This is a genomic window from Microbacterium sp. Root322, from assembly GCF_001425645.1.
Classification (GTDB): Bacteria; Actinomycetota; Actinomycetes; order Actinomycetales; family Microbacteriaceae; genus Microbacterium; species Microbacterium maritypicum.
Window position 1 is genome coordinate 789990 of the sequence record NZ_LMCS01000003.1, and the last position, 56051, is coordinate 846040.

Consider the following 56051-nt stretch of genomic DNA (forward strand, 5'->3'; position numbering starts at 1 on the left):
GTTCGGACTCGGCAGCGGCTCTCGCCTCGATCTCGATGACGTTCTTCGCGTTCTTCGGCAACGTGTTCATGCCGCTCGACGGCGTGATGCTCGACATCGCCCGATTCACGCCTCTGTACGGCTTCGTCGCCCTGAGTCGCTGGCCGCTCACCGACGGGGTGCTCACGACAGGACAGACCGACCCGCTGTGGATGCTGTTCCTCAACGTCGTCGTCTGGCTCGCGCTGTTCGCCCTGCTGGTCATGATGGGCATGAAGCGCTCCAGGGCGCGGCAGTAGCGGTGCGCGACGACAGTAGGTTGGACGGATGACGCCACACGCGAAGCGCGAGACGAACAGCGCCACGGGGAAAGACCCGTGGGCGCGGTTCGGGTGGCTGATGGCCGTGATCTGGCTCGTCTTCCTGGTGTATCCGGTGATCGCGCTCCTGCGATCCGAAGCGCCGCCGGCCTGGGTGATCGTGGGCTGGGTCGCCCTGGTCGCGTTCATCGTGCTGTACGTCACCGGCTTCATGCACGGCATGCGCGGTGGCGGGGGACTCGGACGTACGCCGTCGACACGGCAGTGGATCACGTTCGCAGCGCTCATCCTGTGCGCACTGCTCTCGGTACCGGCGGAGGGCGGATCGGCGCTCAGCTTCCTGCCGTTCGTGATGTCCTTCGCCTCGTACGGTCTGACGCGTGCGTGGCATTGGATCACGACCATCGCGGCGGTCGTGGTCACGGCGCTGTGCGTGTTCCTGCTTCCCGGGGGGATGAGCTACCTGTCGATCCTCGCGATCGTGGCGCTTCTCGGAGTGGTCAACACGGTGTCGACCTGGCTCATCCTGCGCTCTGCGGAAGCGGAGCGGCTCGGCCTCGAGCTGGCGACGAGCGAGGGGCGCGAGGCCGTGGCCCGTGATGTGCACGATCTGATCGGTCACTCCCTGACGGTCGTCGGTCTCAAGGCGCAACTGGTGCGGCGGCTGATGGACTCCGATCCGGAGCGCGCCAAGGCCGAGCTCGCCGACATCGAGCGGCTCACGGCGGAGGCTATCGCCGGGGTCCGCTCGACGGTGGCGGGAGCGCGGGTGACCACGCTCGTCGAACAGCTCGCGTCTTCTCGGGACTCGTTCCGTGCGGCCGACATCGAGATGCAGGTCGAGGGGGAGCCGAGCGCCCTGTCGCCGGTGCAGGCGATCACCGCGAGCTGGATTCTCCGCGAGGCGACGACCAACACCCTCAGGCATGCGCGCGCGCAGACGGTGCGGGTGCTGCTGCTGCCGGGGCGGCTGGTGGTGGAGGACGACGGGGTGGGCATCGGTGCGGCCGAAGGCAACGGCATCCGCGGCATGCGCGAGCGCGCAGCGGCGGCGGGCGCGGCGTTCGCGCTCGGCGCGACGGAAGACGCGGGCACGCGCGTGCAGGTGACGTGGTGAGCGTCTCGGCCGGTGACACCATCCGGTTGCTGATCGCCGACGACCAGGCGCTCGTGCGCGGCGCGCTGGGGGCGCTGCTCGAACTCGAGCCCGACCTCACCGTGGTCGGCATGGCCGCGGACGGAGCGGAGGCCGTGCGACTCGCGGAAGAGCTTCGTCCTGATGTGTGTCTGATGGACATCCAGATGCCGGGGATGGACGGGGTGGAGGCGACGCGACGCATCAGGCAGGCGAGCGCGGGGACGCGCGTGCTCGTGGTGACGACGTTCGCGCGCCCCGGCTACCTGCGCTCCGCCTTGGATGCCGGAGCGAGCGGTTTCATCGTGAAGGACACCCCTGCCGAGGAGCTCGCCGAAGCCGTGCGGCGCGTGCGGTCGGGACTGCGGGTGCTGGATCCGGTGCTCGCCGCCGACAGTCTGTTCGACGGCGCGAACCCGTTGAGCGACCGGGAACGGGAGGTGCTGCGTCTCGCCGCGGACGGGCGCTCCGCCGCCGCGATCGCCTCCGAGGTGTTCCTGTCGGCGGGAACCGTGAGAAACCACCTCTCGGCGGCGATCGGGAAGACAGGGGCGGCGAACCGGGCGCAGGCCGTGCGGATCGCTCAGGACAAGGGATGGATCTGACGCCGCTTCGGTGTGGCGGCACATCGGTGGCCGCGCGTACGGTGGACGCCGACGGGCGACGACGCCCGACAGGAGGAGTGCGTGATGGACTGGAAGATCGAGCTCATCTTCGTGCCGGTCACCGATGTGGACCGCTCGAAGCAGTTCTACGAGAAGATCGGCTTCACCGCCGACTGGGATCAGACGCCGACCGAGGGACTGCGCTTCGTGCAGATGACACCACCGGGCTCGGCGTGCTCGATCGCGTTCGGCACGGGGCTGGGCATCGACCTCGAACCGGGCATGCAGAACACGATCCAGGTCGTGGTGCCGGGTGCCGACGAGGCGCTGGCGCATCTGCAGGGCCTCGGCGTGGAGGCACGCGGCGTGCAGGACCTCGACTGGGGGCGGTTCGTGTCCTTCGACGATCCGGACGGCAACTCCTGGACGCTGCAGGAGCTTCCTGACTACGGCGCCTAGACGACGACGTCCGCGACGATCTCGATCTTGAAGCCTGCGGCGTTCTCGAGCCAGCCGGCGTAGTGCCGGTCGCCACCGGCGTGCGGGTAGCGGTCCGTGTAGAGCGGGTGCCAGCCGTGGGCGGGCGCCTCGGCCATGATCGCATCGACCGCGTCGCGGGCACCGCCGTGGAACGCGAGGTGGTTGAGGCCGGCGCGTCGGCGATCGTGTGCGGCGTGTGACAGGTTCGGCGACGTCGTGAGGGTGAGGTAGGCGTCGCCGGCCATCCAGGACTCCCCGCCGGGCCACTCGCCGTCGAGCGTGAAGCCGAGCCGGCCCAGCACCCAGCGCCACTGCGCGCGCACCTCATCGAGGTCGGCGATCCACAGTTCGACGTGATGGAGACCCGGCATCGTCCGAGTCTGCCAGGTGAAGGGCCGGCGACGGATGCGTCAGGAGTTCACGCGGATGATCTCCTGCTGGTACGGAGCGATGACATCGCCCGAGATGCGCAGGTCGAGCAGCAGGAAGCGTCGCGTCGCCGCGTCCTCCTCGGCCCAGCTCGCGAGGCGGTCGAGGTCGGAGAGCGTGCGCACGACGACGCCCTCGGCTCCCACGGCCGCGCCGAACGCGGCGAAGTCGACCTCGGGGATACGCATCGGGCCCTCCGCCAGCCCCTTGAGGCCGTAGAGGTTCACCTCGGCTCCGTAGGCCGCGTCGTTCCAGACCACGGCCATGCCGCGGCCGCCGGCAGCGCGCACGGCGGACTCCAGATCGGCGATCGCCATGAGTCCGCCGCCGTCACCGGAGGTGAGCACCACGGTCGACTCGCGCCGTGCCAGGGCCGCGCCCACGACGCTCGGCCATCCCTGTCCGATCGACTGGAATGCCGTGCCGACCATCATCATGCGGTCGGGAGCCGCAACCGGCCAGTACATGTTCGCCCACCCGATGAAGTGGCCGCCGTCGGAGACCACCACGCGGTCTTCCGGCAGCAGCTCGGCGATGCGTCGGGCGGCCGAGCGCGGGTCGAGCCGTCCGTCGGGAGCGAGGTCGTCGCCGGCGTCGTACGTGCGCGCGGCGGCGACGTCGACCGTCTCACGCCAGGGGTGCGCCGACCCGGCTGTACCGATCCGGGCCACGAGCTCCTCTGCGGCGAGCCGGGCGTCGGCACGCACGAAGCCTCCGACGTGCGCGTGCGTCGCGGCCGGTGCCGTGTCGATCTGGAAGACGCGGGTGCCCGGCGCGAACAGCTCACCGAAACGCATCGTGAACTGGTTCAGTGCGGCGCCGAACACGACGGCGACATCGGCGGAGCGCACGAGCTCCATCGCGCCGTCGGCACCGAAGCCGCCGGTCACGCCGAGGTCGTACCGCGTGTCGGGGAAGACCCCGCGGCCGAGCGCCGAGGAAGCCGTGAGCGCGCCGGTCGCTGCGGCCAGCTCTCCCAGTGCGGAGCTCGCTCCGGACAACCATGCTCCGCGACCGGCCAGCAGGAAAGGCCGCTCGGCGCCGGCCAGAGCGGCGGCGATCTCGTCGAGCATCGCGTCGGCGAATTCACCGCGCGGGGCGAGAGGTGCGGGGATGCGCGGCGACGGCGCCTCCGGCACCTCGCCGGCCTCGAGAGCTGCGACGTCATACGGGATCGCGAGGACGACCGGTACCCGGTAGGTGAGGGCGTGCTCGATCGCGATGACGGTGGTGGCGGCGGCATCGGCCCGCCCGACGGTATAGGTGCGGGCGCCCACGGCGGAGGCGAGAGCGATCTGGTCGACATCCCAGGGGCGGGGACCGGAGGTGGGTTCGTCACCGACCACGAGCACGAGCGGCACGTGCGCCTGCACGGCCTCTGCGAGCGCGGTCAGGGTGTTCGTGAAACCGGCGCCGTACGTCGAGGTGCCCGCGGCGATGCGACCGGATGCGCGGAAGTGGGCGTCGGCGGCGACCACGGCGCCCTGCTCGTGGCGCACAGCGGTGAACACGGCATCCGTCTGCGTCTCGATCGCGTCGAGGAAATAGGCGTTGCCGTTGCCCATCACGCCGAAGACGGCGTCGATGTGCTGAGCGAGGGTGAGGGCGACGTGCGCGGAGACGGTGGGCATGCGAAAGCCTTTCGAGACAGGGACGGAGGAACTGCGGGATCCGTATGTGTCTCGCCTCCGCGTCTTCGCGAAGTGCTTCGTGCCTCTTTTTCAGGCACCGGCCGGGCCGGACCCGCTCAGTCTACCGGCGGGGGAGCAGCGCAGGATGCGGGAGAATGCAGGAATGACTGATGCAGAGATCGAGCGCGAGACACTCACCTGGGACGGCTTCGGGGCGGCGACGCGCGATCTCGCGCGCGACATCCTCGACAGCGGTTTCCTGCCGGAGGTCGTCGTCGCGATCGCGCGTGGCGGTCTGCTCCCCGCCGGAGCGATCGCGTACGGACTCGGCGCCAAGAACTGCGGGGCTATCAACGTCGAGTTCTACACCGGGATCGGCACTGTGCTCGACGCCCCAGAGGTTCTGCCTCCCGAGCTCGACATGGCCTATCTCGACGGCCGCCGGGTGCTGCTCGTCGACGATGTCGCCGACTCGGGTCGCACACTCGCGCTCGCCGTGCAGCTGCTGAAGGACAAGGGCGCCGACGTGCGCTCGGTCACGATCTACACCAAGCCCTCCACGATCATCCAGCCCGACTTCGCGTGGAAGGACACCGATCTGTGGATCGACTTCCCGTGGTCCTTCCGCGGGACGGTCCGCGAAGAGGACCAGGGCCTCGCGCCGTCAGCGTGAGGCCGGCGGGTCAGCCGCGCAGCAGGGAACGCAGTGTCTGGATCGTGTCGGCCTCGGACGGCGACTTGTCCTGCCGGTAGCCCTTCACCCGGGCGAATCGCAGGGCGACGCCCCCGGGATATCGCGGTGAGCGCTGCACGCCGTCGACCGCGACCTCCACGACGAGTTCGGGGCGCAGGAACACGGTGGACGCCGTGCGGTGCGACTCATGCTCGGGGAACTCGGCGGTCTGCCACCGCAGGAGCTCGTCGGTGAGGCCCTTGAAGGTCTTTCCGACCATGACGTAGCCGTCGGCGTCGCCGAATTCTCCCGAGGGATCACGGGCGCCCAGGTGGAGGTTCGAGAGCCAGCCGCGGCGGCGGCCGGAGCCCCACTCCGCCCCGAGCACGACCAGGTCGAAGGTCAGCACCGGTTTGACCTTCACCCAGGACTTGCCGCGCCGACCGGCGGCGTACGGCGCATCCACGGCCTTGATCACGACGCCTTCGTGTCCGGCGGCGAGAGCATCGCGCGACAGCTGCTCGGCGGCATCCGCATCGTCGGTGACGATGCCCGGCATCCGCCAGTCGCCGACCACGCGTTCGAGCTCGGCCAGTCGGACGGAGAGCGGTTCGTCGATCAGGTCGCGCCCGTCGACGTGCAGCACGTCGAAGAACCACGGTCGCAGCACGAGCTCGCGCGACACATCGGCACCGAACCGCGACATGGTCTCCTGGAACGGGCGCGGCCCACCGTCTTCGTCGAGCGACAGCGTCTCGCCGTCGAGGATGACGTCGTGCGCCGGGAGAGCGCGCACGATCTCGACGATCTCGGGCACGCGGTGCGTGATGTCGGCCAGGCTCCGCGTGTAGACGCCGACCTCGTCGCCGTGGCGATGCACCTGGATGCGGGCGCCGTCGAGCTTGTACTCGACAGAGGCCCGGCCGGTGGCCTCCAGCGCGGCAGAGGGCGTCGCAGCCGTCGCGGCCAGCATGGGCAGAACCGGGCGCCCGACCCGCAGGCCCACCGCCTCGAGGTCGCCTTCGTCTCCGGTGAGTGCGATGCGGGCGGTCTCGCCGAGGTCGCCCGAGAGCATGGCCGCGCGCCGGACGATGGCCGCAGGGTGGTCGGCGGCCCGCGCGATGGCATCGAGGAGCACGCCCGAGAGGGCGCCGGTGCGCAGCTCGCCGAGCATCGCGCGGGCGAGGAAGTCCCACTCCTCGGCCGTGGCGTGAGAGGCGAGGTCGCCGAGGATCCCGCTGCGCACCGACGCGGAGCCGGTGCCCGATGTCGTCGCCAGCGCGTCCAACGCCTGGTCGACCTCGCCGACGGTCAGGGTCGGGCTGTCGGCGTGGGCGATGTCGAGGGCGGAGATGCCACGCCACCCGACCCCCAGCCTGCCCTGGCGGGGCGCCGCGAGCAGTAAGCCCATGATTGCGGGGATCTCGGTCGGATCTGCGCGCGAGAGCAGTTCGGCGAGGGCATCGATCTTCGCGAGCCTCGACGAGGTGGCCCCGACCCGGTCGGCGGCGGAGACGAGCTCTGTGAGCATCATGGGGGAATTCTCGCACCGGTGTCGGACATTCGTGTCGCGCCGGTGCCGGTGCCGGCGCGCTCAGCGCCCGCGGAAGACGGGCGTGCGCTTCTCCTGGAAGGCCGCGAACCCTTCGCGGTAGTCATCGGTGTCGCACAGTGCGGCCTGTGCGGCGTTCTCGATGCCGACCGCGTCCCACAGCGCGAGCCGCTCGTCGCGGATGCGGGCGATGAGCTCCTTGCTCGCGAGGAACGCCGCCGTCGCGCCGCGGGCAGCGGTGGCTGCGGCATCGGTCGTCGCCTGCACGACCTCGTCATCGGGGAAGACGCGCGAGAACAGGCCGGAGGCCACGGCCTCGGCGCCGCTCATGAGGCGCCCCGTGTAGATCAGGTCGAGTGTCTTGTGCGCCCCCAGCCGGTCGAGGAACAGGGCGTGTCCACCTGAGTCGAGGGTCGCGCCGAGTGCGGCGAACGGGGACCCGATCTTGGCCGATTCCGCGACGTACACGACGTCCGTCGCGATGAGCAGCCCGAGTCCGACCCCGAGGCAGGCGCCGTGCGCGACGGCGAACGTCGGTGCGGGGAAGCGCGCCATGCGCTGCAGCAGCGGGGTGACGAGGCCGCCGAGATAGCCGAGCACGTCGTCGTCCCGAGGATCGACCCCCGAGATGTCCCGCCCGGCGCAGAACGCGCGCCCCTCGCCGCGGAGCATGAGCGCGCGCACACCGGCGTTCTCCGCGGCCTCGTAGGCGGCATCCAGATCCGCCAGGGCCTTCTCGTCGAGCGCGTTCAGCTTCGACGGCGCGTTCAGGACGATCGTCGCGACGTCGTCGGCGATGGCGAGGTCGATCATGGGGCCTCCGGGTCAGACGTCGTAGTCCACGACCACGCGGTCGCTGGTCGGATGGGACTGGCAGGTGAGCACGAATCCGCGCTCGAGCTCGTCGGGCTCCAGGGCGTAGTTCTCGGTCATGGTCACGCTGCCCTCGATCACACGGGCACGGCAGGTGCCGCAGACACCGCCCGCACACGCGAACGGCGCATCGGGCCGCACGCGCAGTGCCGCGTTGAGCACCGACTCGTGCGCGTCGACCGGGCTCTCCACGGTCGAGGAGACGCCGTCGAGCGTGACCTCGATGCGCACGGTCTTCTCGCCGGCGCGCACCTGCACGGGTCGGGCCGCGCGAGCCGGTTCGTCGCCGGTGGTGAACAGTTCGAAGCGGATGTGCGAACGCTCGACCCCGACGTCGGCCAGCACCTCGCGGCAGAGGTCGACCAGGGCGAGCGGTCCGCACAGGAACCACTCGTCGACGCTCGACGGCGGGATCAGCGTGCCGAGGATCGTGCGCAGCTTCTCCTCGTCGATCCGCCCGGAGAGCACCGGAGCCGCCCGCTGCTCGCGGGAGAGCACATGGTGCAGCACGAGTCGGGTCGGGTAGCGGTCCTTGAGATCGGCGAGGTCTTCGAGGAACATCACGTCGAGCGTGGCCCTGTTCGTGTACAGCAGTGTGAACCGCGACGTCTCGGACCGCGTCAGCACCGTGTGGGCGAGCGCCATCAGCGGCGTGATGCCGGAGCCGGCGGCGATGCCCACCACGTGGCGGTCGTCGAGGTCGTCGAGGGCCGAGGTGAACGTGCCCTGCGGGCTCATCACGTCGATCTCGAATCCGGCGTGCAGGCCGGTCTGCGCCCAGGTCGAGAAGAGTCCGCCTTCGTCGCGCTTCACGGCGACGCTCAACCGGGTGTCCTGTCCGTCGTCGCGGTGCTCCGGCGCACGGCACAGCGAGTAGGAGCGCCGCACCTCGACGCCGTCGAGGGTGGTGCGCAGCGCGACGTACTGGCCGGGAAGATGGTCGTACTCGTCGGCGAGTGCGGCGGGCACGGTGAATGTCACCTCGACCGCGTCGTCGGTGAGTGGGCGTACGTCTTCGACGGTGAGGGTGTGGAAGCGGGCGCGCGTGCGCGGAGCGGCCGCGCGCGGCGTCGTCGCACGCGGGAGGGAAGCCGGCGCGGAGGTGAAGAGCGACATGTCAGTGCACCTTGAAGTGATCGAAGGGCTCGAGGCAGGCGCGGCACTCGAACAGCGCCTTGCACGAGGTCGAGCCGAAGTGGGAGACCTCGCGGGTGTCGAGCGACCCGCAACGAGGGCAGCGCACGCTCAGCGAGAGGCGGATGGGGCCGGTCGAGACGGCAGCCCGGCCGGAGGGCGGCGCGATGCCGTAGGCCGCGAGCTTGGTCTTGCCTGCCTCCGTCATCCAGTCCGTGGTCCAGGCGGGGGAGAGGACAAGGCGCACCTCGACCTCGTCGAAGCCGGCGGCGGTGAGGGCGAGGATCACGTCGTCGCGGATCGTGTCCGTCGCGGGACAACCGCTGTAGGTCGGGGTGATGTCGACGTGGACGCTGGTGCCGTCGACCTCGACCGCACGGAGAACGCCGAGGTCCTCGATCGTGAGGACGGGCACCTCGGGGTCGGGGACGGAGGCGGCGATCCGCCAGGCGGCCTGCGTCGGGGTGAGGGTCACCATGTCGCCCCCGGATGCCGTCGGGCGAGCACCTGCATCTCGGCCAGGATGTGCCCGAGCGGCGTCGCGTGCGCGCCGTCGCGCCCACCCGCCGACGAGGACATCACGGCGGGAACCGACACGTCCGCCTCGGCGAACACGGTGTCGACCACGCGGTCGAACGCGGGGCGCAGGCTCGAGGGTCGCACTGCCGCATCTCCGAGCCGGACGATCAGGTCGTCGTCGCGGAACAGCTCGTCGACGTACGGCCAGACGTCACCGATCGCCCGGATGATGCGGGTGCGGGACTCCTCGGTGCCGCCGGCGAGTCGCAGCATCCACTGCACGGCGTGATCGCGGTGGTAGTCGACCTCCTTGAGCGACTTTTCGGCGATCGCGGCGAAGGTCTCGTCGCTGCTGGCGCGCAGGGTCGAGTACAGCTCGAACATGTAGGTGGCCACCACGAACTGCCGCGCGATGGTCTGGGCGAAGTCGCCGTTGGGCTGCTGCACGATCCAGGCGCAGCGGAACTCGGGCTCGTCGCGGAAGAAGGCGAGATCGTCTTCGCTGCGGCCGTCGTACGAGCCGGCATAGTGCAGGAAGGAGCGTGCGTGGCCGAGCAGGTCGAGCGCGATGTTGCCCAGGGCCACGTCCTCCTCCAGCTCGGGGGCGCGCGAGATCCAGGCGCCCAGCTGCTGGGACAGGATGAGCGCGTCATCGCCGAGGCGCAGTGCATACTCGGCGATGTCGGCCGACGCGGCGACCGCACCGGTGCCGGAGAGCTCCTGCGAGAGGCTGATCTCGTCGACGGAGACGTCGCCGTGGATGTCGCCGTGGACGTCGGTGCCCTCGTGCGCGGTGGTCGGGTGCGGTGCGCTCACAGGTGCGGTACTCCCTCGGAGGCCGTGTAGTACACGGCGTGGCGGTAGTTCTTGCCGGCGGGGCTCTCGAAGTACGCGCCCTTGGCATCCGGGTCGCTCGTGGTGATCGCGTCTGCCGGCGCGACCCAGATCGAGACGCCCTCGCCGCGGCGCGTGTAGAGGTCGCGGGCATTGCGGATCGCCATCTCGGCGTCCGGCGCGTGCAGCGAGCCGACGTGCACGTGGCTGAGGCCCCGGTTCGCGCGCACGAAGACCTCCCACAGGGGCCAGGGTTCGCGCTCGTCTGCTCCCGGCGTCGCCATCACGCCACCGCCTTCGTCTTGAGGGACTGCTTGCGCGCGTACTCGGCCGCGGCCTCGCGCACCCAGGCGCCCTCTTCGTGCGCGGTGCGGCGCCGTTCGAGACGCTCGGCATTGCACGGTCCGTTGCCGCGCACCACCTCGAAGAACTCGTCCCAGTCGATCTCGCCGATCACGTACTGGCCCGTCTCCTCGTCGAAGCGCAGGTCGGGGTCGGGCAGGGTCACGCCGAGGATCTCGGCCTGGGGCACGAGCATTCCGACGAACCGCTGACGCAGCTCGTCGTTCGAGAACCGCTTGATCTTCCACTTCATCGACTGCGCCGAGTTGGGGGACTGGTCATCGGGTGGCCCGAACATCGCGAGACTCGGCCAGTACCAGCGGTTCACGGCGTCCTGGGCCATCGCGCGCTGCTCCTCGCTGCCCTGCATGAGGGTCAGCAGGATCTCGAAGCCCTGGCGCTGGTGGAACGACTCCTCTTTGCAGACCCGCACCATGGCCCGCCCGTACGGGCCGTACGACGCCCGGCACAGCGGCACCTGGTTGCAGATCGCGGCACCGTCGACGAGCCAGCCGATCGCGCCCATGTCCGCCCAGGTCGGGGTGGGGTAGTTGAAGATCGATGAGTACTTCGCCTTGCCGCTGATGAGCTGATCCATCATCTCGTCACGCGTGGTGCCCAGGGTCTGCGCTGCGGAGTAGAGATAGAGGCCGTGGCCGGCCTCGTCCTGCACCTTCGCCATCAGGATCGCCTTGCGCTTGAGGCTCGGCGCGCGCGTGATCCAGTTCCCCTCCGGCTGCATGCCGATGATCTCGGAGTGCGCGTGCTGGGAGATCTGCCGGACCAGCGTCTTGCGATACGCCTCCGGCATCCAGTCGCGCGGCTCGATGCGCTGCTCGTTGGCGATGAGTTCGTCGAAGAGACGTTCCTCATCGGAGATCTCGCCCACCAGGGACAGGTCTGCGGCACTGGTCATCGTCGACTCCTCGGCATCCGGTCAACTTTACTGACCGATCGTTAGGTAATTCTGACACAGAGGACGGTCGGATTCAAGGCGCGACTCTCACTGCGAGCGGGAGATCAGCTCCAGGAGGGCTCGCCCGTAGGCCTCGGAGGGGTCTGGATGCTCGAATGCGAGCGCATCTCCGCCGATCTCGATGTCGACCCGGAAGGTGTCGTCGAGGCGCACCAGTGCGCGGAAGGTGCCCCGGAGCAGGTCGCGCAGCTGATCCTCCCTCGGCAGCCACACCGCATCCGCGAGCGTCACCGCGTCGAGAGCCCACTCGGTGGTCCCGTTGAACGCCAGGTCGGTGCCGCTCGGAGTCTGTCGGGCCTCGATCGTCATCTCGCTGACGGTGAAGACCTCGGCCTCCGCCTCGAGTTCCACATCGTCCGGCAGGTCGAGCTGGAACCGATCGCCCTCCGCGGGGCGCCAGACGAGTCCGCGGTCTCGCAGGGCGACGGCGAGCTCACGTGTGATCATGTCCTCACGCTAGACGAACGGACGCGCCCAGGGGCCGGCGAACCTGGGGATGCCGCCACCGGGGTGTCGGCGGGGTGGGGCAGAGTGGGAACATGACCTCCGCAGCCTCTACCGACACCCGCGAGGCCGCCCGCGCGGCGCTGCGCGAGCTCGTCGGCCGCTCAGACGCCGACTTCCACGACGGCCAGTACGAGGCGATCGAGGCGCTCGTCGAAGGGCGCCGCCGCGCGCTGGTGGTGCAGCGCACCGGCTGGGGCAAGTCGGCGGTCTATTTCGTCGCGACGCTGCTGCTGCGGCGTCAGGGTGCGGGGCCGACCGTGCTCGTGTCGCCGCTGCTGGCGCTCATGCGCGATCAGATCGCGGCCGCCGAGCGTGCAGGGGTGCGTGCGGTCGCGATCAACTCCACCAATGCGCATGAGTGGACCGACGTGCTCGGGCAGCTCGACCGCGACGAGGTCGACGTCCTGCTGGTCTCGCCGGAGAGGCTCAACAACCCGGCCTTCCGTGAGCAGCAGCTGCCGGCGCTCGTTCGCCGCATCGGGATGCTCGTCGTCGACGAGGCGCACTGCATCAGCGACTGGGGCCACGATTTCCGCCCCGACTACCGGCGGCTGCGCGACCTGATCGCGCAGATGCCCGCCGATGTGCCGGTGCTCGCGACCACCGCGACGGCGAACAGCCGGGTCGTGGCGGATGTGGCGGAGCAGCTCGGCAGCCTCCAGGCGGGTGGCGATCTGCGCGGCGATTCCGGAGCCGAGCCGGTGCTCACGATCCGCGGACCGCTCGCTCGCACCTCGCTGCGCCTCGGCGTGCTGCGCCTGCGCGATTCGGCGAGCCGCCTCGCGTGGCTGCTGAGCCACCTCGACGACCTTCCCGGTTCCGGCATCATCTACACGCTGACCGTCGCGGCTGCCGTCGACACCGCCCGCCTGCTGCGCGATCACGGGCACGACGTGCGGGCCTACACCGGGCAGACCGATACCGAGGAGCGCGCCGAGTCCGAGGGCATGCTCAAGCGCAACGAGGTCAAGGCTCTGGTCGCCACGAGCGCGCTGGGCATGGGCTTCGACAAACCCGATCTGGGATTCGTGCTGCACCTCGGAGCGCCGTCGTCTCCCGTGGCGTACTACCAGCAGGTGGGTCGTGCCGGCCGTGCCAGCGAGAGCGCCGACGTGCTGCTGCTGCCGGGCGTCGAAGACCGCGACATCTGGCACTACTTCGCGACGGCCTCGATGCCGGATCGGGAACGCGCGGAGCGGGTGATCGGCGCGCTCGGCGATGCGCCGATCTCGACGCCGGCGCTCGAGGCGATGGTCGACATCCGCCGCACGCCGCTGGAGCTGCTGCTGAAGGTGCTCGACGTCGACGGTGCGGTCCGGCGCGTGCAGGGGGGATGGGTCGCGACCGGTGAGCCGTGGACCTACGACGCTGAACGCTACGAGCGCATCGCCGCCGAGCGCCTCGCCGAGCAGCAGCACATGATCGAGTACGAGCAGACCGACGGATGCCGCATGGAGTTCCTGCAGCGGTCGCTCGACGACGACACGGCGGCGCCCTGCGGGAGGTGCGACAACTGCGCGGGCGGGTGGTTCCCGCGCGAGATCGGCGAGTCCGCGAGCACGCAGGCGGCGGAGTCGCTCGACCGCGTCGGCATCCCGATCGAGCCTCGGCGCGCATGGCCGACCGGTGCCGATCGGCTCGAGGTGCCGGTCAAGGGACGCATCCCCGCCGACGAGCAGGCGGGGGAGGGGCGGGCGCTCGCGCGTCTCACCGATCTGGGCTGGGGAGGGGCACTACGCGAGATCTTCGCCGCCGGTGCGCCCGACGCCGCGGTGACGCCCCAGCTGCTCCAGGCCTGCATCCGGGTTCTCGCCGGATGGGAGTGGGAGGAGCGACCCGTCGCCGTCGTCGCCATGCCCTCGCGTTCGCATCCGCTGCTGGTCGATGCGCTCGCCCGAGGGCTCGCCGACGTCGGCCGCCTGCCGTATCTCGGCGCGCTCGACCCTGTCGCGGGTGGGCCCACCGGAGGGCCGGGCGGGAACAGCGTCTTCCGCCTCGCCGGGCTCTGGGACCGCTTCAGCGCTCAGCACCTCGACGTGCCCTCTGGTCCTGTGCTGCTCGTCGACGATCTGGTCGACAGCCGGTGGACGATGACGGTCGCTGCCCGTGTGCTCCGTCAGGCCGGGGCGACCCAGGTGCTGCCGTTCGCCCTGGCGCTGCGCGGTTGAGCGCGATCCACCTCGCCGGGTCGAGGCGAGAGGCTCTCAGTCATCGGCCGGGGCGACGCGCGGCGGCCACGTGGTGGCGCCGAGCTCGCGCGAGATGTTGCGGGCCGTCTCGCGCAGGGCGTTGAGGATCGCATCCGAGGCGGGCGTCTGCGAGGTCGGCAGCACCACGGCGACGGCGGCGACGATGGCGTTCGAGGCATCGGCGACGGGGGCTGCGATCGACGACTCGCCGAGCACCGCTTCGTCGAACTCCCCGGCCATGCCGCGTTCGGCGATGGCCGGCAGCTCCAGGGTGAGGCGGGCGAGGTCGGTCACCGTGTCGCCGGTGAGGCTGCGCAGCGGCTGTTCGAAGACGCTCTGCTGGAATCCCTGGTCGTAGGCGAGGAGCACCTTGCCCATCGCCGAGGCGTGGGCGGGGATGGCGACCCCGGTCTCGAGCATCTGCTGACTGTCATCCGGGCGCAGATTGTGGTGGATCACGAGCACGTCGGTGAAGTGCGGGGCGCCCAGGCGCACCGAGAGGTCGGTGCGCCGTGCGAGCTCCTGCGTCCATCGCATCGCCCGCGCTCGCACGTCGAGGGTGTCGAGATAGACGTTGCTCAGGCGCAGCAGGGTCGGACCGAGCATGTAGCGCTGACCACCCCGCTCCTTCGCGACGAGTCCGTGCGAGCGCAGCGACTTCACGATCCCGTGCACGGTCGACGGCGGCAGGCTGAGGGCCGCGGCGAGGTCGGTGATGCCGAGGTGGCGTGCTCCCTGGAGCAGTTCGAGGACCTTCGCCGCGCGATCGATCGCCTGGATCACGGGAGGCCTCCTTCCGGTGCGTCGTCGAGCCGGTGCAGATGGAGCCGGGCTTCACGAATGATCTTGACAACCCGGCAGGCTCCGAGCATATTCGACATTAACGAATTGCTTTCGGATTTTTGCGAAAGACACCACGAAGGATCAAAGGAGATCGAATGATGAAGAAGCTCATCAACGCCCCGGAAGACGTTCTCGTCGAATCCCTGAAGGGCGTCGCGCTCGCTCATCCCGAGCTCTCCGTCGACCTCGACAACCACGTCATCACCCGCGCCACTCCCAAGGCGCAAGGCAAGGTCGCCATCGTTTCCGGCGGTGGCTCCGGGCACGAGCCGCTGCACGGCGGCTTCGTCGGCACCGGGATGCTGGATGCGGCTGTGGCCGGTGAGGTGTTCACATCGCCCACCCCCGACCGCGTGCAGGTGGCCACCAAAGCCGTGGATCGCGGAGCCGGTGTGCTCCACATCGTCAAGAACTACACCGGTGACGTGCTGAACTTCGAGATGGCCGCCGAGCTCGCCTCCATGGAGGGGATCGAGGTCGGCAGCGTCATCGTCGACGACGATGTCGCGGTGCAGGACTCGCTCTACACGGCCGGACGCCGCGGGGTGGGTCTCACCGTGCTGCTGGAGAAGATCGTCGGTGCGGCCGCGGAGGAGGGGCGCGACCTCGCCGCCGTGGTCGAGCTCGCCAAGAAGGTGAACGGACAGGGCCGCTCGATGGGCATGGCTCTCACCAGCTGCACGGTCCCTGCTGCGGGCAAGCCCACGTTCGACCTCCCGGACGACCAGATGGAGATCGGCATCGGCATCCACGGCGAACCGGGTCGTCATCGCGAACCCCTCGCCCCGGCGTCCGAGATCGCCCGGCAGCTGGTCGAGCCGATCCTCGCCGACATCGATGCCACAGGGCCCGCGATCGTGATGCTCAACGGCATGGGCGCGACGCCGCTCATCGAGCTGTATCTCATGTACGGCGAGGTCGCAGCGCTTCTCGAGAAGTCCGGCGTGCAGGTGGCCAGGAACCTCGTCGGCAACTACATCACCTCGCTCGACATGGCCGGATGCTCGGTGACGCTGCTCAAGGCCGATGATGAGCTGCTGCGGTTGTGGGATGCCCCGGTGAACACCCCCGGTCTGCGGTGGGGCGTCTGATGGCCGCGGTCGACACCGTCGTGCTCACCGACTGGGTCTCCCGGTTCGGTGCGGCCGTCACCGAGAAGCGCGACTGGCTCACCGAACTCGACTCGGCCATCGGCGACGCCGACCACGGAGCCAACATGGCTCGCGGCATGAGCGCCGTCGGCGAGAAGCTCTCCGCCGGAGCGCCAGGAACGGTCGATGAGCTGCTGAAGACCGTCGGGATGACTCTCGTCAGCTCCGTCGGCGGAGCCAGCGGACCGCTCTACGGAACGTTCTTCCTGAGGATGGGGATGGCGGCGGGTCCGGTGACCGCCCTCGACGGCCCCGCTCTCGCGGCCGCGCTGCGGGCAGGACTCGACGGCATCGTCGCGCGGGGCAAGGCCGAAGCGGGGGACAAGACCATGTTCGACGCGATGGCGCCAGCGGTCGACGCGATGGACGCCGCGCTCGCCGCGGGGGCATCGGTCCAGGACGCGGCCAAGGCCGCGTCTGACGCGGCCGCGGCCGGACGCGACGCCACTCTGCCTCTCGTCGCCCGCAAGGGCAGAGCGAGCTACCTCGGGGAGCGCAGCGCCGGGCACCTCGACCCGGGGGCGGCATCGACCGCGATCCTCTTCGACACGCTCGCCGCGGCGGTCGCGGACGACGCCTGATGATCGGCATCGTCGCCGTCTCCCACAGTGCACGGCTCGGGGAGGCGGCACTGGAGCTTGCCCTGCAGATGGTCCATGACGGCGGTGTGCGGGTGAAGGTCGCGGCCGGAGCGGGCGTGGACGCTGATGGCGCACCGATCCTCGGAACCGACGCCGTCGCGGTGGCAGCGGCCATCGATGAGCTCGCCGCGGACTGCGACGGTGTGCTCGTCCTCATGGACCTGGGGTCCGCTGTGCTCAGCGCCGAGCTCGCTCTCGAGCTGCGATCCAGCGTCGTGCCCGTGCGGCTCGCGCCGGCCCCGTTCGTGGAGGGTCTCCTTGCCGCCGCGGTGTCTGCGGCGGCCGGCGGGTCGCTCGACGACGTCGCCTCGGAGGCGACGGCCGCGCTCGAGGCGAAGACCGGCGCGCTCGGCGTCGAGGAAGAGCACGCATCGGGGCCCCCTGTTCCCCCGGCGTCGGACGCAGATGTGCAGGTGCGCCGCGTGCGCGTGCGCAATCCGCTCGGCATCCACGCGCGTCCTGCGGCCCTGATCGCCAAGGCGGCAGCAGGAGTGGACGTGCGCCTGCGTCGCCTTCCCGATGGCCCCGATGCCGCGGCGGCGAGCCTGACGCGTCTCCTCGTCCTCGGCGCGCGGCAGGGCGACGAACTGGAACTGTCCGCACGCGGCGATGACGCGACGGAGGTGCTCGATCGCCTGGTCGCGCTGTTCGACGACGGCTTCGGTGAGGGCACCGACGACGTGCGTCAGGAGAGCCGACCCGAGAATGACGCCGTACCGACGACGCGAGCCGCGGAAGCTCCGCCGTCGACCCCGGAGAAGGGGATGGGTCCGACGCGCGAGATCGCGGCCGGCTCCGTGCTTCGCGGGCGCGGGGTGAGCCCCGGCCAGGTCGCCGCCCGCGTCGTCCACCTCGCACCCCCGCTTCCCGAACCCGACCCCGACACGGTCGTCGCCGAAGCGGATCGGGATTCCGAGGTCTCCGCCATCGAGTGGGCGGCCGTCGCCGTCGCCGATCAGCTGCGCTCGCGCACCGCGCAGGCGACGGGGGAGACCAAGGCGATCCTCGATGCCTCCCGCCTGTTGGCATCCGATCCTGAGCTGGTGTCCGAGGCGACCGCGCTCGTGCGGTCGAAGGGGCGCAGCGCTGCCCGCGCGGTCTGGGAGACGGCCGTCGTCCACGAGAAGGCTCTCGCCGCGCTCGGGGGCCGGATGGCCGAGCGCATCGCCGACATCCGCGACGTGCGCGACCGGATCATCGCCGAGATCCTCGAGGTCGACATGCCTGGCGTCCCGGAGCGCGATGAGCCCTTCGTCCTGGTCGCCCCCGATCTCGCTCCCGCCGACACCGCGCTGCTAGCCGGGGGAGCATGCGTCGCCCTCGTCACCGCTCAGGGCGGGCCGACCTCGCACACCGCCATCATCGCGCGCTCTCTCGGCCTGCCTGCCGTGGTCGGTCTCGACGACGCCGAAGCGATCCCCGCCGGCGTGATGGTGCTCGTCGACGGCGACCGGGGCACGGTCGAGGTCGAGCCTGCCGAATCGGTCATCGCGCTGGCGCGCGCGTCGGCGACCGCCGTCGACTTCGACGGTGTCGGCGTGCTCGCCGGAGGGCAACGGATCCCGCTGCTCGCCAACGTCGGCGGAGCAGCCGACGCGGTCAGCGCCGCCTCGGCCCGCGCGGAGGGCGTCGGGCTCTTCCGCACGGAGTTCTGCTTCCTCGATCGCGTCGATGCTCCGAGCATCGACGAGCAGGTCGCCGCCTACCGCGGTGTGCTGGCCGCCTTCCCCGAGCGCAAGGTCGTCGTGCGCACCCTCGATGCGGGAAGCGACAAGCCGCTGCCGTTCGCCAACGCCGAGAGCGAGGACAACCCCGCCCTCGGCGTGCGCGGACTGCGGATCGCGCGCCGCCGCCCTCAGCTCCTCGACGACCAGCTGGCTGCGCTCGCTCGGGCGGCTGCCGAGGAGGCGGCGCAGGTCGAGGTGATGGCTCCGATGGTCGCGACGGTCGATGAGGCCGCTGGCTTCGCCGAACGGTGCCGGGCCGCGGGGCTCGACCGGGTGGGCATCATGATCGAGACGCCGTCGGCGGCTCTCCTCGCCGCCGAGCTGTTCGAGGTCGTCGACTTCGTCAGCCTCGGCACCAACGATCTCGCGCAGTACACGATGGCGGCGGACCGGCTGCTCAGCGACCTGGGAGATCTGAACGATCCCTGGCAGCCCGCGGTGCTGAGACTCATCGGTATCGTCGGCGACGCGGGCAGCGCTGCCGGGAAACCGGTGGGGGTGTGCGGCGAGGCCGGCGGTGACCCCGAGCTCGCACCCGTGCTGGTCGGATTGGGAGTGACATCCCTGTCGATGGCCCCGCGGTCGCTGGGACGGGTCGCTGCGCGGTTGAGCGCGGTGTCTCCGGCGGCGTGCCGTCGAGCGGCGGCAGCCGCGCTCGGTGCCCCCACGGCCGCCGCAGCGCGGGCCGCCGCCGCGGCGGCGCTCGCCGACTCCGTTGACTAACTGACCGATCGTTCGGTTAGTATGAGCGGGTCGGATGTCGCAGGTGCGACGTCCGACCCGCTCGACGAGGAGGTCGACGATGACACAAGCGACGACGCAGGCGACCGACGCCGTGCGACCCAATCGCGCCATGATGGAGCGCGACCGCGCCTCGGCCTCGTTGGGCCTGGTCGTCGAACGCGACGATCCGGGGCACGCGGTCGTCTCGATGCGCGTGCGGGATGACATGACCAACGGCTTCCAGATCACCCACGGCGGATTCGTCTTCGCCCTGGCCGACACCGCCTTCGCGATCGCGTGCAACGAAGACGATCGGGTCACGGTCGCCGCCGGAGCGGACATCTCCTTCCTCAAGCCGACCGTCTCCGGCCAGACGCTCACCGCGACCGCGATCCGGCGATCGCGCACCGGACGCTCCGGCATCTACGACGTGACCGTCGTCGACGAGCAGGGCGACCCCGTCGCCGAGTTCCGCGGGCGTTCCCGCACCACCAGCCAGACCTTCTGACCCCCTGGAGCACCCCGTGTCGATGACGACCGCAACATCCTCCCGTGTCCGCCCGCCCGCAGCCGCCGAGCTCGATGCCGAAGAGCGCATGGGTCGCGACGAGATCGCCGCGCTCCAGCTCGCCCGACTGCAGCAGACCGTGCGCCACGCCTACGCGAACGTGCCTCTCTACACGCGCAAACTCGATGAGGCGGGTGTGCGTCCGGAAGACATCCGTACCCTCGACGACGTGCAGCTGCTGCCCTTCACGACCAAGGAGGATCTGCGCGAGACCTACCCGTTCGGGATGTTCGCGGTGCCGATGTCCGACGTCGCCCGCATCCACGCCTCCAGCGGCACCACGGGGCGACCCACGGTCGTCGGGTACACGCGGGGCGACCTCGACAGGTGGGCTTCGCTGGTGGCGCGCTCGCTGCGTGCGAGCGGGATCCGCCGCGGGATGAAGGTGCACAACGCCTACGGTTACGGGCTGTTCACCGGCGGTCTCGGCGCGCACGCGGGCATCGAAGCGCTCGGAGCGACCGCCATCCCCATGTCCGGCGGCCAGACCGCCCGCCAGGTGCAGCTCATCCTCGACTTCGAGCCGGATGCGATCCTGTGCACGCCGAGCTACCTCCTCACGATCGCCGACGCGATGGCTGCGCAGGGCGTCGACCCGCGCTCCACGTCGTTGAAGGTCGCGGTGCTGGGCGCCGAGCCGTGGTCGAACGAGATGCGTCACGAACTCGAACAGCGTCTGGGGATCGACGCCCTCGACATCTACGGGCTCAGCGAGGTCATGGGGCCGGGGGTGGGCAATGAGTGCCTCGAGACCAAGGACGGTCCGCATCTGTGGGAGGACCACTTCCTGCCGGAGATCATCGACGGGGACAGCGGGGCGGCGCTGCCGGACGGCGAACTCGGCGAGCTCGTCTTCACCTCCCTCACCAAGGAGGCGTTCCCCGTGATCCGCTATCGCACCCGCGATCTCACCCGGCTGCTGCCGGGGACCGCGCGTCCGGGGATGCGACGGATGGAGAAGATCACCGGTCGCAACGACGACATGATCATCCTGCGCGGCGTGAACCTGTTCCCCACGCAGATCGAGGAGCTGGTCCTGGGGATCGAGCAGCTGACCCCGCACTTCATCCTCGAGCTGTCGAAGGAAGGACGGATGGACACGCTGAAGGTGCGGATCGAGCGCCACCCCGACCTGTCCGTGGAGACCTGCCAGAGCGCGGCGGAGGTGCTCGCGCAGCGGATCAAGATCTTCGTGGGATCGACCGTCGCGGTGCAGCTCGCCGAGCCGGGGACGCTGCCTCGGAGCGAGGGGAAGTACAAGCGGGTGTACGACCTGCGGTGACGATGAGCGACACCGCGGTCGCCTCGCGGCCGATGCTCCGGTGCGCACGCCCCATCGGGTGCGAGACTGTGGGGTGATGTCCGAGATGCAGAGCACACGACGAGGCCGCCCCGGGTACGACCAGCAGGGGATCCTCGGTGTCGCCGTCGCCGCCTTCAACGAATACGGGTACGACGCCACGTCGATCGGCATGCTCGCCGAGCGGCTCGGTCTGTCGAAGTCGGCGATCTACCATCACTTCGGCTCGAAGGACGAGATCCTCGACCTCGCTCTCGACGCGGCCCTGAGCGGCCTCGAGGCCGTCGTGGAGAACCCGCTTCCCGAATCGGCCCAGGGGTCGGCTGCACCCAGCGCTGTCGACAGGCTCGAGCACGTGCTCCGCGGCGCCGTCCGTGTGCTCGTCGACCAGCTGCCGGCCGTGACGCTGCTGCTGCGCGTGCGGGGGAACACCGATGTGGAGCGCAAGGCGCTGATCCGCAGGCGGGCCTTCGACCGTCGGATCACCGCGCTCGTGTCGGAGGCGCAGAGCGAAGGCGCGCTGCGGGCCGACATCGATGCGAGCGTCGTCGCGCGACTCGTGTTCGGGATGATCAACTCGATCGTCGAGTGGTACCGCCCCGGCGGACGCGAGGGCGCCGACCGTCTCGCCGACGATGTGGTCGCCCTCGCTCTCGACGGGCTGCGCACGCGCGGCGAGGCCGGAGCCGCGGCCGTCTGACCTCGACTCCGGCGCCGCTGCTACGCCGCCGCCTGCTCCTTCGCGACCAGCGTGAGCACGTCGTAGGTGGCCACGATGTCATCGTGCTGATTCTTCAGCACGGCGTCCCAGCGCACCTCTCCATACTCGTCGGTCTCGCGGGGGGTGATCTGCTTCGCGGTGAGCTCCACACGGATGTCGTCGCCGGGGGAGACCGGCGTCACGAACCTCAGGTTCTCCAGCCCGGAGTTCGCCAGCACAGGACCGGGCGCCGGGTCGACGAAGAGACCCGCAGCCCACGACACCAGCAGATATCCGTGCGCGACGCGTCCGGGGAAGAACGGGTTCGCGGAGGCTGCGGTCTCATCCATGTGCGCATAGAACGTGTCGCCGGTGAACGCCGCGAACGTCTCGATGTCGTCGAGGGTCACGGTGCGCGAGCCGCTTCTGACCTGATCGCCCACGTGGAGCTCGGCCAGAGACTTGCGGAACGGATGCACGCCGCCGTCCTGCTCGTAGGGGCGCGCGGCCGCGCCCTGATGCCAGACGCCGGTGAGGGCGGTCATCATCGCCGGAGAACCCTGCACGGCCGTGCGCTGCATGTGATGCAGCACCGCGCGGATGCCGCCGAGCTCTTCGCCTCCGCCCGCGCGGCCTGGGCCGCCGTGCACGAGGTTCGGGAGCGGGGAGCCGTGTCCGGTCGAGCTGCGGGCATCGTCGCGGTCCAGGAAGAGCACGCGTCCGTTGTAGGCGGCCATGCCCGTCGCGAGCGCGACGGCGACTTCGGGGTCATGCGTGGCCACACTCGTCACGAGCGAGCCGCCGCCGCGTGCCACCAGGGCGCTCGCCTCGTCGAGGGTGCGGTAGCCGATGATGCTCGACACCGGGCCGAACGCCTCGATCTCGTTGACCGCCGGGCTCTGGGCGTCGGGGAATCGCAGCAGCATCGGTGCGACGAAGGCGCCGTCGGGGGCGGGTCCTTCGCTGCCGTCGACGTGACGCACGATCGGGGCGTCGGTCGTACCGATCACGAGTTCTCCGCCGCCGGCCTGCAGGCGCCCCACCTGACGCAGCACCTCTTCGCGCTGTGCGGTCGAGGCGAGCGGACCCATCGTGACCCCCTCGGCGCGCGGATCGCCGAGGACGACCCGCGCGGACAGCCGCTCGCGGACCGCGGCGATGACGTCGTCGACGGCAGCCGTCGGCACGATCGCGCGACGGATGGCCGTGCACTTCTGCCCGGCCTTCGTGGTCATCTCGGCGACGAGCTGCTTGATGTAGGCATCGAACTCGGGCGTGCCGGCGACGGCATCCGTCCCGAGGATCGAGGCGTTGATCGAGTCGGTCTCGCTCGTGAAGCGCACGCCTCCCGTCTGCACGCACTCGTGAGCGCGCAGCTGCTCTGCTGTCGACGCCGAACCGGTGAAGGCCACGAGGTCGCCGAGCCGCAGCTCGTCGAAGAGATCGGGCACGCTGCCGGAGACGAGCTGCAGCGAGCCCGCGGGGAGCAGACCGGACTCGACCATCACGCGCACCATAGCCTCGGCGAGATACCCGGTCGGGGTCGCCGGCTTCACCAGGGTGGGGACCCCGGCGAGGAATGCGGGAGCGAACTTCTCCAGCGCCCCCCAGACCGGGAAGTTGAAGGCGTTGATCTGCACCGCCACGCCCCGCAGTCGCGTGTAGATGTGGCGGCCGAGGAAGGAGCCGTCCTTGGAGAGGTTCTCCACGCCGCCGTCGACGTAGACCTTGGCGTTGGGCAGCTCGCGACGGCCCTTGCTGGAGTACGCGAACAGCACACCGATCCCACCGTCGATGTCCACCCACGAGTCCTGTGTCGTGGCGCCGGTGCGGCTGGAGAGCGCGTACAGCTCTGCCTTGCGTTCGGTGAGGGCGAGGGCGAGCTGCTTGAGCCGCACGGCGCGCTGGTGGAACGTGAGCTCCCCGAGCGACGCCTGCCCGACCGTGCGGGCGTGGTCGAGCGCGGCACCCAGGTCGAGTCCGTCGGTCGAGACGCGGGCCACGACCTCTCCCGTCGAGGCATCACGCACCTCGGTGGCCCGAGCCGCGGACGCCGGCGTCCACCACTCTCCCTCGACGTAGCTGGGGAGGATCTCGGTCATCTCAGTTCCCTTCATGAGGCGTCCCATTCGTAGAAGCCGCGTCCGCTCTTGCGGCCGAGGTGCCCCTCGGCGACCAGGCGGCGCAGCAAGGCCGGAGGTTCGAAGCGCTCACCCAGATGGGCGGCGAGGTACTCGGCGATGCCGAGCCGCACGTCGAGCCCGACGATGTCGGTGAGTCGGAGCGGTCCGACCGGATGCTTGTATCCGAGCGTCATCGCCGTGTCGATGTCTTCGGCGGAGGCGACGCCCTCCTCGAGCATGCGGATCGCCTCGAGTCCGAGCGCGACACCGAGCCGGGACGACGCGAAGCCGGGAGCATCGGCGACGACGATCGGCGTCTTGCCGAGGGCGGCGACCCAGCCGCGGGCGGAATCGACGAGCGGGGGAGCGGTGCTCGCTCCGCGCACGATCTCGACGAGCGTGGAGGCGGGCACCGGGTTGAAGAAGTGCATGCCGAGCAGGTGCGAGGGGCGATCGAGCACCGCGGCCAGCTCGTCGATCGAGATGGAGGAGGTGTTCGAGGCGATCACGGCATCGGAGGCGACGTGTGCTTCGACACGGCGGAGCGCATCGATCTTGAGCGCGAGATCCTCGGGCACCGCCTCGACGACGAGGGTGCACGGGGCGAACAGCGCGGCATCCGTGCCCGTCGCGAGACGCTCCCGATACTCCTCGAGGGGTGCGAGCGCCGTGCCTCTGGCGATCGACGAGTCGACCGACTCGAGCACACGGGCGGCGGCCGCCTGTGCGGCGTCGGCATCGCGCTCGACGACGGTGACCCGGGAACCGGCGAGCAGGAACGCGTGGGCGATGCCGGCGCCCATACGTCCGCCGCCGAGCACGCCCACGTGCCCAGCGGCGAGGGAACTGGTCTCGGTCATCGGTCTCTCCGCTCCAGGAAGTCGGTCATCCGTCGGAATTTCTCCGGGCTCTCGAACAGCTCGGCCTGTGCCTCCAGGTCGACGGCGGGGTGGTGGTCACGAGGCGCGCGGAACACGCGCTTGGTCGCGATGGTGGCTGCCGGGTCGTTCCGGACGATGCGATCGACGATGGCGTGCGCGGCCGGCAGCAGGTCCGCCGGCTCGTGGATCGCCGAGACGAGTCCGATGCGCAGCGCCTCCTCGGCCTTCACGGTGCGACCGGTGAGTAGCAGCTCGATCGCCCTGGCATCTCCGACGATCTCCTTCAGCCGCCATCCGGCTCCTGCCGCGGCGAGGATGCCCAGTCCGGTCTCGGGGTTGCCGATGGCGATGGACGGGGTCGCGATGCGGATGTCGGCGGCATAGGCGAGTTCGGCTCCGCCCCCGAGCGCATATCCGTCGATCGCCGCGATGACCGGCATGGGCAGTTCGGCGAGGCGGATGAACGCGTGAGCGTTGATACCGCGCAGTGCGTCGGCCGCGCGGCGCTCGCGCAGCTCGGCGATGTCGGCCCCAGCCGCGAACACGCCGCCGGCGCCGGTGAGGATCAAGGGGCGCGGTGCGGCTTCGAGCTCGGCGCACAGCGCGTGCAGCGCATCGATGGTGGCCTGGTCGATCGCGTTGCGCTTGTGCGGACGATGGAGCGTCGCGACCACACGGTCGCCATGGCTCTCGACGAGGAGGGGATCGCCGGCGGGCGAGGGTTCCGACATCACACCTTCTCCACGATCAGGGCGGCGCCCTGTCCGACGCCGACGCACATGGTGGCCAGGCCGTAGCGCGACCCCTCGCGTTCCATGCGGCCGAGGAGGGTGACCAGCAGTCGGGACCCGGACGAACCGAGAGGGTGGCCCAGGGCGATGGCTCCACCGTCGGCGTTCACGCGCGATTCGTCGAGGCCGAGCCGTCGGATGCAGGCGATGGACTGCGTGGCGAAGGCCTCGTTGAGCTCGATCGAGCCGATGTCGTCGATCGAGAGGCCCGCCCGTCGCAGCGCCTTCTGAGTCGCGGGAACCGGACCGAGGCCCATGACCTCGGGCGGGAGGCCCGCACTGGTACCGGCCACGATGCGGGCACGCGGCACCAGACCGTAGCGCTCGACTGCCGCAGCGCTCGCCACCACGATCGCGGAGGCACCGTCGTTGAGGGCGCTGGAGTTGCCCGCGGTTACGACCTGACCGCCGGCCACGACGGGTCGCAGCCGCGCGAGGCCCTCGAGCGTCGTCTCCGGCCGCGGACCCTCGTCGACCGTCACCTCGCCGGAGCCGACGGGCACGCCGACGATCTCCGCCTCGAACCGCCCGCCCGCGATCGCCGCGGCGGCGCGCTCCTGCGAGCGCAGCGCGAAGGCATCCGCCTCGTCGCGGCTGATGCCGTCGACGCGGGCGACCTCCTCCGCCGTCTCCGGCATCGAGAACGTCGCCTTCTCGCGCGCCAGAAGGCGCGGATTCGGGAAGCGCCAGCCGATCGAGGTGTCGAACGCGGCACCGGGCTTCGCCCAGGCCTTCTCCGGCTTGGCCTGCACCCAGGGCGCGCGGGTCATCGACTCGACTCCGCCGGCGAGGATCACATCGGCGTCGCCGGCGCGGACGGCCTGCGCCGCCATCGTGACGGCGGACATCCCCGAGGCGCAGAGCCGGTTGACCGTGATTCCGGGGACGCTGTCGGGAAGCCCCGCGAGCAGCACCGCCATCCTGGCGACGTTGCGGTTGTCCTCGCCCGCCTGGTTGGCGGCACCGAGGATGACCTCGTCGATCTCGACCTGCAGCGGGTCGATTCCGGCGCGCAGCGCCGCTTCGCGCACGACGATCGATGCGAGGTCGTCCGGGCGGACGGAGGCGAGGGCGCCACCGTAGCGTCCGACCGGGGTGCGTACGCCTCCCACGAGGTATGCCTCGGTCATGCGGAACTCCTGACTGCGTTGTCTCGACGGGTGGCCCGTGTCCGGACGATCGATCCGAATTACTGACCGATCGTCCGGTAATTATGTCACAGACTCAGGGATCGCTGCGATCCCGGGTGCTCGGCCCGAGGCTCACGTGAGCAGATCGACGCCCTTGGTCTCCTTGACGAGGGAGACTCCGATGAGCGAGATCACCGCGGCGACCGCGATGTAGACGCCGATCGTCCAGGCCGCGTGGAACTGGTTCATCAGGGCTTCGGCGATCATCGGCGCGAACGCCCCGCCGAGGATCGCGCCGAGGGCGTAGCCGATGGATACTCCCGAGTAGCGCACGTTCGCGGGGAACATCTCGGCGTAGAGCGCGGCCTGGGGCCCGTAGGAGAGACCGAGCGCGAACGTCATCACGAACAACGCCACGAAGTACCAGAGGATGTTCGCGGTATCGATCAGGAACCACATCGGCACCGCCCACAGGGCGAGTGCGACGTACCCGATCTGGAAGGTGCGGATGCGACCGAGTCGATCGGAGAGGTGTCCTCCCCAGAGGGTGAAGATGAGCCATCCGAACGAGGCGAGCGTCGTCGCCAGCAGAACCGGAGGACGCTCCATGCCGAGAGTCGCGACGGCGTAGGTCGCGAAGAACGCGATGAGCAGGTAGCCCGCCGCGTTGTTGGCGATGAAGATGATCGCGGTCAGGACCACCTGCTTGGTGTTCTGGCGGAACAGGCGGCTCAGCGGAGCGGATGCCTCCTTGCGGCGACGTCGCAGATCCTCGAAGACCGGGCTCTCGTCGACGGCGCGGCGGATCACGTAGCCGACCGCGATGAGCACGATCGAGAGCAGGAACGGGATGCGCCAGCCCCACTCGAGGAAGGCCTCCGGCGACATCGAGCTGGTGAGCACCCACAGCGTCGAGGTGGCGAGGATCATGCCGACGGGGACACCGATCTGCGGGAACGCGCCGAAGAGTCCTCGTCGGTTGCTCGGCGCATGCTCGACCGCCATCAGCGCGGCTCCGCCCCACTCGCCGCCCGCGGAGAATCCCTGCACGATGCGGAGCAGGATCAGCAGGATGGGCGCAGCGACGCCGATCGCGGCGTAGGTCGGGAGGATGCCGATGAGCGATGTGGACAGCCCCATCATGATGAGGGTGAGCACGAGCATCTTCTTGCGCCCGAGCTTGTCGCCGAGGTGGCCGGCGACGATCGCGCCGAGGGGGCGGAAGAGGAAGGAGATGCCGATGGTCGCGAACGAGAGGACCTGGGCGAAGCCGGGGCTCTCCTGGGCGATCGGGGCCAGGAACAGCGGTGCGAGCACCAATCCCGCGGCCTGGGCGTAGATGAAGAAGTCGTACCACTCGATCGAGGTGCCCACGAGGGTGCCGGCGAGCACCCGCCGTTCTTCGGCGGGCATCCGTGCGGACGAGGTGCGGTCGGAGACTGCTGACGTCATGCGAACTCCATTGTTCTGCGATTCCGGGAGGGGAGGGCGACGAGGCGCCCCGGCTATTCATGACCGAATGGTCGGTCAGTAATTGCCGAGCGTAGCGCATAGGCGCCGTCGGAATCGAGAACCCGCGCTTTCGGTCAGACCCTCCCGAACGCTCGCAGTGGGTGCTCGATGAGTTCGGTCACCCGCCGTAGGAAGCCGGCAGCGTAGCCGCCGTCGCACACGCGGTGGTCGAACGCGAGCGAGACCTGGACGATCCGTCGAGCCACGATCGCCCCGTCGACCACCCACGGACGCTCGATGATCCGACCGATGCCGAGGATCGCCACATCGGGGTGGTTGATGATCGCGGCCGAGCCGTCGACGCCCAGGCCTCCGTAGTTGTTGAGCGTGAAGGTCGACCCGCGCAGGCGCTCCGGCGGCATGGTGCCGGAGCGCGCCGTGACGGTGAGTTCGCGCAGCGCCGTGTCGAGCTGTGCCACGGTGAGCTCGTGGGCGCGGGGGAGCACCGGCACCAGGAGCCCCCGTTCCGTATCCGCGGCGATCCCGAGGTTCACGCCGTCGAAGGAGATGATCTCGTCTCCGCTCTCGCTGAGCCGCGACGCCAGCAGAGGATGGTCCTCCAGCGCGAGCAGCACGAAGCGGGCGAGGAGTGCGGTCAGGGACGGCGCCTTCCCACCCTCGGGGGCCATCTGCCCGCGCAGCTCCCACAGAGCCGTGGCGTCGACGTCGACCCAGACGGTGGCCTCGGGGATCTCGGACCTGCTGCGGGTGAGCTTGGCGCTGACGGCCCGGCGCAGGGGAGACATCCGTTCGCGGGCGCGCACCCCGAGCCCGTCCACGGTCTCGCCGGTTCGAGGTCCTGTGGTGCCGGCGTGGTGGGCGGCGGCGCCGTCGACGGCGCTGTCCACGGCGGCTCGCAGCACGTCGGCACGGGTGATGGCGCCGTCGGCGCCGGTCGCGGTGATCGCGTGCACGTCGAGACCGAGATCCCTGGCGAGTCGACGCACGAGCGGGGAGCGGACGGCGACCGGGCGGCGATCGGCCGGGCCCGAAGGCGCGGGAGCCTCGGAGGTGCGGGGCGCGGCATGCGACGCCGTCGGCGCCGGCGTCGACACCTGCTCGCGAGGCGCGGTCACCGAGGCGGCGGACGGGCGGCGTCGTCCCTTCGCGGTGCGCGCGGTCGTTCCATAGCCGATGAGGACGTTCCCGGAACCCGCGCGCTCCTCCTCGCGGTACGCCTCGTGCTCGGGCTGGGCCCCAGGAGACGGGGCGGACGGCGCCGGCGATGTCAGGGGATCGACCACTTCGAGCACCGGGGCGCCGACGTCGATCGTGTCGCCGGCGGCGCCGTGCAGTGCGGTGACAACCCCGGCGAAGGGCGACGGCAGCTCGACGATGCTCTTCGCGGTCTCGACCTCGGCGATCGGCTGATCGGTCGTGATGGTGTCGCCCACGGCGACGAGCCACTGCACGAGGCCCGCTTCGGTCAGGCCCTCACCGAGGTCGGGGAGCCGGAACACCTGGGTGCCCGCATGCGGCTTCAGCGGGGTGCTCATGCCTCGTCCTCCCAGTGCAGCGTGTCGATCGCGTCGAGCACGCGGTCGACGTCGGGGAGGTACCAGTGCTCGAGCTTGGGAGGGGCGTAGGGGGTGTCGAAGCCCGTCACCCGTCGTACGGGAGCGGCGAGGTACTCGAAGCAGCGCTCGAACACCCTGGCCTGGATCTCGGACGCCACGCTCACGTAGCCCGGCGCCTCGGCGATCACGACGGCGCGACCGGTCGACTTCACGGCGGCCGTCACGGTGGCGTCATCGAACGGCGAGAGCGAGCGGACGTCGACGACCTGCACGCTGCGTCCTTCGGCGGCGGCGACCTCGGCCGCTTCGAGCGCCAGAGGCACGGAGGCTCCGTAGGCCAGAAGCGTCACATCCGTGCCGTCGCGGGCGATGCGTGCTGTTCCCAGCTCCGCCGTGATCGAGGTGTCGACCTCGCCCTTGGCCCAGTAGAGCTTCTTGGGCTCGAGGAAGATCACAGGGTCGGGGGAGGCGATGGCCGCACGCAGCAGGGAGTAGGCATCCTGCGGCGTGGACGGGCTGACGACGGTGAGGCCCGGCGTGTGCGCGTAATAGGCCTCGGACGAGTCGCAGTGATGCTCGACACCGCCGATGCCGCCGCCGAACGGGATGCGGATCACCAGAGGCATCCGCATACCGCCGCGGGTGCGGTTGCCGAGCTTGGCGACATGGCTGACGACCTGCTCGAACGCGGGGAGCGCGAACGCGTCGAACTGCATCTCCACCACGGGACGCAGACCGTTCATGGCCATGCCGACGGCGGTGCCGACGATGCCGGATTCCGCGAGCGGGGTGTCGAAGCAGCGCTCTTCGCCGAAGCGCGCGGTGAGTCCGTCGGTGATGCGGAAGACGCCGCCCAGCGCGCCCACGTCCTCGCCGAAGACCACGACATCCGGATCGGACTCGATGGCGTCGGCCAGCGCTCTGTTGAGCGCGGCCGCCATCGTCATCGTCGTCGTGCCGGACGCGGTCTCGGTGCGGGTGTCGTCCTGTGCGATCGTCATCGGTGGCCTCCGTTCAGGGTGCTTCCGGCATCGGCGAGACCGGAGCGCTCGATCTCGTCACGCAGCAGGTGCCACTGCTCATCGAGCTGCGGGGATCGGGTCGCGGTCACGAAGCGGAACAGGTCTTCGGGATCGAGGTCGGCATCGGTGTTCAGGGCGGCCCTCATCGCGGTCGCGATCTCCTCCGCGCCCGCCGCGAAGCGCTCCTCGGCCTCGGCGTCGAGTGCGCCGGTGGAGGTGAGGTGTGCGCGCAGTCGCACCAGCGGATCACGGGCGACCCAGGCCTGCACCTCGTCGCGCTCGCGATAGCGGGTGTCGTCGTCGGCGTTGGTGTGCGCCTGCATCCGATACGTGTGCGCCTCGATGAGGGACGGGCCCCCGCCGACACGGGCGCGAGACACGGCATCGCCGAGCACGGCGAGGACCGCGGCGACGTCGTTGCCGTCGACGCGCTGTCCCGGCATCCCGTAGCCGACGGCCTTGTGGGCGAGGGAGGGGGCCGCCGTCTGCCGCGCGAGCGGGACCGAGATCGCGAACTCGTTGTTCTGCACGAAGAAGACGACGGGGACGTGGAACACCGCGGCGAAGTTCATGGCCTCGTGGAAGTCGCCCTCGCTGGTCGCACCGTCGCCGCAGAGGGCGAGCACCACGGTGTCCTCGCCCCGATGTTTCGCGGCCTGGGCGAAGCCGACCGCATGCAGCAGCTGCGTGGCGAGCGGCGTGGCCTGTGGGGCGACGCGATGCGCGCGCACGTCGTACCCCGAGTGCCAGTCGCCCTTGAGGAGGACCATGGCGTCGGCGGGCTCGACCCCGCGAGCGATCACGGCGACCGAGTCGCGATAGGTCGGGAACAGCCAATCGGTGGAGCCGAGAACCATCGCGGCGCCGACCTGGCAGGCCTCCTGGCCGTGCGACGACGGGTAGACGGCGAGGCGCCCCTGGCGCACCAGGGCTCCGGCCTGATCGTTGATGCGTCGGCCCTCGACGAGCCCGCGGTAGGCGGCCAGGAGAGTGTCGGTGTCGGGGAGCGCGTACCGGTCGTCCACGACCGGCGCTCCGCTCTGGTCGATCAGTTGCACCGCGGTGTCTCGCGGGAGCAGGTCGGTGTGCAGCATGCGTTCGCCCTCCTTGCCGAACTCGGTGAGGACAGCTTGCCCGCGGGGCGACAGTCATCCAAGATCTTTTGGAGAATCCTGGATGAATGTGACTGGAGTGAGGCATTCTTGATCGAAGTGTCAGAAATACTGCGCTGAGGGAAGGGGTCGCATGGTCGCTCTGGACGAGACGGATCGCGCGATCCTCGAGGAGCTGCGCCGTGACGCGCGGGCATCGATGACGGCGATCGCGGACGCGGTGCACATCTCCCGCGCCGGCGCCCATGCGCGGATCAAGCGCCTGACCGATGCCGGCGTCATCACGGGGTACTCCGTGCGCACCGATCCCGTGCTCCTCGGGCACCACGCCAGTGCGTATGTGACCCTCGCGATCGAGCAGGCGACGTGGCAGGCCGTGAGCGAACGGCTGCGCTCGATACCCGAGATCGAGCACATGGCGCTGGTCGGGGGCGACTTCGACGTGATCCTGCTGGTGCGGGCGAACGATGCTCGGGATCTGCGTCGCATCGTGCTGGAGGACATCCAGGCGATCCCGTCGATCCGCTCGACGAGGACCACGCTCATCTTCGAGGACTACCCCCGCAACTGAGCCCCGACCGGATCATCCTTCGCACTCGGACATCTGCGGCGCGCTCCGCGACAAGTGCGGTGACGGTGCTCGTCCGAGAATGAGAGGACGACCGGCGTCCACCCCGCCGCCGGCCAGCGCCACGCTCGAAGGAGAGACACCGATGTCCGATTCCGCAGCTTCCGCAGCCGCAGCGCTGCTCGACCGCATCCAGGCGCTCGAGGGTGCCGGCCGCGAGATCCCGGATGCCGCGACCCGCGAGGTCATCGGCAGAGCACCCGTCGCCACGGTCGACGACCTCGACGACGCGATCGCGAGGGCGAAGGCCGCGCAGCCGGGCTGGGAGGCGCTCGGGCACGAGAAGCGCAGCGCGCTGCTCCTCGCCGCGGCCGACGCGATCGACGCCAACGCCGAAGGCCTCGCCCATCTGCTCTCCCGCGAGCAGGGCAAGCCGCTCAACGGCCCGAACGCCCGCTTCGAGCTGGGCGCCTGCTCGGCGTGGCTGCGCACCAACGCCACCACGGTGCTCGAGTCGCAGGTGCTCGTCGACGACGACACCATGCACGCCGAGCTCGTCTACAAGGCCGCAGGCGTCGTCGGCGCGATCGGTCCGTGGAACTGGCCGCTGATGATCACGATCTGGCAGATCGGTCCGTCGCTGCGCATGGGCAACACGGTCGTGGCCAAGCCGAGCGAGTACACGCCGTTGAGCGTGCTCGCGATGATCGCCGTGATGAACGAGGTGCTGCCGGACGACGTGCTGATCGGCGTCTCCGGCGACCGCGAGGTGGGTGCTCGACTGTCGTCGCACCCCGACATCGACAAGATCATGTTCACCGGCTCGACCGCCACCGGCCGCCGCATCATCGAGAGCTCCGCCGGCAACCTGGCCCGTCTCACCCTCGAGCTCGGCGGCAACGATGCGGGGATCGTGCTGCCGGGCACGGACGCCGCCGCCATCGCGGAGGATCTGTTCTGGGGCGCGTTCATCAACACGGGTCAGACCTGCGCGGCGATGAAGCGTCTGTACGTGCACGACTCCGTCTACGACGACGTCGTCGATGCGCTGGCGGCGATCGCCGGTTCCGTGCCGATGGGCAACGGCCTCGATGAGGGCAATGTGCTGGGGCCACTGCAGAACCGTCCGCAGTTCGACATCGTCAGCCGCCTGGTGGACGAGGCGAAGAGCCGCGGCGCGCGCATCGTCACCGGTGGAGAGGCGGCGCCCGAGCTCGGCGAGCTCTTCTACCGGCCCACCATCGTCGCCGACATCGACAACGATGCGGCGCTGGTGCAGGAGGAGCAGTTCGGCCCCGCGCTTCCCGTGATCCGCTACACCGACGTGGACGAGGCGTTCGCCTGGGCGAACGCGGTCGATGTGGGGCTCGGAGCCTCCGTGTGGGCGAGCGATCCTGAGGCGGCGCGCGATGCGGCGTCGCGGATGCAGTCCGGAACGGTGTGGATCAACTCCCACGGCGGACTGCACCCGATGGTGCCGTTCGGCGGTGTCAAGAGCTCGGGCTACGGCCTGGAGTTCGGCGTCGAGGGCCTCAAGTCCGTCGCCGTCACCCAGGTCGTCTCCGGCCCCGCCCGGAAGGCCTGACCGATGCGCTCCGTCATCGTCGTCGGCGCAGGGACCTCGGGCGCGATCATCGCACGACGCCTGAGCGACGCGGGGGTCGATGTCACCCTCATCGAGGCCGGCGGCTACGACACGAACCCCGCCATCCACGATCCGTCCCGTGCGGGGGAGCTGTGGCACTCCGCCGAGGACTGGGACTTCTTCACCGTTCCGCAGGAGCACGCGGGCGGGCGCCGCCTGCACCTCCCGCGAGGGAAGGTGACGGGCGGATCGCATGCCCTCAACGCCATGATCTGGGTGCGCGGCGCCGCCTCCGACTACGACGCGTGGGAACGCGCGGGGGCCACGGGGTGGGGCTGGTCCGAGGTGGAGCCGGTGTATCAGGCGATCGAGAACGATCTGCTGCCCGTGACCGACGACTACCCCCTCTCGCCGATCCAGGCGTCGATCATCGACGCCGCGGTGCAGGAGGGCCTGCCGCACAACCCCGACTACAACGGGGGTGTGCTCGACGGCGTCTCGCAGGAGCAGGTCACGATGCGGGACGGGCGCCGTGTCAACACCTGGACCGCCTACGCACAGCCGGTGGCCGAGCGCATGACGATCCGCACCGGCGTCGAGGTGCATTCGGTGATCGTGCGCGACGGCCGAGCGGTCGGCGTGCGCCTGGGGGAGGGCGAAGGTGCGGAGGAGGTGTTCGCCGACGACGTGATCCTCTCCGCCGGGGCGATCGGTTCCCCTGTGATCCTGCTGCGCTCCGGGATCGGCCCCGCGGCGGATCTCGCCGCGCTCGGGATCCCGGTCGTGCACGATGCGCCCGGTGTCGGCGCCAACCTCCACGACCACCTCCTCTCACCCGTGATCTTCACCACCCGTCGTCCCGTCGGACCCCCGCAGCCGGGGGTGTCCGTCACCCAGACGCATCTCTTCTGGCGAAGCCGCGACGATCTGGCAGAGCCCGACACGCAGCCGATCCACTTCTCCGTGCCCATGTGGGGCGAGCTCGACCCTCGTGGTGACGACGGGTTCACGCTGATGGCTGGCCTGGTGACGCCGCACAGTCGTGGGCGTCTGACGCTGTCCGGCCCTGGTCTGGCCGACCCGCCCCTGATCGATCTCGCCGCGCTCCAGGACGATCGCGACGTGGCCGCGCTGGCCGCATCCGTGCGTCAGTGCCGTCGCATCGGCGCGCGTCCTGCGCTGGGCGAGGAGTGGTGGGCGGTCGAGGCGTATCCCGGTCCCGAGGTCGCCGACGATCAGGTCGAGGACTGGGTGCGTCGCACGGCCATCACCTACCACCACCAGGTCGGCACCTGTCGGATGGGGTCCGACCCCGAGGCCGTGGTCGATGCCCGTCTGCGCGTGCAGGGGGTGGAGGGGCTGCACGTCATGGACGCCTCGGTCATCCCGACCGTGCCCACCGGCAACACGAACGCACCGGCTGCGTTGATCGGCGAGCGCGGCGCCCGATTCCTCCTCGAGGACTGAAGGTCCGGCAGAACGCCGGCACGCCGAGGCATGGCGGAACGCGGTGCCCCCGCTCGACGACGAGGGCCCGCTGTTCCGGGTGCGCCCCGACGCCGAGAGCAGCTGTCTGCGCCGATCGACCTCATCCCGTCCGGTCTGCCGAGCTGACCGTGCTGCGTTCGTTCACATCAGCGGCAGCGCGACGGCGACGAAGATCACCGCGATCGCCCCGAAACCCGTCGCGAACACGGTGAGCAGGAGCAGGAGGGCACCGCCGGGAAGCGCGCCCGCGGCGCTCCCGGTGAGCACCGCGGTCGCGCGGCGCTGTCGTCTTCGTGCCGCGACCCAGAGCACACAGGCGGTGCCGACGCCGACGACCCCGGGAGCGAAGCCCCAGGCGGCGAAGGCGGGAGGCATCACGAGGGGGAAGACCCGCAGCGAGAGCAGCGAACCGATCGCGATCGCGAGCGCGGTGCGCCGCCACGCCAGCTCGGTCCGCTCCGGCTGCAGGCCGGGATCGTACAACCGGGGCGGTGACGCGGTGCGGCGCATCATGATCCCGACGCGCTCAGCGCCACAGGACGCCGGCCAGGACCAGCAGTCCGACCGTCACGACCACGACGGCGAGGAGGATCGCGGACAGGGCTCCGGGCAGCGGCCGCGACTGCCGCAGCGCCCGTTCCGCGCGCATCCACCCCCACCAGGCGAGGGGGGCGACCACGGTCCCGGTGACCATCAGCAGCAGCGACGCCGCAAGGCGGAAGCCCGGATGCAGATCCAGACCGAGCACCTCGAGAGCCACGCCGCCGGCGATCAGTGCGAGCGCGGTTCGGGTCCAGGCCAGGAACGTCCGCTCGTTGGCGAGCGAGAATCGCGGATCCGGCTCTTCTCCGACGGAGTACACGGACGAGGGGAAGCGTCGCATCGCCTCATCGTATCGGCGCGACGCCGCATCCCCGATCAGTCTCCGTGCACGCGGCGGCCGGCGAACCACGTCGACACGACCGGGGTGCGCACGATCTCGTCGGCGGGTCCCGCGATCGCATCACGCGCGAGCACGACGAAGTCGGCGGACTTCCCGGGGGTGAGAGAGCCGGTCTCGGCGCCGAGGCCCATCGCGGTCGCCGCGTTGATCGTGAAGACCTCCAACGCCTCCTCGGCCGTGATGGCCTGTTCCGGCCAGAGCGTTCCCGGAGCGCGGCCGAGAGGATCGGCCCTGGTGACCAGGCCCTGCAGTCCCTCCAGGGTGTTCGGGGACTCGCTCACGGGCCAGTCGCTGCCTCCGGCGACCAGCGCTCCGGCGTCGAGCAGCGCGCGGTTGGGCTGAGAGTGCTCGGCCCGATCGCCGAGCACGTCGGCGAGGGCCTGCGGGATCACTCCCGGGTACCAGATGAACGGGGAGATGTCGGCGGAGACGTTCAGCGCCGCCAGACGAGGGATGTCGGAGTCGGCGAGGAACTGGCCGTGCGCGATCTGCACGGGCGTGGTGAAGCCCTCCGACCGCAGCCGCTGCGCGGCATCGAGGACCAGGCGGGCCGAGCCGTCTCCTGTGCAGTGCACCTTGGCACCGAGTCCCCGCTCGGCGACGGCGCGCAGCCACCCGGTGAGCTCGTCCAGGCTCATGGTCGTCTCGCCGTGGAAGTGCGCACCGTGGGCTGCGTCGGCAGGATAGGGGTCGAGGAATGCGGCCGTGTGCGCCGGCGGAACGCCGTCGAGGAAGATCTTCACGAAGTCGGGACGATGATGCCGGGAGCGGAACTCCTCTCCGCGGTCGAGGAGAGCAGCGCCGATCGGATCGAAGCCGAAGATCTCGTCGTTGATCAGCAGGGACGACACGACCCAGGCATGCAGCTCGTCGGCGCCGTCGAGATCGGCGAGCGCGCGGAGGATGTCCACCGAGACACCCGCATCCTGGAACGTCGTGACGCCGTAGGAGTTGAGGATCTCGACGCCGCGCCGGGAGGCCGCCGCGTGCTGTTGCGGCGTGAGGCCACCCGTGCGGTCGTACGCCTCCTGCACAGGGATCCCCGCGGCCTCCAGCAGCACGCCGGAGGGCGTGCCGTCGTCGGGGTCGAGCAGCGTCACACCCGCGTCGGGAATGCTCTGCGCCGTGATCCCTGCGAGCTCGAGCGCGCGACTGTTCGCCCAGCGGTTGTGACGCGAGTCCTCCATCAGCATCACCGGGCGCCCTCCGCTCGCCTCGTCCAGACGACGGCGACTAGCGGTGTTCGCGAGGGCCGGCAGCAACGTCGTCGCGACAGCGCCGCCGACGATCCAGGCGTCCTCCGGCAGATCGGCGGCCTTCTCCCGCACCCGGTCGAGCACCTGGTCGAGCGTCAGCGACGGAGCGAGCGACAGCTCGAACAGGTCCGTGCGCCCGGCGAGGGCGTGGTGGTTGTGCACGTCGACGAAGCCGGGATACACGGCCGCGTCGCCGACCTCGAGCAGTCGGGTCCTGCGCCCGCGGAGCCCCTCCATGTCGGAGCGCGCCCCGACGGCGAGGATCCGGCCGTCGCGCACGGCGAAGGCCTCGACCACGGGGTTCGCACGGTCGGCCGTGCGGATCACGGAACCGGTGACGATGAGGTCGGCGACGTCGGTCATCTCACACGCCTCCGAAGGTCGCAGGCTCCAGCTCCGGCGCATGCAGCGTCGTGGAGAGCAGACGTCCATGGGCGCCGAACGTGAAGTGCGTCGGCACCTCTCCGCTCTCGTCGAGGCCGAACAGCACGCCGTGCGAGCGGATGGCGTTCACGTCGCGATGGTCGGCGATGGTCACCGATGCGCAGGGGATGACCTTCTCGCGCCAGGCGAACACGTAGATGCCGGGGCGGATCTGCCACACGCTGTTCTCATCGGTGTCGGCGAGCCCGCGCTCGGGGCCGGCGAGGCACTGCCACGAGTACCACCGCGACGACAGGTAGACGTGCTCGTAGGCGTGCTCCTCGCTGTAGACCCACTCGACGCGGCGGCCGATGAGCGTGGTCGTGGGAGCGGCCTCGGCCCCGCGCGCTTTGATGCCCTCGATCACGCCGGGGGCGAAGTGGTGCTGCACCCGGGTGCGGCCCTGCTCCGGCGCCGGCAGGATCTCGGAGAGGACGGCCAGAGCGCGTCCCTGACGCAGGTCGAGCACGAGCGAGACGGCCTCGTTCGGCAGATAGCGGTGGTGGAACTGCACGAAGTAGAGCTGCTCGTCGACCTCGAACGCCTCGTAGTCGTCGGTGTCGGACGCGGCTTCGGTGTCGTCCTCCGCTCCCGGGTGGTAGTCCCAGGTGACGGTGGACTCGGCGAATCGGTGCACGATGCGGGTGCCGCGCCCGTCGACGACCGTGACCTCGGTGCCGCTCAGCGCGGTGGAGTGGGGGGCCTTGTTGGCGTCGAAGCCGGGAGCGAGCCCCTCCAGCGGCAACCAGGTCGAGGTGTCGGCGGGGTTCAGCGTGGTCATGGGTTCTCCTTCGGTGGGGGAGCCGGTTCAGCGGTCGCTGAACTTCTCCAGGTCGGTGGCGAGGCCCTCGTAGACGGCCGGCTTGGTGCGCTTCAGGTAGGCGCCGTACCCGATGCCGCCGATCAGGGCGACGATGAGGAGCAGGGGCATCAGACGGATGGCGAGCTCCTCCGATCCGGCGACGATGTTGAAGTTCACCACCGCGAGGACCGAGATCGCGGCGATGCCGAGGAAGCCGATGCCGGGGGCGATGAACGTGCTCCACCACCGCGGATCCTGGCGCCGACGGAAGTACACCACGATCGAGATCGCGGCCAGGCCCTGCAGGATGAGCACGCTCAGGGTGCCGAAACCGAGCATGGCGGGGACGAGCGTGAGGATCGGGTCTGCGCCGGCGAGAGCGAAGATGATCGCCACGACGGCGGCGAACCCGGCCTGCACGATCCCCGCAAGTTGCGGGGCGCCGTTCGGGCGGGTGCGCGCCAGAGCCTGCGGGAGGATCTTCGCCCGTCCCAGCGAGTACAGGTACCGGGTCGCCGAGTTGTGGAACGCGAGCATGGCGGCGAACAGGCTCACCAGCAGCAGGATCATCATCACGGTCGTGAGCGGGCCGCCCAGGTACTGCTGCGAGATGGAGAAGATCAGGTCGCCGGTGGGCAGGTGCTCCAGTGCGGTGGCCTGGGCCTGCGCCACACCGGTCGCGCTCACCACCGCCCACGTGGTGACGCCCAGGATGAGGCCGATCGCGATGATCGAGGTGTAGGTCGCCCGGGGGATCGTGCGCAGTGGCTGCTTGGCCTCCTCGCTGAACAGCGCCGTCGCCTCGAAGCCGAGGAATCCGGTCGCCGCCAGCAGCAGGCCGATCGGCAGCGAGCCGGAGAACACGGCCTCGGGGCTGAACGCCGAGACGTCGTAGCCGGTCTGCACGAGGACCGAGATGTCGAACACCACGAGCATCAGCACCTCGAGCACGAGGCAGACTCCCAGGATCTTCGAGCTGAAGTCGACGCCGACTCTCGCCAGCACGAAGCACACGACGATGGAGAGCAGACCCCACACGAGCCAGTGCACGTCGAGGCCGGTGAGGTCGCGGATGATCGTCTGCATGAAGAACCCGCTGGTTCCGATCGTGCCGACGACGAAGAAGTTGTAGCCGAGCGTCGCGATCAGACCGGCGATCAGTCCGCCGGTGCGGCCGAGGCCCTTCACGACGAAGGCGTAGAAGCCTCCCGCGTTCACGAGCTGCTTCGACATCTGGGCGTAGCCGATCGCGAACAGCAGCAGGATCGCCGCCACCAGGAAGAACGACATGGGCGTGCCGCCGCCGTTGCCCAGCGCGATCGCGAGCGAGGCCACGACCACGATGCCGGTCAGCGGGGCGACAGCGGCGAGGACGAGGAAGACGATCCCGGCGACGCCGAGGGCGCCGGGTCGGAGAGCGGTGTGCGTGTGCGTCGTGGACGCGGATGTCGGGTCTGCCACGTCGGCTCCTTTGCTCGGTGACGGCCGTGCGGACACGGCATCGACGACGAGGGGAATCGTCGATAGAGCGAGTCTGCTCGTGCTGTCGGCGGTGCGCTTGACCCTGAGGGAAAGACGATGGTGTCAGCGTGCACAGCCCGCTCCCATGCTTTCGACACCGCACCGGCGGGGGAGCAGGATGGCCGTGATGACACCGCCGTCCTCCTGCCGCACCGCCGGTGCAGCGACGGCCTGCGAAGGACGAGATGGATCTGCAGCTGCACGCCAGGACGGTCCTGATCACGGGAGCCGGGAGCGGCATCGGCCGCGCCACGGCCCGCCTCCTGGCGCAGGAGGGCGCCCGCGTGGCGCTGCTCGACCGGGACAGTGCCGCCCTGGACGCCACCGCCGATGTGGTGCGGGCATCGACCGGGCCGGTGCAGGAGACGGTTCGCGTCGTCGCCGACGTCACCGACGAGGAGCAGGTGCGCGCAGCCGTGTCCGCCGCGGTCGCGGCCCTCGGCGGGCTGGATCACGTCGTGTGCTGCGCGGGGGTGTCCGGTCCGGTCGGTTCACTGATCGAGGACACCGACCTCGCCGCCTGGAACGCCGTGCTCGCGGTCAACGTGACGGGGCCGTTCCTGGTGCTCAAGCACGCGCTCCCCGCTCTGCGCCGCGCGGTCGACGCATCCGTCGTCCTGCTCGCCAGCGATTCGGCCTCCGTCGCCTCTCCCGGGATGGCGCCGTACTGCGCGTCGAAGGCGGCGCTGGTGCAGTTTGGACGCGCGCTGTCGGTCGATCTCGCAGGCGCCGGGATCCGTGTGAACTCGGTCGCTCCGTCGATCGTCGACACGCCGATGAGCCGCGGCGATCTGGGCGAGGCCGCCCTCGACGATCCGGCGTTCCCCGTCCAGACGGCGGATGAGGTGGCCGCGCACGTGGCCTACCTGCTGTCGCCGCATTCCAGAGCCGCGAACGGCACGACCCTGATCAGCGACTTCGGGTACACGGCCCGGTCGGGATTCCCCGCCTGACGCGACCGCGTCAGCGAAGACCATCGCGCGCACGCGCGTCGGAGAGAACACAGGAGAAGACATGGGACTCGTGGTCGGATCGAGCGTCTCGGGGCGCGTCGTCGTCATCACCGGAGGGGGCACCGGCATCGGCGCCGCGATCGCCGAGCGCTACGCGGCGGAGGGAGCGCACGTCGTGGTCGTCGGCAGGAGGGCGGCGCCCCTGCAGGAGGTGGAGCGGTCGGTCGGTGCAGTGCCCGTCATCGCGGATGCGGCGGACACCGCCTCGGCGAAGGCGGCGGTCGCCGAGGTGCTGGCCCGCTTCGGGCGCATCGACGTGCTGGTCGCGAATGCCGGGGGCCACGGATTCTCACCGGTCGGCGACACCGACGATGCGAGCTGGGAGGCCGCGATCCGCGCGAACCTCACCACCGCGTTCACGATGGCGAGGGAGGCCCTTCCCGCCCTGATCGAGGCGAAGGGGCAGATCGTGATCGTCTCCTCGCTCGCCGGGCTCTTCGCCGGTCCTTCGGTGGCCGGCTACACGGTGGGCAAGCACGCCCTGATCGGTCTGACCCGCACTCTCGCGCGCGACTACGGTCGGCACGGCGTCCGGGTCAATGCGATCTGTCCCGGCTGGGTGCAGACACCCATGGCCGATGACGAGATGGACGAGTTCGCCTCGCACGCGGGTCTCGGATCGCGCGAGGAGGCGTACGCCGCAGTGACGGCCGACGTGCCGCTGCGGCGCCCGGCCCGCCCGTCCGAGATCGCCTCGGTGGTGCGCTTCCTCGGCTCAGGGGAGTCGTCCTACATCACGGGCGCCGTCATCGTGGCGGACGGCGGCTCTCACGTGGTCGATGTGCCCACGATCGCGTTCGATCACGCGGGGATGTAGTCGCCGGCGCCCCTGACGGCGCGGGGGTCTCAGCCGATCGTGAGCGTGAAGCCGTCGCCTTCGGCGTCGATCTTCACCTGCGTCAGGTCATCGACGAGGAAGGTGGGCTCGTACGCTGCGGCGTGCGGTCCGACCCCGATCACGCGCATCCCGGCCGCGAGCCCCGCGCGGATGCCGGCGCCGGAGTCCTCGAACACGACGCAGTCGGCGGGGGAGACTCCCAGCAGCTCGGCGCCCCGGAGGAAGCCTTCCGGGTCGGGCTTGGACGCGGAGACGTTCTCCGCGGTGACCGCGAGGGTGGGGACGGTGAGTCCGGCCTGGCGCATCCGTGCCGTCATGAGGGCGACGTTCGCCGAGGTGACGATGGCATGCGGGAACGGCTCGAGGGTGCGCAGCAGGGCGTCCGCTCCGGGGATCATGATGACGCCGTCCACGTCTTCCGCCTCGTTCGCGAGCATGACGTCGTTCTCGCGCAGGTTGATCGCGTGGTCGCGTTCGGGCAGCATGATCGCCATGCTCTGGTGCCCCTGGCGGCCGTGCACCACGCTCAGCACCGTCTCCGGTGCGATCCCGTGCGGCTCCGCCCACGCCAGCCAGAGCCGTTCGACGACCGACGTCGAGTCGACGAGGGTGCCGTCCATGTCGAGGAGGGCGGCGCGGGCGTGGATGATCTCGGTCACCCCTTCAGGCTAACCCCACCACCGCTCAGCGCGAGGACGCGGCGCTCAGCCGCCGAGGTAGGCGCGGTGCAGCAGCTCGGGGTCGGCCTGCAGCGCCTTCGCCGTTCCCTGGAAGGAGACGCGCCCTCCGGCGACGACCACCGCCTCCTCGGCCAGTCCGAGGGCGAGCTGGGTGAACTGCTCGACCAGCAGCACGCCGACACCGGACTCGGCGATCGACTGCACGATCGGCATCAGCCGCAGGAACACCACGGGGGCGAGCCCGAGCGACATCTCGTCGATGAGCAGGATGCGGGGTTTCGCGGCGAAGGCGCGGGCGAGCACGACCATCTGCTGCTCCCCGCCCGACAGCAGGGCGGTGGGCGCGTCGATGCGCTTCTCGAGCTCGGGGAACTGCGCCAGCACCGCGTCGAACTCCGACGGGGTGCGTGCGGTGAGCGAGATGTTCTCGCGTACCGTCAGGGAGGGGAACACCGCTCGCCCCTGCTCGATGTGCACGATGCCGCGGCGCGCCCGCGCCACGCGGGAGAGCTTGTCGATCGGATCTCCATCCAGGGTGATCGTGCCGGCGGAGTGGGGCGTCACCCCCGACACCGACTCGATCAGACTCGTCTTGCCCGCGCCGTTCGGACCGACCAGCGCCAGCACCTCTCCGCCGGCGACCCGCAACGAGACGTCGGAGATCACGGGCCCGGCGCCGCGGCTCACCGTCACGGCGTCCAGTACGAGTTCGCTCATGTCAGAAGCTCCGTCTCTCCCATGTACGCCTTCACGACGTCGGGGTTCGCGAGGACCTCGGCCTGCGGTCCGCTCGCCAGCACTCGACCGAAGTCGAGCACGGTCAGGGTGGGGCATACGGAACGGACGAGATCGAGGTCGTGCTCGATGATGATCAGGGCGACGCCGTAGCGTGCCGGCAGGTCGCGCAACCGCGCCGCGAGCGCCAGGTGCTCCTCGTGCGAGAGGCCGGCGGCCGGTTCGTCGAGGATCAGCAGACGCGGACGGGCGGCCACGTTCGCGGCGACCTCCACCAGTCGACGCGTACCCACATCGACGCTGGAGAGGCGCGCGCGAGAGGACGGGCATCCGAAGAACGCGAGCACCTCGTCGATGTCGGAGGTCGCCAGGCGGCGCCGGGCCACGAAGCGCACGTAGGCGCCGACCGTGAGAGCGGGCGGAACCCGGTCCTGCTGGAAGGTGCGCCGCAGACCCCGTCGCGCGCGCCGGGTGGGGGAGAGCCCCGCCAGATCGCGGTCGCCCAGCAGTACGCGTCCACCGTGCTTGGGCAGGAACCCGCTGATCGCATCGACGAAGGTCGACTTGCCGGCTCCGTTGGGTCCGATCAAGCCCATGATCGATGCGGCCGGCACGTGGAACGAGACGTCGTCCAGTGCCTTCAGAGCGCCGAACTGCACCGTGAGCCCTTCCACGGTGAGCACGGGCGCGCCGCTCAGCGCAGCCTCGTCGACCGTCGCCGTGGTGGTCGTGGTGATGGCGGCCTCGTCTGCGCCGGCATCCGGCGGCAGGGCGGTGAGCTGCGCGTTCGCCGTTCGCCGGTCCGCACGGCGGTAGAGCAGGTTGCGGATGCCCTGACCCAGGTTGGTGCCGCTGGTGAGAGCCTGCACGCCGAGCACTCCGAAGACGACGAAGCCCCAGTCCTGCGGGATGCCCCAGCGCTTGAGGAGTTCGGGCACCAGCACCCACAGCAGGCCGCCGAAGATCGCCATGTCGATCAGGTGGGCTCCCGACATGATGGCCAGCACGTAGAGGGCGAGGGACTGCAGAGGCGTGAAGCTCGATGCGAACGGCAGCTGCACCTGTCCGGCGAGCAGCCCGCCGGAGATGCCGCCGAGGGCCGCCGACACCGCGAAGGCGGTCAGCTTGGCCGTCTGCACGCTCTGCCCCGCAGCGGCCGTTCCGCGCTCGGAGAACGCGACGGCCTTCCAGCTCGAGCCCCAGCGCCCCCGCTGCAGGAAGAACACCCCGAGTGCGCAGACCGCCAGCACCACGATGGAGAGGAAGAAGAACTGCCGGTCGTTCGAGAACATCGCTGGCCGCGCGATGGCCGTGCCCTCGGAGGAGCCGGGGAACTGGATCTGCACCAGGGTGACATCGGCGGCCGCGGCGAATCCGAGGGTCACGACTGCGAGGTTCACACCGCGCAGGCGCAGAGCGGGAAGTCCGACGAGGATGCCGACGAGGCCGGCGGCGATGCCGCCCAGCACAAGCCACACGATGAACCCGCCGGGCGCCTGCATCACGTTCAGCAGCGACACGATCCACGCGCCGACGGCTGCGAAGGTGAGCTGGCACAGCGCGATCATTCCCGCGGAGCCGGTCACGATGCCCAGCCCGAGGATCGCGATCGCGGCGGTGACCGCGCTGATCGCGAGGAAGACGAAGTAACCCGGCAGGGCCGAGCTGAGGATCGCGCCGACCCCGATGCCGGCGAGGGCGACGGCGAACGGCCATGTGACGCGGAACCACGAGCGGTCAGCGAGCGGCATCCCACACCTCCTTGCGCTGCGTCCACAACAGGAGGACGACGATGAACAGGAACGGGAGGAAGTTGCGCACCAGCGCCACCTCGTCGATCTGGGCGACGAGTCCGCCCAGCACCCCCAGGACGAGTCCGCCGACGACAGCCAGGTCGAGACGGCGGAAGCCGCCGAGCAGCGCGGCTGCCGCGGCGGGAACGATGAGCATCGACAGGCTGGTGGCGTCGTTGGACTGCGACGGCGCCACGATGATGATCGCGATTGCGCTGATCACCCCCGTGACGAACCACACCGCGATCGAGAGCGGTCGGGAGCGGATGCCGAGCAGTTCTGCCGTCGTCGGACGCTCGGAGAGGGCGCGCAGCTGCGTTCCCACCCTGGTGCGCCGCAGGACGATCCGGACGGCGACCGCGGTCACGATCGCCATAGCGACCGTCGCGACGGTGACCTGGCTGACCACGACGCCGCCGATCGAGAACGCGGGACCGGCGATGATCGGAGCGAACGGCTGCGGCTTGTTGCCGAACAGGATGAACGACATCGAGATCAGCAGCAGGAGCGGTCCGACCGTCATCGCCGAGCGGGTGGTCGTCGATGCCTCGGACAACCATGTCGCCGCGATGAAGCCGATCGCCGCGGCGAGGAGGCCCGCCACGAGCACACCGAGCACGGAGCCGGCCCAGATGGGCAGTCCGAGCTCGCGCACCAACCAGACGGCCGTGAAGCCGCCGAACATGCCGGTCGCAGCCTGGGCGAAGTTCACGACCCGCACCAGACGCGACATGAGCGTCAGGCACACGCCGAGAACCGCGTAGAGGCCGCCGGCGGCGAGTCCGGCGATGGCGCCTTGCAGCATGGGGCGTCCTTTCTGTTCCGAGGGGGGAGGGGGAAGGGCCTGCCGCCGGTAATGCGCCCGGCGGCAGGCGGTCTGTGGGGCTACTACTCGCCGATGCGGAGCCAGTCGTCGGCGACCTGCTCCCAGGCGTGGGTGCCGGACTTGAGGATGATCGGCCAGCCCGCGGTGTTCTGCGTGCCGAACGCGTAGGGGGTGCCGACCATCGGGTTCTCGATGGGGTCCATGCTCTTCAGTGCCGCCGACACGCTCTCGCGGGTGATGTCGCCGTCGATGCCCTTCAGCACCTCGATGAAGTAGGTCGCGGCGAGGTAGCCGCCCTGGCTGAACGAGGTGAGCGGGATGTCGTTGTCCTCCATCAGCGTGCGCCAGTCGGCGTTGATCTCGCTGTCGTCGGTGAACGGGTAGAACTCGGCGGGCACGTAGATGCCGGCGCCCGCGTCGTCGATCGCCTCGGCGAAGTTCTCGCTGTAGACGCTCGTCAGGTACAGCCAGGTCACGTCGTCCCAGCCCTGTGCGTTCGCGGCCTTGACCTGTCCGATCGCGTCGGGCTCGACCGGGTTGATCGCGAGGGCCTTGCAGCCCTGCTCGCGCGCCTTGACGATGTAGGGGGTGTAGTCGGATGCACCGTACGGGACCGTGTCGTCGACGTACTTCGGCTCCTTGCCGGTGATCTCGGACCACTTGTCGATCGCGGCCTGGTAGGTCGGACGGGTGGAGCCGGCGATCTCGAGCAGGATGCAGATGTCGTCGAGCCCGAGCACCTCCGACCCGTACTGCAGTGTGAGGGTCATGTCGTTGAAGGGGCCGACATTGGCGGGCGAGATGTTCTCACTGTCGAAGCACCCCGTGTCCACGCCGATTCCGGGCATCGACAGGATGCTCTCCTGCTCGTAGTACTTGGCGTTGATCTCGCACTCGATCAGACTCGCGGAGCCGACCAGGGCCACGGCGCCGTCGCTGCCCACCAGCTCCCGGGCCGACGCCGTGGCCGTCGCCGGGTCACCCTTGTCGTCGAGGGTCTTGTAGTCGATCTTGCGCCCGTCGAGCCCGCCGGCGTCGTTGAAGGCGTCGAAGACGGCGGCCGCGGCCTGCGAGGCCTCGGGGAACGTCGCCGGTCCACTGATCGTGTTGATGGACCCGACCACGATCGGGGCGCCTTCGCCTCCGCCGGATCCGCCGTCTCCACCGGCGCAGCCGGCGAGGGCGAGGGCTGCCACGGCGATGAGTGCCGCGGTGCCGGATGCTCGCTTGTTCATGTGATTCCTGCCTCTCGTGTTCGGGTCGTGCTGTGTGTTCGGGTGGTGCTGTGTGTGCGGTGCTGCTGGAGGTGCGGGACTCAGTCGCGCAGGGCGCGAGCCACCAGCTCGGTGTCGGTGAACTGCTCGAATGCGACGACCTCGCCGTCGGTCAGGCGCCAGACATGGGCGACCCGCGCGGCGAAGAAGCGCCCGGTGCGCCGGAACGTGCCGGAGTAGGTGCCGATTCCCACGACCACGTCTCCCGCGTCGATGACCTCGTCGATCGCCACGGTGTAGTCGTCCCAGTCCTCCTGGATCCGTCGGAAGACGTTCGCGGCGACGGCATCGGGACCGATGTACGTCCCCGCGTAGGGGAAGCCCGCGGCCTCGGTCCACCGCACGTCGGGCGCGAACGGCGCGAGCATCCCGTCGAGGTCGCCGCGGTCGCTCGCCGCGTAGTGCTCGCGGATGATGTCGGCGTTGCCCATGGTGTGTCCTCTTCTCGTCGTCGGTCAGACGGGCTGTGCGTCGGGGTAGGCGACGGACCCGAGCGGATAGATGTGGCCGCCGGCCCGCGAGTGCTCGGAATCGCCGTCGCCGTTGAGTCCGAGGAAGATCCCTGTCGTCATCAGCTGGTAGCCGAGGTCGTGCAGCCAGACGCTCGCTACCGCGATGCGGAACTCGCGGAAGCAGAACAGATACAGCCCGTCGGCGAACTTCCACACCGTCGACAGGTCCATGTCGCCGTGACCGCGCTGCACGCCCTCCAGGCACTGCCACGCGTAGCGCTGGCTCGACACGTACACGTGCTCGTACAGGTGGTGCGGGCTGTAGCGGTAGATGTTGCGCTTGCCGATCAGGTCGCGGCTGGGACCGGGGACCTCGCCGGTGACCGGCCCCGCATCCGTCGTCGCCGCCCAGAAGTCCTGGCCGACCTGCGGTGTGCCCTCGACGGCCTCTGCCGCGATGCGGGAGCGGATGACGGTCGCGCGATTCGTGGTGGAGGAGATCACGAGGGTGAGCGCCTCGCGTTCACGGCTCTCGAACGGGATGTTGACGAACACCACGTCGTCGCGCACGCGGACGGCGTCGTAGGGGTCCCGGCCGGAGGTGCCGAGGCCCTCCCACGTCACGGCGTCCTCGTCGAAGCGGAGCGCGAGGGTGCCGCCGTCGTCGAGCGTGAGGGTCAGCGACGTTCCGGCCAGCAGGATGCTCGGCAGGCGGAAGGTGTCGATTCCGGCGGCGAACTCGTCGTAGGTGCGCCATTCGTCGAGTGCCGGGTCGGTCGTGATGTCGGTCATGCGGGTCCAGACGTCGCACGCGGCAGGGCTTCTTCGCCCCGGGCACCGCGTCGTCGCGATGCGCTTGCCTCATGCTCCGTCCGGCGCCGCCCGGCGCTCAAGATCGCGGCGCCCATCGCGCGCCGAGAGTCAACCGGCGTGCCGTACCGGGCAAGCGGTGGCTCCCGGCGAGCGGCGGCTCAGTGCGCCGCGCGGTACTCGCTGGGGGAGATCCCGAACGCCGACTTGAATGCGCGGCTGAAGTGCGCGGCGTCGACGAAGCCCCAGCGGGCGGCGATCGCGGCGACGGGCCGGTCGGCGAGCATGGGGTCGAGCAGGTCGCGCCGGCACTGCTCGAGGCGACGCGTGCGGATCCACGTCGACACCGTGACGCCCTGCTCCTGGAACAGTCCGTGCAGGTGGCGGGTGGAGATGAAGTGGGCCGAGGCGATCGTGGCGGGACCGAGGTCGGTCGACGCCAGATTGCGGTCGATGTAGGAGCGGATGCGCTGCACGAGGGCGCGGTGCGGGTCTGCCGAGACGCCGTCGAGGCCGAGCTCGCGCGTGAAGACCGTGGAGACGAGGTCGAGGGCGCTGTGTGCGAGGCGGGCTCCCGTGGTGCCGGCGAGCTGGTCGAGGTTGCCGGCGAGCTGCGTCAGGTACGGCACCACCATGCCGCCCAGGCCCTCCTGGCCGGAGATGCGCACGGCGGTGAGCTGGCCGACGACGTCGGGGGGCAGGCTGATGAGGTGCTTCGGGAACATCACGACCATCGTGCGGAACCCCTCGTCGAAGACGAGCGAGTAGGGACGATCGGTGTCGTACACGGCGAGATCACCCGCCTGGAGCACGGCTTCCCGGTCGTCCTGGATGAGCAGGCCTGTGCCGGCGAGCATCAGGCTGAGCTTGAAGTACGAGCGGTCGCTGCGGGCGATCAGCTCGGGCGTGCGCTCCACGACGTGCGAGGTGGCGCGCACCTCTGTCACATGGACCTCATCGACCGACGCGCCGCGGATGACGCCGCGGAAGTGGTCCGGCCCTGCCGTGGAGACCTGCAGCGGGACGAACGACTCGGAGACCGCGGCGCGGAAATCACTGATGTTGCGCGCGACGAGAGTCGATACCGATTCGGCAGGAGCAGCGGGTGCACCGTTCATGACTGATCACCTCGGGTGGTGGAACGACGACGTTGTATACGATCCGTTCCGTGATGCTACCACCGGCTGCGGCCGAAGTGCTCGGCTCCTATGATGTGGTCGGGAAGGACGACGATGAACGCTCTCGCGAGCAGGGTCATGCAGGTGCTGCGTCAGGTGCGCGGTCCGGAGACAGCGGAGGCCGTCTTCGAGGCGACCGCGCTGATCGTCGGCGCCGGCTTCTTCGTGGCGGGCTTCGTGATCGGACTCCCGGTCTTCTGGGGTCACGAGCTGGCGATCAGCGGCAGCGGGTCGATCGGCGTCTTCGCCGCATACGGCGGTGCGATCACCGCGGTGATCGCCTTCGCCCTCGGACGCGTCGCCGTGCGTCCGGCGCAGCCGAACCCGCAGCAGGCACGCGACGGATTCAGCGTGCCGGGGGATCGGCTGCGGTGGTACGACCTCACCGCCATCGCCTTCGCCCACGCGGCGATCGCGTATCTGGGCTGGCTCGGCATCGCGGAGCTCCTCGAGCGGAGCTTCACCGACGCTCCGGTGTTCCCGTTCCCCGGCGCGATCCTGGTGGCGGTCGCCTTCGCATTGACCGGATATGTCTCGTTCCTCAGCGCCGTCGCCCTCACCCCGATGGTGTTGTCACTGGTGCTCGCGGTGTTCCTCGTGGTCGGCGCATTCGCGAGCATGCTCGCATCCAGCGACGTGCACTGGTGGCGCGACAACCTCTCGGCGCTGGGGATGAGCACGAACAGCGCATCGGTCGCGTTCAACGTGACACTCGTCATCGCCGGAGTCATGATCACGACGATCTCCCGGTACGCGACCGCGGGGCTCCCGGCCGAGAGCGCCGACGACCGTCGTGGGCGTTTCATGGTGCGCGGCGGTCTGATCCTGATGGGGATCTTCCTCGCGTGCGTCGGCATCTTCCCCGTGGACGAGTTCTTCCTCCTGCACAACACCGTCGCGACGGGCATGGCCGTCGTGTTCGGGATCGTCGTGGTCGGACTGCCGTGGTTCCTGCCGACCATCCCTCGTGTGTTCGTGGCCTTCGGATGGATCTATGTGCTGGTGATCGTCCTGCTCGCCGCCTTCTTCGCGGTCGGCTACTACAACCTCACCGCGGTCGAGTTGATCGCGGCCGTGCTGATCTTCAGCTGGATCATCGTCTTCCTGCGCACGGCCGGATCGGTCACAGCCCCCGCCGTCACAGACGGTGCGTCAGCGGAGGCGAGCTGAGGGAATCGTGCTCGCCCTAGTCCCAGATCGGGTCGTCGGGGTCGGGGGAGTCCGTGCCGTCGGCGTCGGTCATGATGCGCGCTTCGGCGATCCACGACGTCAGGGAATCGTCGTGGAGCATGTGCGGTCGCGGTGAGCCGAGAAGGTCGGGGTTCGTCACGACGTCCAGCGGCTCATCGCTGGCGAAGATGACGACGTTGCCGAGTGGCCCTTCGTCATCTTCCGGTTCTGCGTCGAGAACGACCGCGATGTGGTCGAACACGGAACTCAGCGTGGCGGCCTGTCGTCGTGAGTACTCGAACGGGTGCCCGTCGAGCAGGTTCACCGCCACGATTCCATCTGACGCGGAGCGCGCGGCGACGCGGCGGTAGAACTCCTGGCTGGCCACGCGATGCCGGATGACCGCGGCATCCCACAGATCGACGACGGTGAAGCGCGCATCCACCCAATCGGTGTCGACCGCGGTGCTGCCCGATGCCGCCGCGTCGAGCGCCGGGGATGGGGATGACGGCGCCGACGATCGCTTCCCGTCCGGAAGATCCGCGTCGGCGACCGCTCGCGCATCGCCGAAGATGACTCGCAGATCAGCGCCGGGGGGCAGGGGCAGCGCGGCGATCACCGCGGCATAGAGAGCGGGCTCGAACTCGACCGCGAGCTGAGGCGATCCGGCACGCGTGGCCTCGACGTAGCGCGCGAGCGTGAGTGCTCCGGCCCCCAGATGCACGGTGAACAGCGGTGCACCGGGTTCGGCCGCGGCATCGATCGCTCTGGCGATGTGCTGGATGTAGGCGTATTCGAGTGAGGTGGGCTCGGTCATCGAGACGACGGACTGCGGAATCCCATCGACGCTGAGCTCGAAGCGACCGGGTCGCCGCTTCGACTCCATCAGCTTCGCCTTGCGATTGTCGAGCATGAGCGAGAACACCCGGCGATTCCTTGGCACCCGTCGATCCTAGATCGGGCGACGTCGGTCGGAGGCCACCCTGCCGGGCGACGGCCGGCCGGATCCCCGCACGCGGCTACCCTGGAAGGAACATGGCACATCTTCTCGGCGCTGAGGCGCTCCACCTCGAATATCCGACCAGGGTCGTCTTCGACTCCGTGACCCTCGGCATCGAGGAGGGCGACCGCATCGGCATCGTCGGCCGCAACGGCGACGGCAAGTCGAGCCTCCTCGGCATGCTGGCCGGCATCAAGGAGCCGAACTCCGGCCGCGTCACCGTGCGCGGAGGCACGCGGATCGGCGTGCTCGATCAGGCCGACAACCTGCCGGACGATCTCACGATCAGCGCCGCGGTGGTCGGTGACACCCCGGAGTACGAGTGGGCGGGCGACGCGCGCGTGCGCGACGTCATCGAAGGACTGCTCACCGACCTGCCGTGGGATGCGGAGATCGGATCCCTCAGCGGTGGTCAGCGGCGCCGGGTCTCGCTCGCGAAACTCCTCACCGGCGACTGGGACGTCATCGCGCTCGACGAGCCCACCAACCACCTCGACGTCGAGGCGATCACCTGGCTCGCCGGGCACCTCAAGAAGCGCTGGTCGCCGAACTCGGGGGCCCTCATGGTCGTGACCCACGACAGGTGGTTCCTCGACGAGATCAGCACCGAGACCTGGGAGGTGCACGATCGCATCGTCGAGCCCTTCGAGGGCGGCTACGCGGCGTACATCCTGCAGCGCGTCGAGCGCGATCGCATGGCGGCCGCGACCGAGGCGAAGCGTCAGAACCTCGCCAAGAAGGAGCTCGCATGGCTCCGCCGCGGCGCTCCCGCCCGCACGGCGAAGCCCAAGTTCCGCATCGACGCGGCCAACGAGCTCATCGCCGACGTGCCCGAGATCCGCGACAAGGTCTCGCTGCAGTCGCTGGCCGTCTCGCGGCTCGGCAAGGACGTGGTCGATCTGCTCGACGTCGGTGTGACCTACCCGACGGCGGACGGCGGCGAGAAGGTCGTGCTGCGCGATATCGAGTGGCGCATCGCGCCGGGCGAGCGCACCGGCATCCTCGGCGTGAACGGCGCCGGAAAGTCCACGCTGCTCGGACTCATCTCCGGCACCGTGGAGCCGACCGTCGGCCGCGTCAAGCGCGGCACGACCGTGAAGGTGCAGACCCTCACGCAGCGGCTCGACGAGCTCACCCAGCACTGGAACGACCCGGTGCGCGTGATCATCTCGGGCCTTCGCACCTCGTACACGATGGGGGCCGGCTCCAAGGCGCAGGATCTCACCCCGGGGCAGCTGCTCGAACGGCTCGGGTTCGACTCCGCCCAGCTCTCCACTCCGGTCAAGGACCTCTCGGGTGGCCAGCAGCGCCGTCTGCAGCTGCTGCTCGTGCTGCTCGACCAGCCGAACGTGCTGATCCTCGACGAGCCGACCAACGACCTCGACACCGACATGCTCGCCGCGATCGAGGATCTTCTCGACTCCTGGTCCGGCACGCTCCTCGTCGTCAGCCACGACCGGTACTTCCTGGAGCGCGTCACCGACCAGCAGTACGCGATCCTCGACGGTCACCTGCGCCACCTGCCCGGCGGGGTCGACGAGTACCTGCGGCTGCGCCACCTTCAGGCCTCCACGGGGTCGAAGCAGACCGCGACGGCCGCCGCGACCGCGACGGCGACGGCGACCGCCAAGGGGCTCGACGGTGCAGCCCTGCGCACGGCGCAGAAGGAGGTGTCCGCCCTCGAGCGGCGCATCCAGAAGCTCACGCAGCAGGTGAACGCCGCCAAGACCGCGCTGGCCGACCACGACCAGTCCGACTACGAGGGTCTCGGCGACCGGATGAAGAAGATCAGCGAGCAGCAGGCCGAGATCGAGGAGCTGGAGCTGCGCTGGTTCGAACTCACCGAGGAGATCGGCTGACGGAGGAATATCCTTCTCCCAACGCTGTTGGGAGGTAGGGATGGAAGGCCTCGAAGTAACAGTCCTGCTCGGACTCACGATTCTCGTCGGAACCCTTATCGCCCCGCGCGTGCGTCTCGCGCTGCCCCTCGTCCTGGTCATCTTCGGGCTGCTGCTGGGCTTCGTGCCGCAGCTGCGTGAGGTGCAGCTGCCGCCCGAGACGGTGCTGCTGCTGTTCCTGCCGGTGATGCTCTTCTGGGAGAGCCTCACCACGTCGCTCCGGTCGATCCGGCGGGACTTCCGTTACATCCTCCCGATGAGCACCGTGCTCGTGGTCGCCTCGGCGTTCGCGGTCGCCGGCATCGGGGTGCTGTTCGGGATGCCGTGGGAGATCGCCCTCATCCTCGGGGCTGCGGTGGCTCCCCCCGATGCCACGGCCGTCGCCGCCCTCGGGCGCCTGCTACCGCGCCGCATGTTCATGAAGCTCAAGGCCGAGAGCCTGACCAACGACGGCACGGCCCTGGTGCTCTACGCGATCGCGGTGTCGCTCGCCCTCGGCGGCCAGATCACCCCGTTGTCGGTCACGCTCGACGTGCTGCTGTCGTATGTCGGCGGCATCGCCGGGGGCGTCGTGGTCGCCGGCCTCGGCTATCTGTTGCTGCGGCGCACATCGTCGACGATCGTGATCAACGTCGCTCTGCTGCTGATCCCGTTCACGGCGTTCCTCGTCGCGGAGATGGTGCATGCCTCCGGCGTGCTCGCGGTCGTCGTGGCCGGACTCATCGTCGCCTACGTGGCGCCTCGTGTCACGACCGCCTCGTCGCGACGGCAGGCGGATGCGGCCTGGCCGTTCGGCGTCTTCCTGCTCAACGGCGCCCTGTTCGTGCTGATCGGCCTCGAGGTGCAGTACGTCGTGCACGAGATCTCGGCGGCGGCGATCGGGCGCCTCGTGCTCCTCACCCTCGCGGTGTGGGTGACGCTGCTGGTCGTGCGCTATCTGTTCCAACTGCTCAACGTGCTCGTCCAGCGTCCGGCCGGCCCTCGTCCGGCTCCCGGCGCTCGGGCACGGGCCAGGGTCGTCTCCACGGTCGCCGGCATGCGCGGTGCCGTGTCACTCGCGATCGCGCTGTCGGTCCCCGCTGCCGTCACCGAGGGCGGGGCCGTCAACGGGCGCGATGAGATCGTGTTCGTCACCGCCGGTGTCATCCTCCTGAGTCTGCTCGTGCAGGGTCCGCTCCTGCCCGCCATCGTGCGGTGGGCGCGGTTCCCCGTCGATCATGTCGAGGACGAGGAGTACGAGCTCGCGGAGCGGGCGATCTCCGGGGCGGCGCTCGCCGCTCTCGACGACCTCGCCTCCGAGCACGGCGTCGGGCAGGAGGTGCTCGACCACGTGCGGTCCGAGGGGTATCGCATGCTCGAGGTCGCGAACGCCCGTGCCCTGGCCCGCGAGCAGGCTCTGGTCGACGCGGAGGCCGATGCGCTCGACGAGATGCTCGGCGAACCCGACCCGCTCGGCGCCGGAACCGCGGGACCGACCCGCCCCGTCGCCCCAGGAGCGGATCAGGATTCCGGCGGCGGCACCGCGCAGATCGCGGCGGCCGACGCCACCGACGGCGGGGTGCTGCAGATCATCGCCACTTCGGCTGACGTCGATCTCGCCCAGCGCTCGCCGCTGATCCGCCACGACGAGCACACGAGACTCAAGCTCGCCCTCATCGACCGCAAGCGCGAGGTGCTGCTGGGGCTGCGCGGCTCCGGCACCGTCGATGACATCGTCGTGCGCCGCATCTCAGCCCGCCTCGACCTCGAGCAGGTGCGCCTGCAGGGGATCGAGGAGTACGACTGAACGTCGGCGGCAGCGAGCCCCGGTACGACGATCGGCGAACCCCGCCGAGGAAGACGAGGAGTGCGATGTCCACGACCATGAGAGCCATCGTTC

54 protein-coding genes and 1 pseudogene (2 of these 55 cut by a window edge) are annotated in these 56051 nt (G+C 70.0%); 22 read left to right on the forward strand and 33 right to left on the reverse strand.

Going from position 1 to position 56051, the window contains the following annotated elements; genetic code table 11:
- The 4 genes from ASC55_RS16150 to ASC55_RS16165 all read left to right on the forward strand — a co-directional run.
- A protein-coding gene (locus ASC55_RS16150) for an ABC transporter permease (RefSeq protein WP_055877508.1) crosses the window boundary here: on the forward strand, positions 1-278 show its end. The gene continues 478 nt to the left of window position 1, outside the view; the window shows 278 of its 756 coding nt (coding positions 479-756); its start codon lies beyond the left edge, outside the window; its stop codon occupies positions 276-278.
- Positions 279-306: 28 nt separating this feature from the next.
- On the forward strand, positions 307-1416 hold the full coding sequence (locus ASC55_RS16155; protein ID WP_055877510.1) for a sensor histidine kinase: 1110 nt from the start codon (positions 307-309) through the stop codon (positions 1414-1416).
- On the forward strand, positions 1410-2039 hold the full coding sequence (locus ASC55_RS16160; protein ID WP_055870611.1) for a response regulator transcription factor: 630 nt from the start codon (positions 1410-1412) through the stop codon (positions 2037-2039). Before ASC55_RS16155 ends, ASC55_RS16160 begins: the two co-directional genes overlap by 7 nt.
- Before the next feature lie 84 nt (positions 2040-2123).
- Positions 2124-2498, forward strand: a complete 375-nt coding sequence (locus ASC55_RS16165) for a VOC family protein (RefSeq protein ID WP_055877512.1) — start codon at positions 2124-2126, stop codon at positions 2496-2498.
- Here ASC55_RS16165 and ASC55_RS16170 read toward each other — a convergent pair.
- Positions 2495-2890: a VOC family protein gene (locus ASC55_RS16170; protein ID WP_055870616.1), complete on the reverse strand. Its 396-nt coding sequence runs from the start codon at positions 2888-2890 to the stop codon at positions 2495-2497. The genes ASC55_RS16165 and ASC55_RS16170 overlap by 4 nt on opposite strands.
- Positions 2891-2929: 39 nt before the next feature.
- Positions 2930-4579 (reverse strand): thiamine pyrophosphate-binding protein, encoded by a 1650-nt coding sequence (locus ASC55_RS16175; protein WP_055877514.1) that lies wholly within the window; start codon positions 4577-4579, stop codon positions 2930-2932.
- Between the two features lie 163 nt (positions 4580-4742).
- Here ASC55_RS16175 and ASC55_RS16180 point away from each other — a divergent pair, with 163 nt between their 5' ends.
- Entirely contained in the window at positions 4743-5252 is a 510-nt protein-coding gene (locus ASC55_RS16180; protein WP_017828369.1) for a phosphoribosyltransferase, read from the forward strand.
- A gap of 10 nt (positions 5253-5262) precedes the next feature.
- On the opposite strand, the gene ASC55_RS16185 is transcribed toward ASC55_RS16180, so the two are convergent.
- The 8 genes from ASC55_RS16185 to ASC55_RS16220 all read right to left on the reverse strand — a co-directional run bounded on the left by ASC55_RS16185 (position 5263) and on the right by ASC55_RS16220 (position 11929).
- Positions 5263-6786, reverse strand: coding sequence for an ATP-dependent DNA ligase (locus ASC55_RS16185; RefSeq protein WP_055877517.1), 1524 nt, complete (start codon positions 6784-6786; stop codon positions 5263-5265).
- Positions 6787-6846: 60 nt separating this feature from the next.
- A complete protein-coding gene (locus ASC55_RS16190; protein WP_055877518.1) occupies positions 6847-7617 on the reverse strand; it encodes an enoyl-CoA hydratase/isomerase family protein in 771 nt (256 codons plus the stop codon).
- A gap of 12 nt (positions 7618-7629) precedes the next feature.
- Positions 7630-8793: a 1,2-phenylacetyl-CoA epoxidase subunit PaaE gene (gene paaE, locus ASC55_RS16195; protein ID WP_055877521.1), complete on the reverse strand. Its 1164-nt coding sequence runs from the start codon at positions 8791-8793 to the stop codon at positions 7630-7632.
- Between the two features lies 1 nt (position 8794).
- Positions 8795-9289: a 1,2-phenylacetyl-CoA epoxidase subunit PaaD gene (gene paaD, locus ASC55_RS16200; protein WP_055877523.1), complete on the reverse strand. Its 495-nt coding sequence runs from the start codon at positions 9287-9289 to the stop codon at positions 8795-8797.
- Positions 9283-10146: a 1,2-phenylacetyl-CoA epoxidase subunit PaaC gene (gene paaC / locus ASC55_RS16205; RefSeq protein WP_055877526.1), complete on the reverse strand. Its 864-nt coding sequence runs from the start codon at positions 10144-10146 to the stop codon at positions 9283-9285. Before paaC ends, paaD begins: the two co-directional genes overlap by 7 nt.
- Positions 10143-10448, reverse strand: a complete 306-nt coding sequence (gene paaB / locus ASC55_RS16210) for a 1,2-phenylacetyl-CoA epoxidase subunit PaaB (RefSeq protein ID WP_017828375.1) — start codon at positions 10446-10448, stop codon at positions 10143-10145. Before paaB ends, paaC begins: the two co-directional genes overlap by 4 nt.
- Positions 10448-11422 (reverse strand): 1,2-phenylacetyl-CoA epoxidase subunit PaaA, encoded by a 975-nt coding sequence (gene paaA / locus ASC55_RS16215; protein ID WP_055877528.1) that lies wholly within the window; start codon positions 11420-11422, stop codon positions 10448-10450. The genes paaB and paaA overlap by 1 nt, the downstream gene beginning before the upstream one ends.
- 87 nt (positions 11423-11509) lie before the next feature.
- On the reverse strand, positions 11510-11929 hold the full coding sequence (locus ASC55_RS16220; RefSeq protein ID WP_055877531.1) for a hypothetical protein: 420 nt from the start codon (positions 11927-11929) through the stop codon (positions 11510-11512).
- A gap of 92 nt (positions 11930-12021) precedes the next feature.
- Between ASC55_RS16220 and ASC55_RS16225 the strand changes: the two genes are divergently transcribed.
- Positions 12022-14157: a RecQ family ATP-dependent DNA helicase gene (locus tag ASC55_RS16225; protein WP_055877534.1), complete on the forward strand. Its 2136-nt coding sequence runs from the start codon at positions 12022-12024 to the stop codon at positions 14155-14157.
- 36 nt (positions 14158-14193) lie between these two features.
- On the opposite strand, the gene ASC55_RS16230 is transcribed toward ASC55_RS16225, so the two are convergent.
- A complete protein-coding gene (locus ASC55_RS16230; protein WP_017828379.1) occupies positions 14194-14961 on the reverse strand; it encodes an IclR family transcriptional regulator in 768 nt (255 codons plus the stop codon).
- Between the two features lie 158 nt (positions 14962-15119).
- Between ASC55_RS16230 and dhaK the strand changes: the two genes are divergently transcribed.
- From dhaK to ASC55_RS16260, 7 genes and pseudogenes are all read left to right on the forward strand, one after another.
- Complete coding sequence (gene dhaK, locus ASC55_RS16235; RefSeq protein ID WP_055877932.1) at positions 15120-16112, forward strand: dihydroxyacetone kinase subunit DhaK; 993 nt, start codon at positions 15120-15122, stop codon at positions 16110-16112.
- A complete protein-coding gene (dhaL, locus tag ASC55_RS16240) occupies positions 16112-16753 on the forward strand; it encodes a dihydroxyacetone kinase subunit DhaL (RefSeq protein ID WP_055877937.1) in 642 nt (213 codons plus the stop codon). The genes dhaK and dhaL overlap by 1 nt, the downstream gene beginning before the upstream one ends.
- Positions 16753-17454, forward strand: a pseudogene (locus ASC55_RS17875) (HPr family phosphocarrier protein); the annotation flags it as partial. The gene dhaL and the pseudogene ASC55_RS17875, both read left to right, overlap by 1 nt.
- Positions 17455-17577: 123 nt before the next feature.
- The gene (gene ptsP, locus ASC55_RS16245) at positions 17578-19263 is read left to right on the forward strand and encodes a phosphoenolpyruvate--protein phosphotransferase (protein ID WP_055877939.1); all 1686 of its coding nucleotides are present in this window, start codon (positions 17578-17580) and stop codon (positions 19261-19263) included.
- A 79-nt stretch (positions 19264-19342) separates the two neighbouring features.
- A complete protein-coding gene (paaI, locus tag ASC55_RS16250; RefSeq protein WP_055871214.1) occupies positions 19343-19771 on the forward strand; it encodes a hydroxyphenylacetyl-CoA thioesterase PaaI in 429 nt (142 codons plus the stop codon).
- Between the two features lie 22 nt (positions 19772-19793).
- Positions 19794-21113, forward strand: coding sequence for a phenylacetate--CoA ligase PaaK (gene paaK, locus ASC55_RS16255; protein ID WP_055871216.1), 1320 nt, complete (start codon positions 19794-19796; stop codon positions 21111-21113).
- Positions 21114-21189: 76 nt separating this feature from the next.
- Positions 21190-21831 (forward strand): TetR/AcrR family transcriptional regulator, encoded by a 642-nt coding sequence (locus ASC55_RS16260; protein WP_017828385.1) that lies wholly within the window; start codon positions 21190-21192, stop codon positions 21829-21831.
- 20 nt (positions 21832-21851) lie between these two features.
- Here ASC55_RS16260 and paaZ read toward each other — a convergent pair whose 3' ends face one another.
- From paaZ to ASC55_RS16300, 8 genes are all read right to left on the reverse strand, one after another.
- The gene (paaZ, locus tag ASC55_RS16265; protein WP_082524408.1) at positions 21852-23933 is read right to left on the reverse strand and encodes a phenylacetic acid degradation bifunctional protein PaaZ; all 2082 of its coding nucleotides are present in this window, start codon (positions 23931-23933) and stop codon (positions 21852-21854) included.
- An 11-nt stretch (positions 23934-23944) separates the two neighbouring features.
- Positions 23945-24814, reverse strand: coding sequence for a 3-hydroxyacyl-CoA dehydrogenase family protein (locus tag ASC55_RS16270; RefSeq protein WP_055877541.1), 870 nt, complete (start codon positions 24812-24814; stop codon positions 23945-23947).
- The gene (locus ASC55_RS16275; protein WP_055870657.1) at positions 24811-25566 is read right to left on the reverse strand and encodes an enoyl-CoA hydratase/isomerase family protein; all 756 of its coding nucleotides are present in this window, start codon (positions 25564-25566) and stop codon (positions 24811-24813) included. The genes ASC55_RS16270 and ASC55_RS16275 overlap by 4 nt, the downstream gene beginning before the upstream one ends.
- Positions 25566-26756, reverse strand: coding sequence for an acetyl-CoA C-acyltransferase (locus tag ASC55_RS16280; RefSeq protein WP_055877544.1), 1191 nt, complete (start codon positions 26754-26756; stop codon positions 25566-25568). Before ASC55_RS16280 ends, ASC55_RS16275 begins: the two co-directional genes overlap by 1 nt.
- Positions 26757-26888: 132 nt before the next feature.
- Positions 26889-28208 (reverse strand): MFS transporter, encoded by a 1320-nt coding sequence (locus ASC55_RS16285; protein ID WP_055877546.1) that lies wholly within the window; start codon positions 28206-28208, stop codon positions 26889-26891.
- Between the two features lie 134 nt (positions 28209-28342).
- The gene (locus ASC55_RS16290) at positions 28343-29764 is read right to left on the reverse strand and encodes a dihydrolipoamide acetyltransferase family protein (protein WP_055877550.1); all 1422 of its coding nucleotides are present in this window, start codon (positions 29762-29764) and stop codon (positions 28343-28345) included.
- Complete coding sequence (locus tag ASC55_RS16295) at positions 29761-30786, reverse strand: alpha-ketoacid dehydrogenase subunit beta (RefSeq protein ID WP_055877552.1); 1026 nt, start codon at positions 30784-30786, stop codon at positions 29761-29763. The genes ASC55_RS16290 and ASC55_RS16295 overlap by 4 nt, the downstream gene beginning before the upstream one ends.
- Entirely contained in the window at positions 30783-31901 is a 1119-nt protein-coding gene (locus ASC55_RS16300; protein WP_055877555.1) for a thiamine pyrophosphate-dependent enzyme, read from the reverse strand. The genes ASC55_RS16295 and ASC55_RS16300 overlap by 4 nt, the downstream gene beginning before the upstream one ends.
- A 151-nt stretch (positions 31902-32052) precedes the next feature.
- On the opposite strand from ASC55_RS16300, the gene ASC55_RS16305 reads away from it, so the two are divergent.
- The 3 genes from ASC55_RS16305 to ASC55_RS16315 all read left to right on the forward strand — a co-directional run bounded on the left by ASC55_RS16305 (position 32053) and on the right by ASC55_RS16315 (position 35539).
- Positions 32053-32490 (forward strand): Lrp/AsnC family transcriptional regulator, encoded by a 438-nt coding sequence (locus ASC55_RS16305; protein WP_174799538.1) that lies wholly within the window; start codon positions 32053-32055, stop codon positions 32488-32490.
- 142 nt (positions 32491-32632) lie between these two features.
- The gene (locus ASC55_RS16310) at positions 32633-34072 is read left to right on the forward strand and encodes an aldehyde dehydrogenase family protein (protein ID WP_055877556.1); all 1440 of its coding nucleotides are present in this window, start codon (positions 32633-32635) and stop codon (positions 34070-34072) included.
- Between the two features lie 3 nt (positions 34073-34075).
- Positions 34076-35539 carry a GMC family oxidoreductase gene (locus ASC55_RS16315; protein WP_055877558.1) on the forward strand — a complete coding sequence of 488 codons (1464 nt, stop codon included), beginning with the start codon at positions 34076-34078 and terminating at the stop codon, positions 35537-35539.
- A gap of 162 nt (positions 35540-35701) precedes the next feature.
- On the opposite strand, the gene ASC55_RS16320 is transcribed toward ASC55_RS16315, so the two are convergent.
- From ASC55_RS16320 to ASC55_RS16340, 5 genes are read right to left on the reverse strand one after another with little or no spacing between them, the layout of a single operon-like run.
- Positions 35702-36073 carry a DUF202 domain-containing protein gene (locus ASC55_RS16320; protein ID WP_235562608.1) on the reverse strand — a complete coding sequence of 124 codons (372 nt, stop codon included), beginning with the start codon at positions 36071-36073 and terminating at the stop codon, positions 35702-35704.
- A gap of 13 nt (positions 36074-36086) precedes the next feature.
- Positions 36087-36443, reverse strand: coding sequence for a YidH family protein (locus tag ASC55_RS16325; RefSeq protein WP_055877561.1), 357 nt, complete (start codon positions 36441-36443; stop codon positions 36087-36089).
- 35 nt (positions 36444-36478) lie between these two features.
- On the reverse strand, positions 36479-38122 hold the full coding sequence (locus ASC55_RS16330; RefSeq protein ID WP_055877562.1) for an amidohydrolase: 1644 nt from the start codon (positions 38120-38122) through the stop codon (positions 36479-36481).
- A gap of 1 nt (position 38123) precedes the next feature.
- Positions 38124-38963, reverse strand: coding sequence for a molybdenum cofactor biosynthesis F family protein (locus ASC55_RS16335; protein WP_055877565.1), 840 nt, complete (start codon positions 38961-38963; stop codon positions 38124-38126).
- A 27-nt stretch (positions 38964-38990) separates the two neighbouring features.
- The gene (locus tag ASC55_RS16340; RefSeq protein WP_055877567.1) at positions 38991-40445 is read right to left on the reverse strand and encodes an APC family permease; all 1455 of its coding nucleotides are present in this window, start codon (positions 40443-40445) and stop codon (positions 38991-38993) included.
- Positions 40446-40690: 245 nt separating this feature from the next.
- On the opposite strand from ASC55_RS16340, the gene ASC55_RS16345 reads away from it, so the two are divergent.
- Positions 40691-41458, forward strand: a complete 768-nt coding sequence (locus ASC55_RS16345) for an SDR family NAD(P)-dependent oxidoreductase (RefSeq protein ID WP_055877570.1) — start codon at positions 40691-40693, stop codon at positions 41456-41458.
- A gap of 61 nt (positions 41459-41519) precedes the next feature.
- The gene (locus tag ASC55_RS16350; protein ID WP_055877572.1) at positions 41520-42335 is read left to right on the forward strand and encodes an SDR family NAD(P)-dependent oxidoreductase; all 816 of its coding nucleotides are present in this window, start codon (positions 41520-41522) and stop codon (positions 42333-42335) included.
- 29 nt (positions 42336-42364) lie between these two features.
- Here ASC55_RS16350 and ASC55_RS16355 read toward each other — a convergent pair whose 3' ends face one another.
- From ASC55_RS16355 to ASC55_RS16390, 8 genes are all read right to left on the reverse strand, one after another.
- Positions 42365-43015 (reverse strand): HAD-IA family hydrolase, encoded by a 651-nt coding sequence (locus ASC55_RS16355; protein WP_082524389.1) that lies wholly within the window; start codon positions 43013-43015, stop codon positions 42365-42367.
- Between the two features lie 45 nt (positions 43016-43060).
- Positions 43061-43753, reverse strand: coding sequence for an ABC transporter ATP-binding protein (locus ASC55_RS16360; protein WP_055877574.1), 693 nt, complete (start codon positions 43751-43753; stop codon positions 43061-43063).
- Positions 43750-45522 (reverse strand): branched-chain amino acid ABC transporter ATP-binding protein/permease, encoded by a 1773-nt coding sequence (locus ASC55_RS16365; protein WP_055877577.1) that lies wholly within the window; start codon positions 45520-45522, stop codon positions 43750-43752. Before ASC55_RS16365 ends, ASC55_RS16360 begins: the two co-directional genes overlap by 4 nt.
- Positions 45509-46369 (reverse strand): branched-chain amino acid ABC transporter permease, encoded by an 861-nt coding sequence (locus ASC55_RS16370; protein WP_017828407.1) that lies wholly within the window; start codon positions 46367-46369, stop codon positions 45509-45511. Before ASC55_RS16370 ends, ASC55_RS16365 begins: the two co-directional genes overlap by 14 nt.
- An 83-nt stretch (positions 46370-46452) precedes the next feature.
- Entirely contained in the window at positions 46453-47625 is a 1173-nt protein-coding gene (locus tag ASC55_RS16375) for an ABC transporter substrate-binding protein (protein WP_055870709.1), read from the reverse strand.
- Positions 47626-47705: 80 nt separating this feature from the next.
- Positions 47706-48095: a nuclear transport factor 2 family protein gene (locus ASC55_RS16380; RefSeq protein WP_055870712.1), complete on the reverse strand. Its 390-nt coding sequence runs from the start codon at positions 48093-48095 to the stop codon at positions 47706-47708.
- 24 nt (positions 48096-48119) lie between these two features.
- Positions 48120-48908: a MoaF C-terminal domain-containing protein gene (locus tag ASC55_RS16385; RefSeq protein ID WP_055877580.1), complete on the reverse strand. Its 789-nt coding sequence runs from the start codon at positions 48906-48908 to the stop codon at positions 48120-48122.
- A gap of 179 nt (positions 48909-49087) precedes the next feature.
- Positions 49088-50044 carry a helix-turn-helix domain-containing protein gene (locus ASC55_RS16390; RefSeq protein ID WP_017828411.1) on the reverse strand — a complete coding sequence of 319 codons (957 nt, stop codon included), beginning with the start codon at positions 50042-50044 and terminating at the stop codon, positions 49088-49090.
- 114 nt (positions 50045-50158) lie between these two features.
- Here ASC55_RS16390 and ASC55_RS16395 point away from each other — a divergent pair, with 114 nt between their 5' ends.
- A complete protein-coding gene (locus ASC55_RS16395; RefSeq protein ID WP_055870721.1) occupies positions 50159-51274 on the forward strand; it encodes a DUF998 domain-containing protein in 1116 nt (371 codons plus the stop codon).
- Positions 51275-51290: 16 nt separating this feature from the next.
- Here the strand turns inward: ASC55_RS16395 and ASC55_RS16400 are convergent, their stop codons facing one another.
- A complete protein-coding gene (locus ASC55_RS16400) occupies positions 51291-52217 on the reverse strand; it encodes a spermidine synthase (protein WP_151487146.1) in 927 nt (308 codons plus the stop codon).
- Positions 52218-52309: 92 nt separating this feature from the next.
- Between ASC55_RS16400 and ASC55_RS16405 the strand changes: the two genes are divergently transcribed.
- From ASC55_RS16405 to ASC55_RS16415, 3 genes are all read left to right on the forward strand, one after another.
- Positions 52310-54133, forward strand: coding sequence for an ABC-F family ATP-binding cassette domain-containing protein (locus ASC55_RS16405; protein WP_055870727.1), 1824 nt, complete (start codon positions 52310-52312; stop codon positions 54131-54133).
- Between the two features lie 40 nt (positions 54134-54173).
- Complete coding sequence (locus ASC55_RS16410) at positions 54174-55958, forward strand: Na+/H+ antiporter (RefSeq protein ID WP_055877583.1); 1785 nt, start codon at positions 54174-54176, stop codon at positions 55956-55958.
- A gap of 65 nt (positions 55959-56023) precedes the next feature.
- Positions 56024-56051: the beginning of an NADP-dependent oxidoreductase gene (locus ASC55_RS16415; protein ID WP_200935191.1), read on the forward strand. The gene runs 863 nt beyond the window's last position; the window shows 28 of its 891 coding nt (coding positions 1-28); it begins with the start codon at positions 56024-56026; its stop codon lies off the right edge, out of view.

Coding starts and splice junctions, on each gene's coding strand:
- ASC55_RS16155 (WP_055877510.1), top strand. CDS start 307: ATGACGCCACACGCGAAGCGCGAGACGAACAGCGCCACGGGGAAAGAC.
- ASC55_RS16165 (WP_055877512.1), top strand. CDS start 2,124: ATGGACTGGAAGATCGAGCTCATCTTCGTGCCGGTCACCGATGTGGAC.
- ASC55_RS16170 (WP_055870616.1), bottom strand. CDS start 2,890: ATGCCGGGTCTCCATCACGTCGAACTGTGGATCGCCGACCTCGATGAG.
- ASC55_RS16175 (WP_055877514.1), bottom strand. CDS start 4,579: ATGCCCACCGTCTCCGCGCACGTCGCCCTCACCCTCGCTCAGCACATC.
- ASC55_RS16180 (WP_017828369.1), top strand. CDS start 4,743: ATGACTGATGCAGAGATCGAGCGCGAGACACTCACCTGGGACGGCTTC.
- ASC55_RS16185 (WP_055877517.1), bottom strand. CDS start 6,786: ATGATGCTCACAGAGCTCGTCTCCGCCGCCGACCGGGTCGGGGCCACC.
- ASC55_RS16190 (WP_055877518.1), bottom strand. CDS start 7,617: ATGATCGACCTCGCCATCGCCGACGACGTCGCGACGATCGTCCTGAAC.
- paaE (WP_055877521.1), bottom strand. CDS start 8,793: ATGTCGCTCTTCACCTCCGCGCCGGCTTCCCTCCCGCGTGCGACGACG.
- paaD (WP_055877523.1), bottom strand. CDS start 9,289: ATGGTGACCCTCACCCCGACGCAGGCCGCCTGGCGGATCGCCGCCTCC.
- paaB (WP_017828375.1), bottom strand. CDS start 10,448: ATGGCGACGCCGGGAGCAGACGAGCGCGAACCCTGGCCCCTGTGGGAG.
- paaA (WP_055877528.1), bottom strand. CDS start 11,422: ATGACCAGTGCCGCAGACCTGTCCCTGGTGGGCGAGATCTCCGATGAG.
- ASC55_RS16220 (WP_055877531.1), bottom strand. CDS start 11,929: ATGATCACACGTGAGCTCGCCGTCGCCCTGCGAGACCGCGGACTCGTC.
- ASC55_RS16225 (WP_055877534.1), top strand. CDS start 12,022: ATGACCTCCGCAGCCTCTACCGACACCCGCGAGGCCGCCCGCGCGGCG.
- dhaK (WP_055877932.1), top strand. CDS start 15,120: ATGAAGAAGCTCATCAACGCCCCGGAAGACGTTCTCGTCGAATCCCTG.
- dhaL (WP_055877937.1), top strand. CDS start 16,112: ATGGCCGCGGTCGACACCGTCGTGCTCACCGACTGGGTCTCCCGGTTC.
- ptsP (WP_055877939.1), top strand. CDS start 17,578: ATGGGTCCGACGCGCGAGATCGCGGCCGGCTCCGTGCTTCGCGGGCGC.
- paaI (WP_055871214.1), top strand. CDS start 19,343: ATGACACAAGCGACGACGCAGGCGACCGACGCCGTGCGACCCAATCGC.
- paaK (WP_055871216.1), top strand. CDS start 19,794: ATGACGACCGCAACATCCTCCCGTGTCCGCCCGCCCGCAGCCGCCGAG.
- ASC55_RS16260 (WP_017828385.1), top strand. CDS start 21,190: ATGTCCGAGATGCAGAGCACACGACGAGGCCGCCCCGGGTACGACCAG.
- paaZ (WP_082524408.1), bottom strand. CDS start 23,933: ATGACCGAGATCCTCCCCAGCTACGTCGAGGGAGAGTGGTGGACGCCG.
- ASC55_RS16270 (WP_055877541.1), bottom strand. CDS start 24,814: ATGACCGAGACCAGTTCCCTCGCCGCTGGGCACGTGGGCGTGCTCGGC.
- ASC55_RS16275 (WP_055870657.1), bottom strand. CDS start 25,566: ATGTCGGAACCCTCGCCCGCCGGCGATCCCCTCCTCGTCGAGAGCCAT.
- ASC55_RS16280 (WP_055877544.1), bottom strand. CDS start 26,756: ATGACCGAGGCATACCTCGTGGGAGGCGTACGCACCCCGGTCGGACGC.
- ASC55_RS16285 (WP_055877546.1), bottom strand. CDS start 28,208: ATGACGTCAGCAGTCTCCGACCGCACCTCGTCCGCACGGATGCCCGCC.
- ASC55_RS16290 (WP_055877550.1), bottom strand. CDS start 29,764: ATGAGCACCCCGCTGAAGCCGCATGCGGGCACCCAGGTGTTCCGGCTC.
- ASC55_RS16295 (WP_055877552.1), bottom strand. CDS start 30,786: ATGACGATCGCACAGGACGACACCCGCACCGAGACCGCGTCCGGCACG.
- ASC55_RS16300 (WP_055877555.1), bottom strand. CDS start 31,901: ATGCTGCACACCGACCTGCTCCCGCGAGACACCGCGGTGCAACTGATC.
- ASC55_RS16305 (WP_174799538.1), top strand. CDS start 32,053: ATGGTCGCTCTGGACGAGACGGATCGCGCGATCCTCGAGGAGCTGCGC.
- ASC55_RS16310 (WP_055877556.1), top strand. CDS start 32,633: ATGTCCGATTCCGCAGCTTCCGCAGCCGCAGCGCTGCTCGACCGCATC.
- ASC55_RS16315 (WP_055877558.1), top strand. CDS start 34,076: ATGCGCTCCGTCATCGTCGTCGGCGCAGGGACCTCGGGCGCGATCATC.
- ASC55_RS16320 (WP_235562608.1), bottom strand. CDS start 36,073: ATGATGCGCCGCACCGCGTCACCGCCCCGGTTGTACGATCCCGGCCTG.
- ASC55_RS16325 (WP_055877561.1), bottom strand. CDS start 36,443: ATGCGACGCTTCCCCTCGTCCGTGTACTCCGTCGGAGAAGAGCCGGAT.
- ASC55_RS16330 (WP_055877562.1), bottom strand. CDS start 38,122: ATGACCGACGTCGCCGACCTCATCGTCACCGGTTCCGTGATCCGCACG.
- ASC55_RS16335 (WP_055877565.1), bottom strand. CDS start 38,963: ATGACCACGCTGAACCCCGCCGACACCTCGACCTGGTTGCCGCTGGAG.
- ASC55_RS16345 (WP_055877570.1), top strand. CDS start 40,691: ATGGATCTGCAGCTGCACGCCAGGACGGTCCTGATCACGGGAGCCGGG.
- ASC55_RS16350 (WP_055877572.1), top strand. CDS start 41,520: ATGGGACTCGTGGTCGGATCGAGCGTCTCGGGGCGCGTCGTCGTCATC.
- ASC55_RS16360 (WP_055877574.1), bottom strand. CDS start 43,753: ATGAGCGAACTCGTACTGGACGCCGTGACGGTGAGCCGCGGCGCCGGG.
- ASC55_RS16365 (WP_055877577.1), bottom strand. CDS start 45,522: ATGCCGCTCGCTGACCGCTCGTGGTTCCGCGTCACATGGCCGTTCGCC.
- ASC55_RS16370 (WP_017828407.1), bottom strand. CDS start 46,369: ATGCTGCAAGGCGCCATCGCCGGACTCGCCGCCGGCGGCCTCTACGCG.
- ASC55_RS16375 (WP_055870709.1), bottom strand. CDS start 47,625: ATGAACAAGCGAGCATCCGGCACCGCGGCACTCATCGCCGTGGCAGCC.
- ASC55_RS16380 (WP_055870712.1), bottom strand. CDS start 48,095: ATGGGCAACGCCGACATCATCCGCGAGCACTACGCGGCGAGCGACCGC.
- ASC55_RS16385 (WP_055877580.1), bottom strand. CDS start 48,908: ATGACCGACATCACGACCGACCCGGCACTCGACGAATGGCGCACCTAC.
- ASC55_RS16390 (WP_017828411.1), bottom strand. CDS start 50,044: ATGAACGGTGCACCCGCTGCTCCTGCCGAATCGGTATCGACTCTCGTC.
- ASC55_RS16395 (WP_055870721.1), top strand. CDS start 50,159: ATGAACGCTCTCGCGAGCAGGGTCATGCAGGTGCTGCGTCAGGTGCGC.
- ASC55_RS16405 (WP_055870727.1), top strand. CDS start 52,310: ATGGCACATCTTCTCGGCGCTGAGGCGCTCCACCTCGAATATCCGACC.
- ASC55_RS16410 (WP_055877583.1), top strand. CDS start 54,174: ATGGAAGGCCTCGAAGTAACAGTCCTGCTCGGACTCACGATTCTCGTC.